The following is a 57,671-nucleotide window of genomic DNA, read 5'->3' on the forward strand; positions in this document are numbered from 1 at the left end:
AAGCGGGTCGGTGCACCTACTGCCGTCAGAGCCGCCGCCATCCGAGCCGGATCTCCGACCAGATGTCGGAGCTCGACCGAGATCTCCTCCCATCGTTCGGCCATGGCGGCCACTCGAGGCCGATGATGGTGCCAGGAGGCCAGCTTGCTCTGATAGTCCGTCCAGCATTCCGCAGCCGCCGCCCCGGTGGAATCGAGTGAGGCAAAGGCCTCGAAAACGAGGGGTCGGACTCCGGTCGGGTCGGGAAACGCGGCGTCGGAACGAAGGATGTCGGGGTCCAAGCGGTCGAGAATGCGCTCCCAGATACACGCGGCCACCAATGCCGCCACGCCCACCTGCGCTCCGTGGAGACCGACCGCCAGCCGCCGGGAGGCGGCCGACATGTCGAGAAGATGACTGATGAGGTGCTCGGTACCCGACATGACGGCAGTGCGCCCCACCACCCCCATCGCCACTCCGGAGGCGGTGAGCAAGGTGGCAAGCAGATCGAGAGCTGCTCCTTCGCCCGCAGCCACCGACGGAGCAGCCGTCAATAGATCTTCCCCGCGCGGTTGGAACAGGTCGATTACGCCATGGCTGTAGCTGAGATCGGTGCCCACGAAGGCAGCAAGCCGCCAGTCGGCGGGAGCGGTGAACATGGCCATCATCTCCGCGAAGCCCGACCGCGTGAGGCGCGCCGGAGCGTCACGCAGCACCTGGTGGTCGATCAGCAGACCGGAGGGCCAAACCGACGGTACCGTCCGCTTCACTCCATCCTTCACGATGACCGCCATGTCGTCGGCGAAACCGTTGACAGATGCAGCAGATTGCACCACGAGCAGCGGAATTCCGGGGTTGCTGTGCGCAGCGTCCTTTCCAATATCGGTGACGGTCCCCGAGCCGACGGTCACCACACAGCCGGCGCCGGCGACCGCCGCTCGGGCAACAGCGAGTGTGTCGGCGTCGGCGTAGAGGTGCCCATGCGAAGGACCGAGCACGATCCGATCAACGTCGCCGACGGTTGAGAGGAGTGAGGCTGCCAGAGCCTTGAGGTCATCGCCCCCTCGTTGCATCGGGGTGGCGTCCTCGAACATGACGATCCGACCCGGACGGGCAACGTCGACCACTTCGGCCGGAAGCCGTTCGAGGGCGTTCGGTCCGACGAGGATCCGCCGCAGACCCATGGGTCGCAGCGCCCCGTCTCCGGAAGCCTCAAGGGAGGCCTGGATCGATACGGCGAGATCGGTGAGCTGGTCGGTCATTGGTGGTAGGTGGGGTCAAGGGCGTCGAAGACCGCCCGGTAGGTGTGGTAGGCCTCGTCATAGACCACTGCCCGAGCCGGATCGGGCTCGTATGCGCGGCCGCTCACGCTGCCCAACGCGTCGGCGGCCGTGGCAACATCGGGGAGCCAACCGGCGGCGACGGCTGCGAGACAGGCGGCGCCAAGCGCGGCACTCTCCCCTTCCACCACCCGCACCTCCCGTCCGATGACGTCCGCTTTCGTCTGCAACCACAGCTCACTGCGAGCACCCCCGCCGGTGACGTGAAGCCGGCTGTTCGCCAGCCCGAGTGCGGTGAGACGGTCGAAGCTGTCTCGAAGGGCGAAGGTGCAGCCCTCCAACACCGCCCGGCACCACTCGGGCCGTCCATGGTCCATGGAGGCACCAGTGAACGATCCGCGGGCATGGTCGTTCCATCGCGGAGCCACTGAGCCGGAAAGGGCCGGGATGAAGATGAGGCCCTTGGAGCCGGCGGGCGCCTCGGCCGCCAAATCGAAAACGGCGGGCTGGTCGATGCCAAGGAGCTGGGCCACCCACATGATGCTGCCTCCCGACACGAACCCGGGATTCTCGATGAACCAGGTGCCCGGCGTGGCGTGTGCTCAACCAGACGCTCCGAGTCGAACACGGGTTGGTCGGCGGCGGTACCGATCGGTTCGGCGGTGCCGGTGATGTCGGCTACCACACCGGGTCGTGCAGCGCCGGCACCAACGGCCGCAGCATGGTCATCTCCGGTCCCGGCAATCACCTGGCAGGAGGGATCGAGTCCAACCTCGGCTGCCACCTCTGGGCGCACCTGCCCGATCACCGAGGTCGAGTCGACCACCCGGGGAAGCAGCTCCGGGTCGATGCCACACGCCTCCAGCATCTCTTCCGACCAATCCCGGCCGGTGACATCGAAAAGCATCGACGAGGAAGCGTTGGCGTGGTCCTGGGCAATCTGACCGGTAAGCCAGGCGGTGGCAACGCTCGCCGGAGGCAGGAGGTGGGCAGGGCGTTGATCGAGCCGGTCCAGCAGCCACATCATCTTCGGGGCAGCGTGAGAAGAATCGCAGTTCAGGCCCGTCACTGTGAACACGCGATCGGCGCCGATCTCCTGCTCGATGATCTCGGCGTAGGAGGCAGCCCTCCGGTCCATCCAGATGATCGCCGGATGCAGTGGAACCAGATCCTCGTCGGTCGCCGCCACGCCGTCGACCTGGGCATCGATTCCCACGTGGCTGATCGGTCCGTTGGCCTGGGCCGTGAGTTGCGCCACCACCTCGGCCAACGCCTCAATCCACTCGACCTGGTCCTGTTCGGCCCAGCCGGAAGCCTGAAACCTCACCCGGTGAGGGGCCGAGGCTACAGCCCGCACACGTCCGTCGTCGGCAACCAAGATCCCCTTGGTGCTCTGGGTCCCGATGTCGCAACCGATGACGAAACTCATACCCGCTTCTCCGGAGTTGTCTGACGTCTGATGTCTGATGTCTGACGTCTGATGACCCTAAACTTCACAAACGCGCGCGTCAAGTGGCAGTGGAATCAGGCCCTCGGTCCTTTCTTCTGCGACCCGGTCCACGGCGTGACACGTCACCGCGACGGCCTGAACCGGCTGCCTCGAGAAACGGCACGTCTCTCCCGCCCGCCCGTCTCGAGCGGCCGTTGCACCCGGCCGAGACGACTGCCACACGAAACACGGGCTCGGCCAGAGCGTACGCCATGGCGGACGGATCGCGAGGCGAGCTCCTGTTCGGGTACGGAATGAGGGTGGGTGAACGAGCTCTTTGACATGGCAAGAAACGATTCATGTGGACGTCGCCCCGACACAGGCCGATCCTTCCGATTCTGTTTCACACTGTCCCCCGACGTCGAGCCGTAGACACCCCCCGCGGGTCACCGGCAGGATCGACTTCCCCGATGTGCGCTCGATCCGCTCTCCATCAGGCTTGATCCCATCGCCGAACCCACGTCTCGACCCTCATGCGTACTGTCCCTCCCCCCGCTCGGCGCACTCAAGGCCACAAGCAGGCCACACAGCACACAACCACGAAGGTCTCGTGACCCGGAACACCTTGAACCTTCCGAGTGCCCGGCACACCCTCGGCTTCACTACCCGCCGGCGAAAGCAAGGAAGCGGGCCGGGTTATCGACGAACATCGTGTTGATCGCCGCATCGTCGACCCCCAGACCATGCAGGATCTCGACGAATCCCGTGGCGAGCCAGGCCAGGCCCGGTCCCCCGCCGAGCGACGTCCAGAGGGACCGGCGGGCACCATCGGTGGCCAGCATCAGGCGTTGGGTGTAGCCCTCTGCGACCATTGCCGCGACGATCGCCCCGGTGCCTTGCGCCGCGGCATCACCCTGACGCAACGCCTGGTCGTACTCGAGGTATACACCCGTGTCGAGCAGGTCCCGGTGATAGGAGAGGTCGGACACCTTGTCGGTATGAGAGACGACGACGCTGTCGAGGGGGACGCCGAGTTGTCTGAACAACTCGATCTGAGCCATTGCTCCCCGTCCTCCTTCGCAGTGGGTGAGGATGGGAACCCCGGTCGCCTCGTGAGTCATCGCCGCAGCCACGAAGACCCGGATGTCTCGCGCCGAAGGTGCGTCTTCGAGGACCGCGACCTTCACGATCCCGGCCCGGTGGGGTGTACGACGGATCACGGGCCCCATGTAGTCGTACCGATCGATCCCGTCGACGACGTCCGCGATGAAGAGCTTGGCGAGGACGTCGGCCGGTTCTTCGGCGGTCCATCGCTGGCCCTCGTAGTACTTGCGCGTGTGGAGCCCGGTGCATGCGACAACGTGGACTCCGCTGCGGCGACTGATCTCCGCGAGCCGGATCGGGCCCCGGCCCGAGGCCGCGGGCATGGCGTCGACGACGGCCTTGACGCCGGCGGCGGCACACGGTTCGAGCTCGCGAACGGCGTCATCGGCGCTGGGGAGGTGGATGTGCGGCCACCGGTCGATCACCAGTGGAGTGTCGATGATCAGATGCTCGTGAATATAGGTGAACCCCAGGTCCGCCGGGTCGATGTCGCCGAGGACGGTCCGAACCGAAGCTGTCATCGCTCGCCCACCTCCAGTATCGCTCCCCGGGCTCGCAGCCGATCTTGCACCTCACGGATCGGGACCTCGCGCACAACCCCGCCATGTCCTACCGCCAGCGCCGCCACCGTCCCGGCGGCCTGCCCCATCGCCATGCACTGGGCCATCGACCTGACCGATGCCTGCGCATCGTGGGTCGCTGAGAAGCACCGGCCCGGGGCCAGCACGTTGACGCCGTCGCGTACGACGAGCGTCGACAGCGGAATACCGACGGCCGTACCGTCGGGAAGGTACTCCCACGTCGTTCCGGTCCCTTTGCCACCGTGATGGTCCTCGATCGGCGCGCCGCACAGGCCGATCTGATCGTCGAACTGGCGGGCCGTGAGTACATCGTCCCGGGTGAGGCGGTAGTCGCCGAACACGTGTCTGGTCTCCCTCAGTCCGATCTGAGTCGACATCGAGACCAATGATGCGTACCGGTAGCCGGGAACCCGATCGATGAGGAACCGCGCGTACTCCAGTGCCTGGCGGCGGCCTTCCATCTCGGCGCGCGTGAGCACGTCCGGGTCGGTGGCGTTGCGCATGGACGCGCCGCTGCCGAAGACCTGATCGATCCTCGTCATGACGGTCGCCGTGACGCCCGGAATCGGCGTGACATGGTCCGACCCCTCGCGGCGTGGCAGGTCATACTCGCCCGAGTCGGCCGCCTCGGCCATCAAGGCGTGGAGTCGCTCTCTGCCGATCGAGGCCCTGGCCTCATGGTCGACGTTGACCATCCGGAACGTCGTCGTGAGCGACTGGGCCGGATCGATCGTGCCCGCCGCCTCATAACCGAAGCCGGCATGAGCGCACACGTCCGCGTCGCCGGTGGCATCGATCACGACCGTCGCACCCACGCGGCACAGACCGGCCTTGGTCGCGACGACGAGTTCGACGATTCGCCCGTCGGCCACGACGGCGTCCTGGACGAACGCGTGGAGGAGCACCGCAGCGCCCGCACCGACGACGAGGTTCTCCCATACGACCTTGAGGTGCTCGGCGACATAGGTGATGCCCGTCCCCGCGCCATACGTATTCGGACGTTCGAGGACCGTCCCGATCCTGCGCAGTTCGGCGACGACCTCGTCACCGATCCCGCCGACGACCTTGACGGCCCGCTCTCCGGGCGTATAGAAGCCATAGAACGTGTCGAGCACCGCCGTCGAGTTGCCCCCGAGGAACGGGAGCTTCTCGATGAGGAGGGTGCGCGCTCCCGCTGTCGCGCACGCGATGGCGGCGCTGGACCCGGCGACCCCGGATCCGACGATCACGACGTCGAAGTTCCCGTATTCGTCGATGTTCATGGGCGGCGCCGCCCTCGAAGCCCCCGTTCAGTGCACATACGGTGCAAGAACGTCCCGCGCGAGCAGGAATCCCCGTTTGACCAACTCTTCGGTGCCCTCGAACCGGCGATCCTCGTGCTCGACGCAGATCACACCGTCGTATCCGACCCGGTAGAGCGCACTCATGAAGGCCTGCCAGTCGACCTTGCCCAGTCCGGGGAGGCGGGGCACCTGCCATCCGATTCCAAGTGACATGACGCCGTGCTCGTAGAGCCCGTCCTCGTCGATCTCGAGGTCCTTCGCGTGCACGTGGTAGATCCGATCGCCGAACTCGCGTATCGCCCGCTCGATATCGATCATCTGCCAGACGAGATGGGAAGGATCGAGGTTCAGGCCGACCGTCTCGTCGAACGTCTCGAACATGGTTCGCCACATCGCCGGCGAGTGCGCGAGATTGTGCCCCGAGGGCCACTCGTCGTTCGAAAAGATCATGGGGCAGTTCTCGATCGCGATCTTGACCCCCTGACCGGCCGCATGTTCGACGATCCGGGGCCACACCTTCATCGCGTCGGCCCAGTTCTCCGCCTGCGTCTTGGTTTGGTCGGCGCCGATGAACGTGTTGACGACGGGGACGCCCATCGTCGCGGCCGCGGTGATGACCTTCTCGAGGTGCTCAATGACGGCGGTGCGGTGCTCGATGTCCGGATGGAGAGGATTCGGGTAGTAGCCGAGACCCGAGATGCCGAGGCCTCGATCGGCGAGACCGCCGACAACCGCATCGGCACGATCCCGCGTGAGCCCGTCGACGTCGAGGTGACAGACGCCGCTGTAACGGCGTGACGCTCCCTCCCCGCTCGGCCAGCAAGGGATCTCGAGCATGGAGAAGCCGTTGTCCGCGGCCCAGTCTGCAACGTCCATGAGCGGCATCTCCGGGAATGGTGCGGTGAGAAGTCCGAGCTTCATCCTTTCCTCCTTATCGTTGGACGGTCACCCAGCGTTGCTCCCGCGAGCTCTTGGCGATTGCCTCCGTTACGAGCAGTACATCGAGGCCGTCCGCGAACGTCGGGTAGGTCGGTTCGGCCGATGGAGATCCCTTGAGCACATCCTCGTAGACCTGGCCGAACAGAGCCCGGAACGTGTCCGGATACCCCTCCACGTGTCCCGCCGGGTATGCGGTGATCCGCACGGCCTCGGGGGCGTTGAGCGACGGGTCACGCTGGAGCAGCTCGTTGGGTCTCCCTCGATGCCCGATCCAGAGCCGGTCCGGATCCTCCGAGAGCCACGACAACGCCGATTCGGAACCGTCGACCTCGATGGACACCGAGTTCTTTCGACCGGCCGATGTCTGGGAGACGGCGACCAGGCCGCGGGCCCCGTTCTCGAAGCGGAGCAGGATTCCGGCACCGTCGTCGCTCGACATCGGCTCTTCGACGAGCTCGCCTTGATCCACGGCGGCGGCGAAGGTCTCGACCGGACCCGCCGGGTGTCGCCTCACGGGGACGAATGTGTGCAGATCCGCCATCACCTCCACGATCCGCTCCCCCGTGATGAATCGTGCGAGATCGAGCCAGTGCGACCCGATGTCGGCAACGGAACGCAGCGTGCCGGCTTCTTCGGGAACGAGCCGCCAGTTCCAGTCGGTCTCGAGAAGCAACCAGTCCTGCAGGTAGGCGCCGGTGACGAACCGAGGCTCGCCGATCGCGCCGTCACGCACCATCGACGCCATCTGGTGCCCCAGCGGGTAGAAGCGGATGTTGAAACACACCGCGTTGACGACACCGGCGGCGCCTGCCTTCTCGACGAGGTCCGCACCGTCGGTGGAGGTCAGGGCGAGCGGCTTCTCGCAAACGACGTGTTTCCCGGCTGCAAGGCACGTCCTCACCTGGTCGGCGTGTGCATGGTTCGGACTTGCGATGTGGACGACGTCGATGCCCGGGTCGGCGGCAAGCGCCTCGACGCTCTCGTACACCGCCGGCAGGTTCGCCGCCTTTGCCTTCGCGCGAGCCCGTTCCGGAGAGGAGCCGACGACACCCGCGACGTTGATGCCGAGCCGTCGAAGCGCCTCCACGTGAGCAACACCGATGAAGCCGACACCGACAACTCCCACGTTGATGTCCGACAACGTCATCAAGACCACCCCTTCACGCTGCGGCCATGACCCGAGAATACAACCATGCGAGACCCAGCACGATCACTCCGTAGAGCACCTGCTGGACGTCCTGGCCGGCCCCCAGAAAGGTGAACAAGGACTGGAGCACGCCCAGGATCAGAGCCCCGAGGAGCGTTCCGGTGTAGGTCCCGACACCCCCGAAGATCGAGGTGCCACCGATGACGGCAGCCGCCACCGACGGAAGCATGAAGGACGCGGCGAGCTGCAGGTCGACTGCACCGACCCGTCCACCGAGCAGGAGACCGGCGATCGCGGCGAACAGTCCGGCCAGCGAGTAGACGGCCAAGAGCACCTGCCACGAGCGTACGCCGGACAACCGGGTAGCAACAGGGTTGTCGCCGATGGCGTAGAGGTTCCTCCCGAACCCGGTGCGACGGAGCATGTACACGACGAAGACGGCTACCACGGCCCACACGACAACCGCCCACGGCAGGCTCCCACCAAATGTCGAACCACCTCCCAGCGTTCGGATGAACGCGCCCATCGAGGTCGACCCTTGGAAGATCGTTTGCGCCCAAGAGGTGAACAGGCCCAGCAGGATCGCCCCCATCGCCAGGGTCATGATCAGCGGATTCACGCGGAACACCCCGACACCGAGCCCGTTGGTCGCTCCGGCCGCGAGACCGACGGCCAGCCCGGCGAGGATCGCAATGATTGCGCCTTTCGGCGACTGGTTCGCAGCGACATAGGCGGCCCCGGTGGCGATCATGGCCACCGAGAGGTCGATGCCACCGGTGAGCATGAGGATCAATTGGGCGGCAGCCATGATGCCGAGCGGCGCGGCGACCAGCGCGGTGTTCCGCAGCCCCTTCACACTCAGATAGTTGGGTTGGATCGCGCCGGTGATGAGGACCAGCAAGACCAGCACCGCCGAGAGGACCATGAGAGGATGCTCCGAGAACCATCGCGCGGCGACCTGTGCCCTCGTGACCCGGTCACTCGGTTCCGAGGCGGTTCGGGCACTCATGATCTGCGTTGCCTCCGCAGTTCGAGAAGGCCGCCGACCATCATGACGAGGACGATGAGCAGCCCCTGGATGATCTGCGCCCGGTTCGGGTCGATCCCCATGGCGGTGAGGGTCGGGTTGAGAAAGAAGAGGATGATCCCGGCGGGGACGGCACCGACCACCGACCCGACCCCGCCCGTCAGGGCAACGCCGCCGAGGACGATGGCCGCGACGGAATTCAGCGTGAAGTTCCCGCCCAGGGCGTTCGGGTTTCCCCGCCCGGCGATGGCGGTGATCGCCAGGCCCGCAAGAGCTGCGTAGGCACCACCGATCGCGTACGAGACGACCTTCGTCCGGGCGGTTCGGATTCCCGACAGATAGGCGGCGTTGCGATTGCTCCCGACCGCGTAGAGCTCGAGCCCGCTTCGCGTCTTGGCCATCCACAACGCGACGATCGTGACCGAGACGACGAGGACCACCAGAGCAGGCCACGGATTGCGACCGATCCCCACTTCCGATCCGGTGAACAACCAGCGGAATCGTTTGCTCGTGCCCCCACCAGGTGATCCGAGAACCGCCAACGCGAGTCCCTGATAGATGAACAGGGTCGCAAGGGTGGCGACGATGTCGGGCACCTTCGACACGTGGATGATCCATCCGGCCAACCCATTGATGATCGCGGCACCCACGAGGACGAGCACCGCCACGATGAGCGTCACCTCGAACGGCTGACCATCCATGAAGCGGGCAGCCGCAACATTGGCGAGCACCATCAATCCGCCGACGCCGAGATCGATCCCGCCTGCGATCACGATGACGGCTTGGCCGACGGCCAGGAAGACCCAAGGCAGACCGTTGGTGAGAATCGATGTGATCTCGAACGACCCGAACCGGGGGATGAGCGTGGAGTACCGCAAGATCAAGGCGAGCAGGAGCAACCACACGCCCAGGGTCCACCCGTGACGGATGAGCCAACGCCGCCACGGCGGCATCTTCCCCGTTCCGATCACCTCCAGGTGCGTCGTCGTCACGAGCGGGCCTCCTCGAGTCCGTGCGCCGCGGTGAGCAGACTCTCCTCGGTGGCGGCTCCTGCATCCTGTTCGGCGACGATGCGCCCGCCGTACATCACGAGAACCCGATCACACACGATCGGGATCTCCCGAAGCTCACTCGTGTAGAGGAATATCGCAGCACCTTCGTCGGCGAGTTCCCGCAGCAGCTCGTAGATCTGAGCCTTCGTCTGAATGTCGATGCCCCGCGTCGGATCGAAACAAAGCAGTGTCTTGAACCCCGAGGCCAGCCACCGCCCGATCGTGACCTTCTGCTGGTTGCCGCCGGAGAGGCGCTGCACCTGGTTCCCGGCTCGCACGTCGATGTCGAGGCGGTTCACCGCGTTGTCGACGCGAATCGTCTCGTCACGAACGAGGCCGAACCAACGCCCCAGGCGGTTGTAGAGCGGAATGGTCAGGTTCTCTCGCACGGAGCGTTGCGGCAAGAGAGCCATGAGCCGATCGGCGGGTACGAGCACCACACCCATTCGGATCGCGTCATAGGGTGAGCGCGCATCGAGGCGGCTGCCATTGACGATCACTTCGCCACCATCGGGCCGCCGGTCTCCCGAGAGCAGCTGGAAGAGCTGATCCTGCCCCTGCCCTTCGAGCGCGGCGAGTCCGAGGATCTCTCCGGCGTGGAGTTCGAACGACACGCCGTTGACCCTGCCGCCCCGTTTGAGATCCCGTCCTGTAAGTACGACGGGCCGATCACCGGTGGAGACCCGTCTCGTAACGACCTCCCCGGCCACCGCCTCGGCCGTCTCGCCGAGCATCGCGGCCACGAGAGCGGCCTCGTCTCCTTCACCCGGCGCGAGCGTCTCGACGGATCGTCCGTTCCGCAGGATGGTTGCCTGATCGCACACCGCAAGCACCTCCCCGAGCCGGTGGGAGATGAAGAGCACCGACCGACCGCTCCGTTTCCACTCCTCCATCACGGCGAACACGCGGTCGGCCTGATCCGTTGTCAGCGCCGCGGTGATCTCGTCCAGTATGAGGAGCCGGGGATCCTGCGCCAACGCGCGTGCAAGATCGAGCAGGCGGAGCACCGGCAGGGGCAAGTCGCGAATGAGCAGGTTGAACTCCAGATGCCCGAGATCCAATCGGCTCAGCCAATCGCGAACGACCGACTCATCCAGATCCGTGAGCCGCAGGTTCTGCTGGATCGTCAGGTCGGGGATGAGGGTCGGGTCCTGAAAGACGGTGGCGAGACCGGCTCCGACGGCATGCGTCGGTCTTCGCAGATCGACAGGGGACCCATCCACCAGCACCGTGCCGGCATCGGGTGGGAATACTCCCGAGAGGATCTTGACGAGCGTGCTCTTTCCCGCTCCATTGGCACCGAGGAGTGCGTGGACTTCGCCGGGCATCACCGTCAGATCCGCAGAGCGAAGTGCCACAACGGCGCCGTAGCGCATCGCGATGTTCCGAGCGCTCAGCAGCGGCACGGCCTCGGTCACAGTTCCTCCATGGGCTTGTGTGGTCGAGCGCCGATCCTGGCGGCGCTCGACCACGTCGGTCAAGACGTCAGATCACTCGCCCGGGCCTTTGCAGTCCACCACCTGGCCGGGGGTGTAGTGCGTCCACGGTTTGATCACCATGTAGGAGCTCCATCCGGCCTGCAGGGCAGGCAGATAGATTTCCTTCAACGTCTCGGCGTTGTTCGCCATGTCCAAGACCTTCGGCGTCAGCAGGGTTTCACGCGGGTGGCTCTTCCCCTGCAGGAGATCGATCGCGATCGATGCTCCAACGCCGCCGATCGCCGGCGGATTGGTGACGGCGGCACCCTTGAAGTCCGGGTACAGCGAGATCACCTGACCGATGAACCCGTTGTTGTCTGCACCGACGACCGGAACGTAGGGCTTGTCGGCCACTTTGAACTGTTCGACGACCGTGTAGTCGATGCCGGATGTCCAGATACCGTCGACGTCCTTGTTCGTCAAGATGTCCAGAGCTTGGGCTGCGCCAACGCTCGGGTCCCATCCGGTGAAGACCTCGGAGACGATCTTGATACCGGGATAGTCTTTGAGTGCCTTCTGGAATCCCGTGTCGCGGTCGGTGTCGGCCGGTACTCCGTCGATACCTCTCATGTACGCGACGTTGCCGGATCCGCCGAGCTGCTCGAACAGCCAACGGGCCCCGAGTTCACCGTAGGCCGTCTGATCGTTGGTGGCCACGTACGCGCTCGGCGCGGTGACCGCCTGGTCGATCGAGACGACGACGATTCCCTGTGAGGTTGCCTCTTCGATGACCGGGTTCAGCGCCTCACGATCCGAGGGGTTGATGATGATCGCGTCGACCCCTTGGGAGATGAGGCCCTGGATGTCTGCGATCTGCTCGGTCGCACTGGCGTTCCGGTTCGCAAGGATCACCTTGTCGACAACCCCGCTGGCGAGGGCCTCGGCCTTGATGGCGCACACCATCTGCTCGCGCCATGCGTTTCCGACGAGGGTGTTGGACACCCCGATCGTGTATGTCTTGTTGGTCTCCGGCGCTGCTGTCGTCTGGGTGGCCGCAGTGGTCTCCGAGCTACCGCTGCTGCCACATGCGGCGGCCACAAGAGCCACCACCGTGAGCAACAGAACAAGCCGCAGACGTAGTGTCAGTGTTTTCATGCGTCCCTTCCTCCTCTGTCTCTGTCCGTCCATGGCCATCGTGTGGCCGTTTCTCTTCGGTGCCCGGCCCTGTCGGACCGAACGCCCGGCAAGGCGCTCAGCTCCGATTCCGAGCCGTTCATGAACTTCCTCCGTTGCCTGCCCCGACGAATCCGGCGTTGACCGTCTCGGGGTCGAAGATGTGCTCGATGATCAACGCGGCGGCCCCGATGATCCCGGCCCGGTCACCGAGCGCCCCGGTCGTGATCTGAAGATCGTTCGTGCTCAGGGCCGTCGACCGCTGGTAGACGATCTCGCGGATGCCGGCCAGCAGCTGTTGCCCGGCTTCGGCGATATCTCCACCGATGGAGATGACGGCCGGATTCAGCATGTTCACCGTCGCGGCCAAGACCCCACCGATGAGCCTGCCCGCGTCTCGCACGGCGTGAATGGCGTCGCCGTTTCCTGCCTTCACGAGCGCCACGACGTCGCGACTGTCCACCGTCTCGTGCCCTTCGGCTCTGAGGCTCCGGGCCAGGGCGGCTCCGCCCGCCGATGCCTCGAGACAGCCGGGGTTCCCGCAGCGGCACATCACGTCGGTGGGTCCCGCCTGAATATGACCGATGTCCCCCGCGGCTCCCCGGGCCCCTCGGTGAAGCCGCCCACCGAGGATCAGACCGGAGCCGATCCCCGTTCCGACCTTGACGAACACGAAGTCGTCGACCCTCGGATCCATGACCCAGAACTCGCCAAGCGCCATGATGTTCACGTCGTTGTCGACGAGCACGGGCACGCCGTACCCCTCGACGAACCGGTCGCGAATCGGGTACCCGTCCCACCCGGGCATGATCGGGGGGTGCACGGCACGGCCCGCGGCGAAGTCGACGGAGCCGGGAACTCCGATTCCGATACCCCGCACGTCGGCGGAAGACCGTCCGGCCTCTTCGGTAAGTGCACCGAACGTCTCCTGCACCCAGCCCAAGACCTTGGTCGGGCCGTCTGCGATGTCGATGTCGTGAGAGATCTCGGCAAGCGGGTTGGCGTCGAGGTCGCAGATCGCCAGCCGGGAATGCGTCGCTCCGAGATCCGCGACGAGCACGACACCGGACGCCGCGTTGAATCCGAGCATGGTCGGAGGCCGGCCTCCGGTCGAGGCGGCCTCGCCAACCTCGTTCACGAGACCCTTCGCGATGAGCTGATCCACCCGTTGAGTGATCGTCGACCGGGCGAGACCCGTGATCGACGCCAGTCCGGCCCTGGTGATACACCTCCGTCGACGAATCAGATCGAGGAGGTCGCCCGGTGAACCGGTTGGCGCACACTGACCCATCTGGTCATTGAAGCAGTGGACATTGTTCGCGTCAACAACAAAGTCAGCCCTCCTCAGGCAGTAGCGCCCGGACCTTCTGTCGGAGCTGGGCCGAAGTGCCGGGTTGTGAGCTACAGGCATTGGACGTTCCTCAGCATTCCTCGGGCTTGGCCAGCACGTTGGCGAGCCGACGCGCATGCTCTCGAAACGCAGCATCGAACAGCTCCATCGACCGCTCCTCCCCCACGAGCGTCGAGCTCGTCAGGACCGGAGGCAGCGCTCCACGCTCGAAGAGCAATGCTGCGGTCTGGACCTTGATCTCGTTGGCGATCGCGATGTTCGCCACGGTGGATCCGGGCCCGACACGCGTTTCCGGCCCCGAGAGCTCGATGAGCGAGTCGCCCGGCGGCGTGCAGAGATCGATCACGATGTCGGCATGATCCAGGAGGCGGGTCCCGCTGGAGTGCCGAGGTGTGCTCGCCATCGAGTGCGCCACCGAAGTCACCGCGATGACCGGCAGGCCGCGCTCTTGCGCCCCAATGGCCATCTCGATCGGCACGGCGGTGGAACCGCTCGTGCTGTAGACGATCATTGCGTCCCCCGACCCGAACGAGAAGTTGGCGAGGATCCGATCGGCGAGGCCCTCGACCCGCTCGATGAACATCGCCTGGCGTTGCCCGTTCGCACCCGTGACCTGTGTATGGAAGGTCATCGACAGCTCCACGATCGGGTGGAACCCCGGATAAGAGCCGTATCGGGGGAACATCTCCTCCACGGGGATACGCGAATGTCCGGTTCCGAAGACGTGGACCAGACCGCCTCCTTCGATGGCGCCGGCGCAGACCACGGCAGCCTCGGCAATGGCGTCGAGCTGCGTCTCGGCGATGCGTTCGAGGATCTTCGATGCCTCGGAGAGCCAGCGCCCCCGGAGAGTTCGGCCATGTTCATCGCTACCATGCATCCGGTCTACGCCTTGCTTCCCTGCCGTCGATGAGTAAATGTATAGACAGGTTAGGAAGCTTGCACTGGTACGGTCAAGAAGAGCCGGAGGAACACGACGTGGCGACACCACCCCGATACATCGAGATCGCCGAGTACGTGCGCGGACTGACAGCTGAAGCCTCTCCCGGAGACCGGCTGCCCTCGGATGCCGAGCTGTGCGAACGCTTCGGTGTCAGCCGCATGACTGCCCGCCAGGCGATCACGCTGCTCGCCAACGAGGGTCTGCTCGAACGCCGCCGCGGATCGGGCACGTTCGCCTCCGCTCGGCGCGTTCCCCGCACACTCGGCTCACCCCTCTCGTTCTCGGAGAGCACGCGCGGTCGCGGCATGAAGCCCACATCGCGCGTACTGCGGGCCGGCCCGACCGACCTCACGCCGGAGGACGCGGAGGCGCTCGGCATCGAGATCACCGCACCGGCAATCGTGCTGGAGAGGCTGCGCCTCGCCGACGGCATCCCCATGGCCATCGAGCACGCAGTCATGCCTGCAGACGACTCCGGTCTCCTCGATGAGGACCTCACCTCGGGGTCGCTACACGAGGCGTTCGAACGCAGAGGCAGAACCCCGACGCATGCCAACGCGGAGGTCGGCGCCAGAAGGGCGACGAAACGCGAACGTACCCTCCTCCAGCTCCCACCGAGCGGCATCGTTCTCACGGAGATCCGCACGATCTTCGACCAGTACGGCGCACCGCTCGAACACACCTCGACGTTCTATGCGGCGGATCGCTACACCTTCATGGCTGTCCTCTATCGGGGGCCCGGCGACACTCCGTCATGAGTATGCGGCGCTTCCTCGGACTCGATCTTGGCGGCACCGATATCAAGGTCGCCGTTCTCGAGCAGGCGGCCGGCGCCGATCGGCCCCGGGTCACGTTCACCGCGCGACACGCCACGCATGCCGAACGTGGGCCCCGGGGCGTGACCGATCGCCTGATCGAGGTCGGGCATTCGACGATCGACGAAGTGGGCCCGGTCGAGACGGCGGGGCTCGGCGTTCCCGGTCTCTTCGATGCCGACACCGGGAAGATCCTGCTGTTTCCGAATCTCCCGGGACCGTGGCCTGGTCATTCGTTGCGCGATCCCGTCGGGGATGGACTGGGCGTTCCAACGGCACTCATCAACGATGCTCGAGCCTTTCTTCTCGCCGAGGGGACTCTTGGGGCCGGTAGACACTGCCGGATCGTCATCGGGCTCACGCTTGGAACAGGCATCGGGGGTGGCATCATGATCGATGGACACATTCATCTCGGTGCCTTCGGAACGGCCGGAGAGGTCGGGCACCAGATCATCGTGCCGGATGGCCCGCTGTGCGGCTGTGGCAACCGCGGCTGCCTCGAGGCGCTGGCGAGGGCACAGGCGCTTGCCGACATGGTCGGAGTGCCGGATGTCAAGACCGTGTGCGAGCGGGCGGCCGCCGGCGACCGGAAGAGCCTCGCAGCCATCGACACGGTGGCGGGCTACATCGGTACCGGTCTCGCCAATGTCATCACGCTCCTCGGCCCCGACTGCATCGTGATCGGAGGCGGGATCATGAACGCGGGCGAGATCGTGCTCGAACCGATCAGAAGAGCGACGCGTGCTCGCGTCCGGTTGGCGCCTGTCGACGAGATCGAGATCGTCCCCACCGAGTTCGGCATCTCGGCGGGAGCGATCGGTGCCGCACTCGCCGGTCGCGCTCAGCTCGATGTGCGTTGACGGTAGTCGTCGAGAATCGCCGCCGTCTGCGTGGCGCCGGCTCGTTCGGCCCCCGCCTCGATCACGGCGAGAAGCCCATCGAGGGTGCGGACGCCGTGTGCCGCCTTCACCTTGACCGCAGGTGAGACCGATGCCCGCATGAGCCGGAGATCTTCGAGTGTCGCTCCCGTGGGTGCGAAGCCGGTCGATGTCTTCACGTAGTCGGCACCGGCCGCCTCCGCGAGTTCGCAGGCACGAACCTTCTGCACGTCGTCGAGGTAGGCGTTCTCGAGAATGACCTTGACGAGTGCATCGCCGCCCGCCGCGTCGACGACCGCCTTGATGTCCTCGCCGACCTGCTCGAACTCACCCGAACGTAGCCGGCCGATGTTCAGCACCATGTCGAGCTCGACGGCGCCGTCGGCCATCGCCCGCTCCGCCTCGAACACCTTCGTTGCGGTCGTGTTGGCACCATGGGGGAATCCGACGACGGTCCCCACGGCGACCGGCGAGTCTGCGAGACGTTCGGCGCAGAGCGCAACATCGGCCGGCCGGACGCACACCGACACGACCGAATAGCGATCGGCGAGCGCACATCCGGCGATCACGTCGTCGAGAGTGAGCTCCGGCTTGAGCAGTGAGTGATCGATGGTCCCGGCGAGTTGCTCGTATGTGACGTCTGCGACGGTGAGTGCTGTTGGCTGCATCTGTCGATGATCCCACGAGGCGCGGGATATGTCTAGACAATTCCTCTTGGCCAGGACCGGCAGGCATCGACGATCGCCGCCGCCCGCTCGGCGACGACACCGAGATCGTCGTGATTGGTGAGCCAGCCGCCGACTCCGACCGCGAGAGCTCCGGCGGCAAGGAATGACGCGGCGTTGTCGGCGGTGATCCCACCGGTCGGAATGAGGGGCAGGTCGCCGAACGGTCCCCGCAGGGCTTTGAGGAGTCCGGGGCCACCGACCGATGCCGGGAAGATCTTGATGGCGCCCGCACCGGCGTTCCACGCCGTGGACACCTCGGTCGCCGTGAATGCGCCCGGGACCATGGGGATCCCGTTGCCGAGAGCCCAACGGATAACGCCGAGGTCCGTATGCGGCGAGACGAGGAATCTCGCTCCGGCATCGACGGCCGCTCCGGCATCGGCGACGGACATGACGGTTCCCGCCCCGGTGACGACGCCTTCGGCAACACTCTCTCGGATCGATGTCATGGCACCAGGACTGTCCATCGTGATCTCGAAAACGCCGATCCCGGCGCTGCGGAGCACGCGGGTGACCTCGCCGACCCGGCCGGGGTCGAGTCCGCGGAGGACGGCGATCAGGCGCGCCTCGACCACCGCGGACGGCAGCGACACGCGGTTCACGCCGATGTCTCCGTGACGCACCACCCGCCGTCGACGGCGAGCACCTGACCGGTGACGTGCCGAGAGGCGTCACCGAGGAGGAATGCGCCTGCAGCGGCGACGTCTGCCGCATCGAGCAGACCGCCGGCCAGCGGCTGTTTGCGTGCCGCATACGCCACGATCTCCGGATCTTCGGCGGCGCGCCTCGCCATCGGTGTTCTGACAAGTCCCGGAGCGACGGCATTGACCCTGATTCCGTCGGCGGCGTAGTAGGACGCCATCGATTTGGTGAGCGAGATCTCGGCCCCTTTGATGGCCGCGTACGCGTGCGTTGCGAAGAACGTGGAGGCGGGATGCGAAGCGAGGACGCTCGTGACGAACACGATCGAGCCCCGAGTCCCCGACTCGTTCGGGTCCTGGGTCCGCATTACGCTCACGACGTTTCGAGCCGCCAGGAATGCCGGGTAACCGTTCAGCCTCAGCGTTGCCTCCCACCCCGTCAGCGGCATCTCGTGGATCGGTCCGTCTCCGAACCGTCGCCCACTGCCTCCGGCGACGGCGAACAGGCCGTCGATACGTCCGAAGCGATCGAGGCAGGCCTTCGCTGCATGGTCGGCTTCGGCTTCGATTGTCAGATCGGCTCGGGCCCACTCACAGACACCGCCGCCGGCCGTCACCTCGCCGGCAAGCCGGGCGCATTTGGCTTCGGTCCTCGACACGACAAACACCGACGCTCCGGACCGGCCGAAGATGCGCGCACCGGCGGCCGCGATGCCGGAGGCACCGGTGACGAGGATTACCCGGCCGTCGAGATGGTCATGCATCGTGCCCCCTTGTTAGCACACCGGTGGCACCGGTCCATCATTCGTTCCCGGTTGAAGTGACGAGCCTCGCCGGTGCCAGGTCGTCCTTCCGACAGAGGTGCAGGCCGGCGGTGGACATCGGCATATCGGTGCATCGTCCGATCGACACGACAGTGCAGGCGTCCACCTGAGGTCCTTGTTCTCCGCACGCCGAGACCGTCCAAGCAGAGGGCGTACGCATGGACGAAGCTCCACTCTGCCAGGAGATCGACGACGCAGAGCTGGCACCGTCCGTCACGTTCGAATGGAGCCACACGGCACCAGGCGCGAGCCCCGGAGCGTCGCACGACCGATGCCGGCGAACTCCGGATCGCCCGAACCGGTGTCATTGCCCCCGCCGCCAGCCCTCGGCGTGGCGGCGGTGCTTCGGTGCGTCGAACCCGGCACGCGCCAGCACCTCGTCGAGATCCTCCACGTCCAGGAAGTCGCCGTAGAAGACAAAACGCGAACCTGTCGGGATCGTGAGGCTCCCGTCCGGAAACACCATGACGTACAGACGGTCCAGCGTCTCATGGCTCAGCCAGCTGATACGCAGCCGGGTCGAGGCGACCCGGCTCTGCAGCGCGGCGAACTCGGCGTCGGTCACGACCAGGCCATCCCAGGGGACCTCGGGGTCCATCGAACGGGGAAACGCCTGAAACACGTTGTAGAACAGACGGTTCGGGCTGCGTGAGGCCCGCTGGTCCAACAGCGCCACGATGTTCGTCACGTCGTCGATGTTGAAACGGCTGACCGGCGTCGCCACCTTCACGTCGATACTCGGATGCGCCTCGAGCAGGTCGAGAGCGGCCATCACCGCGCCGAAGTGGCCGGGCTTCTTCGTGCGCGACGACACCTCCTCGCTCGCCCCGTCGAGCGGCAGCGACACGAGATCGATGTCGGCGCCGTACCGATCGAGAAAACCTGACGTCATCTCATCGCCGGTGGTGGAGATCGCCACTTCGAGACCCTGTCGTTTGGCATCGTGAATGAGCTCACCGATGTCCGCACGTTTGAGCGGGTCACCGCCGGTGAACACGATACGTCGGGCACCCGTGGCAGCGATCTTCGCCACGATCGCCAGTGCCGTGTCGGTGTCGACCTCCGCGATGGCCTGCGGTCCCCAGCAGTACGGACACTCCTGGCTGCATTCGCTGGTGACGTGAAAGTCGAACGTGGCGACACCGGGCACGGGATCTCCGATGGTCTCTGCGACCACCCTACCGGACGGGGCATTCGCGCCGTGGCGCCGAAGACCGAGAGCCGCCTACTCGGCGATGGCGGCCATCTCGGCACCGGTGAGCGCCGTCAGGTCGGTCGGCGCCACCTCGACCTGCACTCCTCGCCTCCCCGCGCTGACGAAGATCGAGTCGTACCGGCCGGCGGAGGCATCGATGAACATCCGAAGGCGGCGACGCTGTCCGAACGGGCTGATCCCACCGACGACGTACCCGGTGAGTCGCTGCGCGTCGGACGGCTCGGCCATCGTCGAGTGCTTGCCACCGGCAACCCTGGCGAGCTTCTTCATCGACAGGCGCCGCGACACCGGAACGATCCCGACCACCGCAGAGCCGTCGACCGTTGCGACGAGGGTCTTGAACACGCGTTCGGGGGCCGCACCGAGAGCGGCTGCGGCCGCCTCACCGTAGGAGAGGTCCGTGTTGCCGATCTCGTAGGAATGCACAGTGAAGGCGACACCGGCAGCTCCGAGTGCTGCGATCGCGCGAGTTCCGCCCTTGGCCATGTCGCCATGCTGGCACACGACCACGGCCGCGGGCGACCGGCTCGAGTGCAGCACAGCTCCGATCGTGCTCAAACGCGCCCGGCCCGTGCGTCCACCCCACGGCCCTGCACCGCTGCCGCGTCACGATGCGAAACATGGAACGCGTGATGCCTGGCACCGGCATCACCCGGCAGACTCCTCGCTCCCGCCGTCCGGGCCGTAGATCTCGATCTCGCGCCACGCCACCCAGCTCGGACTCAGCGTGGTCGTCACTCGCACTGCGACGACGTCGGTGACCGGCTCGGGGAACCGGTACTCGAGGATGTCTCCGTCGGCGGTCGGGCCGTCGAAACGGTGCAGGGACACGGTCCTGCCGGACGCGAGTGTCGCGACGATCTCGTGGACGGTCCGGCCGGCCGGCCACTGGGCGATCGTCAGCACGATCGAGCCGACGTCGATGCCGTCGGGGAACGCCATCTCGATCCACTGCGGCGCGTCCGCCCCGGAACCCCACTGGGCAGCGCCACCGTCGACGGCGGCCTCCGGCGGCTCGGCCGGAAGGCTTCGTGACGCCCGTACCGGCGCATGGAACGCGACGTCGGCGGTGCGGACGTCCGCGGGGCTGCATGGGTTCCGGCGTGCCGGTGACAGGGCGTCGAGCAGCAGCCCGTCCTCATCGACGAGCCCCCACGTGGCGTCACCGATCGCTCTCGGCGCCTGCACGTATGCCCAGTGCAGCCAGCCGTCGAACCCGAGGTCACACGAGTCGGCCACCCACGTCTGCAACGTCCACGCGGCGACGTCGAGCTTGGGATACCGATCGATGAACGCGCCGAACTCGCCCATGATGATCGGTCTGGCCGTGTAGTCGACCATCCCGAAGTTCTCCGCCATCTTCGCCAGGTCGATGTCGCCGCCCGGATACGCGTGGAAGTCGAAGAAGTCCAGGTCGCTGTCGGCGACCAGCGGCGCGGTGTCGACGTACCGGTCGTCACCGATCGTCGTGTCGTTCGGGAAGCCCGGTGTGAAGAACCCCATGGTGACCAGTCCGTCCGGATCGTGGACCCTGATCACCGATGCGACCTGGTCGATGTAGTAGCGGATCCCGTCGGTCGTCATGGCTCGCTTCTGTTCCGGATCGGAAAGGTCGTAGCCGTGGCCGTTTGCGGTCGTCACCACACCGGAGCTGAGCGACAGTGGCGGCTGTCCGGCGAAGAACCACTGCTCGTTGAGGATCGACCAGGCAAGGATCGCGTCGAACGCCGCATCGGCGTCCTCCAGGCCACCCATCAGATCATCCCAGTAACGCACTGCCGCAGCGACCCCGGGAGCAGTGAGGTAGTGGGCGTTGCGGTAGCCGGCGAACTGGTCGGATGCGCCCTTGTTGGACTCCTCCCAGTAGCCACCCTGATCCGGCAGGTCATTCGATGTCAAGAGCAGATAGAGGCCTTGTTGCCGGGCGATGCGGGTCACCTCGGCAATCACCGCCAGATACTCGGGGTTGAGGCCGCGGCCTTTCGAAGAACCGATGCACGCGTCTCCCGAGCCGCACGAGTCCATGAACATGCGCACCGTCGTGTACCCGGCCTCGGCGAGACGGGCGAAGTCGGCGGTGACCTGTGCCTCGTCGAAGACGGCCGGTGAGAACACCCGATCTTCGAACCCGCCGGCGACCGGAACGATGTCGAAGTAGTCCACGCCGACCGGAACGAACGACTCACCGGTGTCGGCGACGACGAACCGGTCTCCGTCGATCGTGATTCGCGACACGGGCCGCTCCGGCACGGTCGTCGGAGACGTGGAAGTCGAAGCCGGCGGTGTCGTCGCCCGGGTCGTCGGAAACGTGGACGCCGAGGCCGGCGGCGTTGTCTCCCGGGTCGTCGCCGGTTCGGTGACCGGGGACGTCGTTGAGGAGTTCGCCGGTGCCGCCGTGCCTGGCGAGCAGGACACGGCCGCCATGGACACGGCCGCCAACCAGACACCCAACCTGTACCTCATCACGGCTCACCCTATCGGCGGATCGCAGACCGCGCCGCCGCGGACGACCAGGTGGTTTGCAGCACCGCTTCGGTGCAGCCCGATGGCCCCCGGCCGGATGAGACGGCGGCCTACAGGAGGCTGCGGCGCCTTCTGCCTCGGGCGGGACGTCGAACGATCCGCTTCGGTGCCTCCGGGGTGAGGTCTGAGGGCGCCTCCCAGGAGGCGAGGTCGTCGAGACGGTCGTCGTTGGAGAACATCTTCACGATCGGTTCGAGCAGGCCCGCCTCGTTCTGGATGTTGCGCATGGCGACGAGTTGGTCCCATTCGACGAACGTGACGACCAGGCCGGCCTCCCCTGCTCGGGCCGTCCGGCCCGAACGGTGCAGGTAGGTCCTCGAGTTCTCCGGCACGTCGTAGTGGATCACCACGTCGACACCGTCGATGTCGAGGCCTCGGGCGGCAACGTTCGTCGCGACCATGACCTGCACCTTTCCGGCGGTGAAGTCGGCGAGCGTCCGTTCACGCTTCTTCTGTGGAAGGTCGCCGTGGATGGCGCGCGCCCGCACACCCAGATCGGCCAGGTCGTGAGCCGCCCGGTCGCATGACCGCTTCGTGCGGACGAAGACCAGCACCCGGTCGGCCGACCGCGCGATGCGTGCCGCCACCTTGGGCTTGTCCATGTGGTGCACCTGGATGAACCGGTGCCGGGACGTGTCGACGGTGATGGTCTCGGACCCGACGAGGTGCATGATCGGATCCTTCATGTACAGATTGACGAGCTGCGACACGCGACCGTCGAGCGTCGCGGAGAACAGCATCGTCTGATGGTCCGTCTCGAGCTGACGCAGCAGGTAGTGGACCTGGGGCAGGAAGCCCAGGTCGGCCATCTCGTCGGCCTCGTCGAGGACGAGCGTTTCGACGGCGCGCAGCGACACGACGTTGCGGTCGGCGAGATCGATGAGCCGTCCCGGCGTCGCGACGACCACTTCGGTGCCTCGCTGGAGTGCGTCGATCTGACCTTTCATCGACGCCCCGCCGTACACGGCGGTCACGGAGAAGCCCCGCCGTCGTGCGAACGGTTCCAGCGCCTCGGCGACCTGGAGGCACAGCTCCCGGGTCGGGACGAGCACCAGTGCCACTGGTTGTTTCGGCTTGGCGGCGTGGAGCCGTTCGACCAGCGGCAGCCCGAAGGCGAGCGTCTTGCCGGACCCGGTCTTCGCCTGCCCGCACAGGTCCTTGCCGGCGAAGCCGTCGGGAAGTGCGAGCGTCTGGATCGGGAATGGGGCACTGATGCCCTGGTCATTGAGGATGGCGGTGAGGTCCTCGGCGACGCCAAGGTCCCTGAATGCGGATGTGTGTTGATTTGCGGCGATGGCCACGGTGCTCCAAGAGAGGGTTCGACAGGCTCGATCCGCTATGGAGAGCCGCCGGAGTTGTCCGGCCTAGACCACCCTAGCGGATAAACCGCGTTCCGCTCGATACCTGCGCCCCCGACTCTGGGCCCATGGCGGCGTCTGGACCCCCTGGACCCACTGTTCTCGAGGGTGCACAGAGCCCCCACCGGGCCGCGAGTCACCGGCACCGTTGCTCACATCCGGTAGGTTCAACGGTGGAGGTCGGGACAGTTGAACGACACCGCACCACCGGAGGAGCGAGATCACAGCCCTTCCGCCGCGCCCCGCTACACGAAGGCGCGGCATCACCACGATCTCGAACGCATGCGCCGGCTATTCCACCGCATGAACCACTTCATGGTGCTCGCCTGGCGCCTCGGATTCGGACCGGTGCTCAACATGTGGCCGTCTGTGACCGGGCGGATACTCGTCCTCGTCCACACCGGAAGGAAGAGCGGCAACCGCTACTACACGCCGCTGAACTACGCACCGGACGGAGATGCCCTCTACTGCCTCGTGGGCTTGGGACCGCGAACGGACTGGTACCGCAACGCCATGACCGAACCGAACGTGCAGGTGTGGCTGCCGAGTGGTCGGTGGTCCGGCGTTGCGCGCGACGCGACACACGATCCGGATCGAAACACCCGCATGCGCCAAGTCCTGATCGCGAGCGGCTTTGCCGCCTGGACGCTCGGCTTGTATCCGAAGAGGATGAGCGACGAGCAGGTGGAGGAGGCGACCCACGACTACCGTCTGGTGCGCATCGTGACGGCCGAGCATCTCGCCGGTCCCGGAGATCTGGCGTGGGTATGGGCACTCCCGGCTGCGGCGGCCCTTTCGTGGACGATGCGACACCGGCGACCCACACGATCCGGCTGAAGCGATCCGGCCGAAGACCGACGATCCTACGAGACCTCGGCTCCCCCAAGGGATCGAAAATCCGTGCCGGTGGGCTCTTGGAAGGGGCGCAGCCCGAATTCGGGAAGCATGGCGAGGAGATGGTCGAAGATATCGGCCTGCAACGCCTCGTACTGTGGCCACCGGATATCGTTGGCGAACACGTAGATCTCGAGAGGGAGCCCTTTCGGTCCGGGTGCGAGTTGCCGGATGATGAACGTCATGTCCTTGGCGATGCCCGGCAGGCTCTTCAGGTAGGAGACCATATAGGCGCGCAGCGTCCCGATGTTCGTGAGCCGGCGCGGGTCACCGATCATGCCTTCCGGAGGCTCGTTTGCAGCGTTGTACTCGGCGATCTCCTGACGTTTCGCCTCCATGTAGTCGGCCAGCGGAACGAAGCGGGTGAACCGTTCGACCTCGTCATCGGTGAGAAATCGAACGCTGGACATGTCGATGTTGACGGCCCGTTTGATGCGCCGGCCACCGGCTTCGGTCATCCCCCGCCAGTTCTTGAACGATTCGGAGATCAGCTTGTACGTGGGGATGGTGGTGATCGTCTTGTCCCAGTTCTGCACTTTGACGGTGTGCAGGGCGATGTCGATGACATCGCCGTCGGCGTTGAACCGGGGCATCTCGATCCAGTCTCCGACACGAAGCATGTCGTTGGTGGCGAGCTGGATCGATGCGATGAACGACAGGATCGTGTCTTTGAAGATGAGCAGAAGGACGGCGGTTGCGGCGCCGATGCCGCTGATGAAGAACCATGGAGACTGGTTGGCGAGGACCGCGACGACGAGGACGGCGGCGAACAGGTAGATGAAGATCTGGACGACTTGCAGGTAGCCCTTGATCGGCCGGTCTTTGGAGACAGGGAACGTCTCGTAGATGGTGTTGACCGCGGCAAGGAGCGATCCGAGGACCATCGCGGCGATGACGACGACACCGGCGCCGGCGACACGCCGCCACGCTTCGACCCAGAAGTCACCGAGGCCGGGAACGGCGGAGACGCCGGCGTAGAGGACGACCGCGGGGATGAGTAGCGAGATGCGGTGTTGGAACGTGCGATCTGCGAAGACATCGTCCCAGCGAAACGTCGTGTGCTTGGCTGCCCTGCGGATGACCGGGAGGCCGAGGGCCCGCACGGCGAAGTAGGCCAGGAAGGCGAGAGCCACAACGACGGCAATGGCTACGAGGGTGGCAATGATGCCGGTGCCGAGCCATCGTTCGAACAGGTTGCTGATCGTCGTCTCCATACGGGTGTGAGCCTAGAAGACCGCCAGGCAATAGGTGGCATGCATCGCGGTAACCACACCGGCGAGAATGCTTACTCCTGGACCCTGCGTATCCGCCTCGCGATCCCGAGTCGACTCGAGGTCGCGTCACGGGGTATCGATACCGGGCGCCAGCTACGGAATACGAGTCTGCGTGGAACGAGTGGGCGGCTGGGCAAGTCGGCTCCAATTAGGCTGGATCGAGAAGCGTCTCTACGACTCCTGTCCCATTCTCCGGGACACAGTTCCGTCCTACGGAACGCGCGTCTAGACTGTGGAGGAGTCACCGGGGGAATGTGTGTGCATACGAACAACATATCGGAAGGGCAGACAGTCACGGCAATCGAACGGGCTGCCGACGTACTGACCCTCTTCGCGAACTCGGACTCACCAACACTGGGAGTCACCGAGATCGCCCATCATCTCGAACTCTCCAAGGCGGTCGTCCATCGAATCCTCACGTCGCTCCGCCACAAGGCGTATGTGGATCTCGATGAGAAGACGCGGCGGTACTCGCTGGGACCTGCTGCACTGAATCTGGGCCTTTCCCACATGCAGCGCCTGGATGTGCGAACCGTCGCCCGTCCGTTCATGCAGAGCCTCTCGGACGCAACCGGGGAGACAGCGACACTCTCGATTCACAGCGGCGCCCACCGAACCTACGTCGATCAGATCACGCCGCCGCGTGAAGTCAAGATGACCGTGCAGCTGGGAAGGCCGTTCCCGCTCCATGCAGGTGCCTCGTCGAGAGCTTTTCTCGCGTCCGACGATGAGCGAGAGGCATACCTGGACCACGGCAACCTGGAAAGGCTCACCGAGCACACGATCACCGATCAAGAACGTCTGCGTGAACTCATGCGCCAGATCCGCGCGCAAGGATATGCGACGTCCAGCGGCGAGCGCCAGCCCGGTGCGTCATCGGTTGCTGCGCCCGTGTTCGATCACGAGGGTCGACCGGTCGCCGTGATGAGTGTGTGCGGCCCGGCCGAACGGTTCGCCGGTGAAGTCGAAGCCGCAACCACCCTGCTGCTGGCAGCCACCACGTCGGTTTCAGAGGAACTCGGATACCGGCCATCTCGTGCTGAAGGAGGAACCAATGTCCACATATGACCTACTCATCAGAGGCGGAACGCTGGTGACCGCCGAACAAGATGGCATCGCCGCTGATATCGGCGTCAAAGGAGGCCGGGTGGCCGCCATCGCCGACCACCTGCCAACTGATCAGGCCGAGAAGGTCGTTGATGCGTCAGGGCATGTCGTGCTCCCGGGTGGAGTCGACCCTCACTTCCACATAGGGATCTACCAGCCGGTCGAGCAAGACGCGTTCCATGAGACCCAGTCCTCGTTGGTCGGTGGCGTCACGACGGTGGTCAGCTACTTCCGGACCGGCAGCCACTACCTCGACAAGACCGGTTCGTACGAGGACATCTTCCCCGAAGTGATCGACAAGACCGCCGGTCACGCTCACACCGACTTTGGCTACCACCTCGCTCCGATGACCAAGGAGCAGGTGGGCGAGATCGACCGGCTCGCCGGGGAAGACGGGGTGCCCTCGTTCAAGCTGTACATGTTCTACAAGGGCCTGAACCTGGCTGCCGACTCCACCGACGCGGGCACCTACACGATGGCCGGCAGCTACGACCTCGGTCACGAGTACGCCGTCATGGAGGCGATCAGTGCCGCCAACGACAAGTACGCAGACCGGCGTGTCTCCCTATCGATCCACTGTGAGCAGTCCGAGCTGCTCACGTTCTTCATCGACCGGGTCCGCAGCAAGGGGAACCCTCAGAGTCTCGCCGACTGGAGCGCCGGCCGGCCGCCGCTGAGCGAACGCGTCGCCATCGAGGAAACGGTCGCTCTTGCCGCGGCAACCGGATGCCCCATCAATCTGCTGCATCTCTCCTCTCGAGAGGCTCTCGAGACGGCCGTGGAGGCCCGCAAGGCCCATCCTCACATGGATATCCATCTGGAGACAACACTGCACTTCCTCGCCCTCTCGAACGACAAGGTGACCGGGTTGGGCGGCAAGGTGAATCCACCACTGCGCACCGCCGACGACATCGAGGCACTGTGGGAAGGCGTGCGCGACGGATGGATCAGCTGGGTCGGTTCCGACCATGCGTGCTGCATGATGGAGCAGAAGGGCAACGACCTGTGGCACGCCCTGCCGGGCTTCGGCGGGACCGGGCTTCTCTACCCCGTACTCCTGAGCGAGGGATATCACAAGCGGGACATTCCCCTTTCTCGCATCGTTCAGATCGCTTCGACGACCAGCGCGAAGGCGTATGGCTTGTACCCGAGAAAAGGGACGATCGCGGTCGGCAGCGACGCCGATTTCGCCATCGTCGACCTCGATCTCGAACAGACCGTGACAACCGGGATGCTCCTGTCGGCCCAAGACCACACCCCGTTCGCAGGTGTAGACGTCAAAGGCTGGCCGACGACAACGATCCTGCGTGGCAAGGTCATCTATCAGGACGGCAAGGTCATGGGACCTCCCATCGGGCGCTTCATCAAGCGTCCGGTCTGAACAGATCCCGCAGCTTCAACCAGACTGCCCGACCGATCGCCCGGCGAGATAGCCAAGACCGAGAGCAGACAGGAGACCGTTGCCGGCAAGGTAACCCTCCGCGCCATGGCCAGAGATGCCGACGGCAGCCCCTCCGGCAGCGTACAGTCCATGAATCGGGGACCCGCCACGAAGAACCCTGGCGTTGTCGTCGACCCGCAGACCGCCCTGGGTGTGGAACAGGGCGCCGGTCACCTTCACCGCGGCGAATGGCGCCTCCAGCGGGGCCTCCCAGTCGGTGCGCCCAAACGGGTCCTTCACCCGACCCCGGGATGCCTTGTCTGCCTCGGCGATGGTCGCACCGAGCACGGCAGCGTCGACATCGATCACTTCGGCGAGTGCGCCGACATCTTCGGCCCATCGGACCGCTCCGACCTCAAGGAGGTCGTCGTAGTCTTTGAACACTCGACAGGCCCTGTCGATACGACCGTCAAAGATCACCCACGCCTCTCCGCCGGGCTGTCGCAGGACTTGCACCGCATACTCGGAGTATCCTGTCGGCTCGTTCCCGAAACGACGGCCCAGAGCGTTGACGAGGAACCCTCCGTGCATCACCACCGCCCAGGTCACCAGCACCCCGTGTGGAGTCGCAACCGAGCCATGTCCCTGATAGGCATCGAGGCATGCCGTGTCCGCGCCCACCATCGCACCGATCGAAAGGGCATCTCCTGTCGAACCGTCTCCACCGAAGTACAGACCACTCTCGATCTCAGGAATGAAACGGTGTACGAGCTCCGGCACGGCCCCAAAGCCATTGGTCGCCAACACGAGCGAACCGGTGCGGATCACCTCATGGCCGCCATCGGGCGTCTCTGCCTCCACACTCGCAAGGGCACCTGCTTCGAGCTGTACCCCGGTGACACGCATGGGCACGATCACCGTGATCTCCTCGGAGCACTTCACGGCCTCGAGCAGGTGCCGGTGCAACGTTCTGCCTGCACGATCAGGCACGGCATGACAGCGATCACGTGAGTGGCCCGGATAATGAAAGTCTGTGACGAGACTCAGCGGCACCTCCAGGTTGTCGGCCATCCACACAACCAACTCGGGTGCGACGTTCGTCAGCGCTCTCGCGACGATCGGATCCGCACTCCCCTTCGTCTTGCGCATGATGTCGTCATAGAAGCGTTCCGGTGAGTCATCGATGCCCGCCGCCGCCTGCCAACGGCTGCCCGCGGCGGGAACCATGGCGGTGCTCATCGACGTGTTCGAGCCGAACCGAAAGGTCTCCTTGGCCTCAAGCAGCGCCACGGACTTGCCTGCTTCCGCTGCCGCCAGCGATGCAGCGAGTCCGGCCGCCCCGGCTCCGGCCACGACGACGTCGACATCGACCGATGGGCTCATTCCGTCCTTCTCACGACGAGATGGCGTCGAGCAGCCAAAGCCAGCAGTTCGAGCGCAAGAGCGGTCGGATCGATGACCGTCGGCCCCTGGGAGGGCTGTACCTCCACGGCCGAGCACCCGTTGATGACCGAGTCGACGTTGTGTGCCTTCAACTCGTCAAGAGCAGCCGCGAGGGCCCCATTCCATGTTTCGGTCCGGACGATGTCTTCGAGATCAAGATGCAGGACCTTCACCACGTCGAGATGCCCGCCCAACCCGAATGCTTCGATCCGTCCAGTCAGCTCGTTCGCGATGGCCGAAGTCCGGGTTACCGCTCCAAACGTGTGCCCCAGCGCGGCGAGGTAGCCGGCGGTCAGCTTCGTGATGCCGAACACGGGCACCGGCGCCTCGGAGGCCAGCCGCTCGAGAGCAGGATCGAGGACACAGTCGGGCAGGATCGCATCGTATCGTCGCGGGTCGGTGCGCATCGCCTCGTCGAATACCCACTGCTCGGATTCCCGGATCTGCTCTGCGCTCTCAAGCCGGTCGGGCCCCCCGGAGATGCTGACCAGTTCGATCTCCAGGGGCGGCGGGGCGAGCGCCGCGTAACGGGCCTGTCGGCGAACAAGTTCCTCGTTGGGGACCACGATCGGGGTAATCGCTCGTATGCGCATGTCAGTCGACCTCCTCGACGAGTACGGATAGTGGTTCGCGGGCCTGCGGAGCCTCCGGAAGTGCACGGACGATCGCCTCGAGATCCTCGGAAGCAGACGCTCCGATCAGGGCGGCCAGTTTGCTGCGAATCTCTCGCCAGCCCAGGGGACGGTGCGCCTCGGCTCCGATCGGGTTCTCGACTTCGGCCGTCCGGGCGGTCCCGTCGGCCAGATGCACCGTGACCCGGGCCCCGCGCCGTTCCGGCAGGCGACGTTCGAACTCTTCGGTTGCGCGGACCGACACTCTCGCCGCCAGAGCTTGCACCTGCGGGTCCGCCCGGTGTTCAGCATCCGTTGCCGCCGGACCGAAGCTCCCATCGCGCAGCATGACCGCCACGACATAGGGGATGGAGAACATGGCGGCCAACCGTGACGGCCATTCGGTCCGGTTCAGGCTTGAAGCGATACTGTATGTTTCGACGTCGACCGACACGATCTGCGCGAGTTCCCACGGCTCGCGGAGCAGCTCGACCGCGTCGGCGGCGGAATGAGTATATGCGCATGCTGCGTGGCGCTTGAAGTAGCCATTGGAGATCTCGAATCGGACACCGAGATCGGCGATGAGTTCCTCGACGTCGAATGATCCGAGAATCCTTCCGAGACTGTATACGGCCGTATCATCGGTGCGAGCAAGGCCTGCGGCAGCCATCCGGGCCGCAACGACTCCTGCAACGCCGGCGGCGCCCATCCAGGTGTTGCGAATCAGATTCCCGGTGAACGCAGACTCGAACGGTGCCGCCAGCACCAATCCAGACGCGGCATCGAGTCCGGCGGCAGTCTGCTCGGCGTCGAGCCCCAACAAGCGGGCGGCCGCTGCTGCGGCTCCAGCGGACCCCCAGTTGCCATGCGGATGGACTCCCGGGTGCAGCCGGGTGGCGCGACCATAACGAGCGGCGATCTCGTATCCGGCCAGAAACGCCGTCAACCACTGTTTTCCGGACGGCGCGGTCTCGAAGCCCAACGCCAACGCTGCCGGGAGCACATGGCCGGCAGGATGTCCTCGCGCGAACTTGCTGCCCTCGTCGAGTTCGAGACAGCAGATGGCCATCGCGTTGATCCAGACAGACGGCTCCGTCGCCATGGTCCGCCCCAACCCGACCAGGGGAACCGGCCCCTGCGTGACCCAACGGTCGGCGAAGCGGGCGACCTCGGATGTCCTCGCTCCCGCTGCAGCGACTCCGAGAGTGTCATAGAGAACGAGCAGCGTCCGATCCTGAATGCTCGGTGGCGTCTCCTCCCACCTGAGCTGCGAGACAAACGATCCCAGGCTCCGCAACGCGTTCGTGACCTCTCTGCCCATTCGTTGCTTTTCACCCATCGCTCACCTCCGATTCAGCACGCCCGCCGGCACCGATGACCCGTGGTGCGACCGTCGTCACATCCCCAAGTACGCCGACCGGACCCGATCGTTGCCCAGCAGTTGCTCACCCGTTCCCTCGATGACAACGTGTCCGCTTTCCAGCACATAGCCTCTGTCACAGATCTGTAGAGCATGCACGGCGTTCTGCTCAACGAGTACCACGGTGACCCCACGCCGGCTGATATCACGCACAACGTCGAAGATGCCGGCCACGAGTATGGGCGCCAGGCCCAACGAGGGCTCGTCGAGCATGAGCAGCTTCGGACGCGCCATGAGTGCCCGGCCGATCGCCAGCATCTGCTGTTCACCTCCGCTGAGCGTCCCAGCCTCCTGACATCGGCGCTCCTCGAGACGGGGGAAAATCTCCAGGACTTCTTTCAGGGTCTCGGTCTGCCGAGATCTCCCCCGTCGATATGCCCCCATGGCAAGGTTCTCGGCCACCGTGAGTCCCGGGAACAGCTTTCTCGCTTCCGGCACCTGAATGAGCCCGTGCTCAACAATGCGGCGAGGTCTCCACGTGTGAATAGGGTTCCCTTCATACGTAATGGTTCCACTCGTAGGTCGCATGAGACCCGACACCGTCCTCATCGTTGTCGTCTTGCCGGCACCATTTGCGCCGATGAGCGCGACCACTTCCCCCTCACTCACCCGTAGCGAGACTCCGTGGAGGACCTCCAGGTCGCCGTAGCCGGCGTGAAGCGCGTCAATCTCCAGCAATCTGGAACTCCTGACCGAGGTACGCGTCGATGACGGCCTGATTCCGAGCGATTGCGCCGGGCACTCCGACAGCGAGCACCTCCCCGTGGTGCAGGACCGCAATCCGGTCCGAAACCGACATCATGGCCGCCATGACATGTTCGATGACAAGGATGGAGATGCCCTTGCTCCGAATCTCGCGCACGATCTCCACCATCTCGGCACCCTCTGTGGGAGTCAAGCCCGCCATGACTTCGTCGAGGAGCAGCAGCGTCGGTTCCGTCGCCAACGCTCGAGCGAGCTCGAGGCGCTTGCGAGCCGCCAGCGTCAACGACGAGGCCGGCATCTGCATCATGGAGTCGAGTCCTACAAAGTGGATCACCTCACTTGCCTTACGCCGAGCGTCGGCCGGGTCACGAACGCGCAGGAATGCCCCCACCATGACATTGGAAAGCACACTGAGCTGCCCGAAAGGCTTCACCACCTGGAACGTGCGCGCGATGCCCCGTTCCGCGACCGTGAAGGCGGGGAGCCCGACCAGCGAATCTCCCCTGAATCGAATCTCGCCACGGTCGGTCCGGATAGCGCCGCTGATCAGGTTGAAGAGAGTGGTCTTGCCGGCTCCGTTCGGACCGATGAGGCCGAGGATCTCGCCTTCGTTCAGGTCGAGGCTGACATTCTTCACGGCTTGAAGCCCTCCGAAGGACTTCGAGATGTTCCGGACTTCAAGGAGGACACTCATCGTTCCATCCTCGTTCGGATGCGTCGAACAACACCAACGACACCCTCCGGTGCGAAAATGATCACGACGATGAGAAACGCCCCGAACAGCATCCCGTCCAGTCCGTTGACACCCTGCAAGAAGCTCAGAAACGCGGGCGGCTGCCGGACGAGTGTGCGGGTCCCTTCTCCGAGAACCGCCAGGACGCCCGCTCCGACGAGGGGCCCCCAGATCGTGCCCACGCCGCCCACTATGGGACGCAGCAGAATCTGCACGGACACGAGCGCGCCGAAGGCGAGATCCGGGTCGATGAAGAGGAAATACTGCACATAGAAACCGCCGGCAAGAGCGGTGAAGAACCCGCTCAAGGCCACGGCCAAGAGCTTGTACTTGAGAGGATCCACTCCCAGGGCAGCCGCTGCATCCTCGTCGTCCCGTATGGCGACCATGTAGTGGCCGGCTCGTGACCGCACCATCCACACGGTGGCCGCCAATGCCAGTGCCAAAAGCAGGAGAATGACGAAATAGGAGTTGCGTTGGGTGTTCTCGAACTGGAACCTGGCCCAGTCATCACCCCCCACCAACGGGATATGAATACCGATCGCCTTGTTGATGAACGACGAACCACTGGCAAGCAGACGCAACATCTCAGCGAACGCGAACGTGGCAAGTGCGAAGTACGCACCCCTGAGCTTGTACCGAAACGAGAGATACCCGGTCACAAGACCGAAGACGGCGGCCAATGCTCCACCGATCAGCAGCCCGACCCAAGGCGACAGCAAGTACTTCGTGAGCAGAACTGCCACCGTGTATGCGCCGATACCGAAGTAGGCGGCGTGTCCGAATGAGAATTGACCCGCGTAGCCACCCATCATGTTCCAGCCGGTTCCCATGAGAGCGAACATCAGTGCCACGGTCGCAACGGTGAGCGCAAAACGCGAAAGGAAGAACGGTAGAAGGGCGAGCAGTATCACGACGATCACCAGCGCACGAACGTCCTGTGATCCGATCCGGACGGGATTCATGAGACGCTTCATGAAACGATTCATGTCCGGCTCCCGAACAGACCCTCGGGGCGGAGCAACAACACGAGAATGAACAGCGCGAAAACCCCAATCAGTTTGGACGATCCAGGAACAAAGAGCTGAGTGAGTTCCTGTGTCAGCCCAATGAGAAACCCTCCCGCGAGGGCACCCTGGATGCTGCCCATGCCGCCGAGGACAACCACGACGAACGCGATGATGTTGAATGTCTCACCGGCAGTGGGGCTCACGAAGAAGAACGGCAGAATCAGAGAGCCTGCTGCGCCGACGCTCGCCGCTCCGATCCCGAAGGTGATCAGGTAGATACGTCGAACGTCGATTCCCACCAACTCGGCCCCTTCGGGATCCTGAGCCGCTGCGCGAATGGCGGTACCGAGTGGCGTACGTTGCATCAGAAGGAAGAGACCGCCGGCCAAGAGCAACGACACAATGAAGGCTATGGCTTTGGGAAGCGTCACGACCGCCCCGAATATCCGGAGCGGAAAGTCGATCGCAAGCGGACCTAACGCAAGCGCGCCAGACGCATAGGGAAGCTCGATCGATCGGGGAGTACCGCTGAAGAGCACGAGGAGCAGATTCTGGATGAACAGCGCCAAACCCAATGTCAGCAAGAGCTGGTTGTGCAATGGCGCGTCCATCACCGGGTTGATGATCGTTGCCTGGATCACCACTCCGATGATGAACAGAAGCGGAATCGTGACCAGCATCGCCACGTAGGGATCAATCCCGTAGGACCTCACCAGCACGAATGCTGCATACATGGCAACGCTCATCAGGGCGCCATGAGCGAAGTTGATGATATCGAGCACCCCGAACACGAGACTGAGACCCATCGACACGAGGCTGTAGACACTTCCGATGAGAAGCCCACTCACGACCGCCTGGACGAAGATCGTGTGGTGTAACTCCCACCACCCGGTCCCCCAGGCGAGCAACGCGAGCACCGCCACACCAAAGACAACGAGGGCGATCCGGAGGAGGATTCCTCCGGATCGCCCTCGCGTCTCAACAGTCGTTTCCGCCACGAACGCTCCTCTGGCGCGGGGTTGCTACTTCCAGGACACTGCCGGGTACTTGGGCTGACTCTCCTGGAGTTCGGCAGGCCACACCTGCTGCACAGCGCCATTCTGCACCTGCATCAGCACCGGTTGCGCATTCACGTTCTCACCTGCCGAATTGAACTTGATCGGCCCCGGGTACGCCATGAGATGATCTGACAAGTTGGTCTGTGACAACGCATCACGAATGGCCGTGGGATCCGTCGAGCCGGCTCGCTCAATGGCATCTGCAAGCACAACGACCGCCTGATAGGCGAGCACGGAGGCTGTGTCCATCAGCTCACCGTACTGGGCTTGGTACCGATCGCGAACGTCGGCAACCTTCGTGCTGGCGGCGTTGTAGTGGTAATTCGAATCGAAGAAACCCTCGGCTCCGGCCGCGAAGTCAGCAGTGAACTCGGGCGTGTCGAACGCACCGTTCGCGACTCCGAATATCGCCTTGACATCGACGGCAAGGTCCTTGGCGGCGCGCGCCGCCAAGAGGCCATCGTTGTAGTAGCCGGTCACCACGATCACATCCGGCTTGGGGGCGGCGGCCTGGGTCATTTCAGTGGTCAGGTCGGTAACCGTGAACGCACCGTAGGGAATCTCCGCGACCACTTCGATGCCATAGTCGGCGGCGGCGGCCTTGAATGCCTCGAAGACGCTCGTACCGAATCCGCTCTCTTCGTGTAGGTAGGAAACCTTGGTGACCGGCTCTCCGGCGGCCGTGGCAACCGTATTCAGGAATTCGGCTCCGTACTTGCCCATCGCCGTCGCGTTCGGCTGAACACGAAACGAGTACTTGTAGCCCTGCTGCAGGATCGAGTCTGCTACGGCCACATCGATCACCAAAGGCACATTGCTACGTTCGGCGATGGCGGCAACGTTGGTGGTGACCGACGACTGATAGCTGCCGATGAGTCCGACAACACCTTCACCAACCAGCCGCTCGGCTTCCGCCTGACCTACCTCCGGCGCTCCCGTCGAGTCCGCGGACAGCAACTCCAGCTTTGCGCCTCCAAGGGATGCAATTCCACCGGCCTCATTGATATCGGCGACGGCCATCTTCGCGGCATTGTCCATCTTGGTCCCCGCACCGGCCAGCGCACCCGTCAAGGGATGGATGGCCCCGATCTTGATGGTCTCCACCGGTGCAGCAGCCGTCGTGGTTGCCGCAGGCGCGGTCGTCGTTGTCACCGTCGCTTGCCCACTGGTCGTGGTCGTCGCGGCTTGGGTAGTCGGGGTGGTCGTTGTCTCACTGGTGCCACTGACACATGCGCTCGCGATGAGTGCCAGCGTCATCACCAGGATGAGAAGCTTGGAAAGCCGCTTCATGAAGTCCTCCCGTTCAGCCTTCAGAGCGTTTCTTCTAGCGAAACGCTGTTCCTGAAATCTATCATCCTTGGTATGCCAGTGTCAATGGAGCGCGAATTCGGTCCTGACCATCCCATTCAGATCGTGGCTCGTTATCTCGAGCTGTCGAGCTGCAGGAGGCTCGCCGAAGCCCAAGGCTGCCTTGACGATCATGCCCAATTGATATTCCCCAATGGCACCTTTGCCGGTGTCGAAGACATGGTCCAAGCAACTCGAAGTCGGTATCGGAGCATCGCCAAAACCTACGTCTCCTGGGATGTGGCGTACCACGAAGACGGATCGGTGGTCGTGGTGAGCACCGGCACGTTGAACGGCATCAACAGCCACGGAGTCCCCTTCTCCGGAGTCCGTTACATCGACCGGTTCGTGCTTCGTGACGGGAAGATCACCCTGCAACAGGTATGGAACGATTTGGCGGAGGCACGTGTCCTGGAACGCCGCGAATAGCTGTAGTCACCGCTGCGACAGGAGAGTGTCGGTCGTCAGGACCCGACCGAACAACCGGCCGAAACTGATCACGGATGCCCGGTGCAGCTGCGCCGACGCCGCAGCGCAGGCATCGTCGACAAGGACACACGGATAACCGAGATCTGCGGCTTCTCGACCGGTGCTCTCCACACACGAGTTGGTCGATACCCCTGTCAAGACGACCTGATCGACCCCGAGACGGAGGAGCACGTCGTACAGATCCGATCCAAGGAACCCACCGGCGGTGGTCTTGATAACCACCGAATCGCCCGGCGACGGCGCAACGAGTTCGAGGATCTCATGGTTGGGACTCCCCACCCGGTTGTTCGTCGCAACCATAAGAGGCCGAAGGAACGGCGCGACGTCATCAAAGCTGCCGGTACGGCTCCCCAAAGCCACATAGACGACTGGAGATCCCACCGATCGATACCGATCGAGCAGACGACGAACGTTGGGCACGACCTGCTGTTCGATACGGTCGAACCTCCACGCACCGCGATTCGCCTCACCCCTCTCGGCGAGAAGTCGACCCAACCCGTGGTAACGAGACGCAGACGCGTACTGCAGGTCGATCACGAGGAGGGCAGATCGGGAGATCTCGAAGTCGAACGGGGCGCGAAAGTCGATCGCGTAGTCGTTCGAGCACTCGGGCACTGCAGTTGGACACATCACGGAATCGCAGTACGGCGCCCCATGTCGAGCAGAAGTGTCGACCCAGCGAGGGCCGTTGCCTCCGGGTCGAGGAGAAGGCTCACCGCCCAGGCAACCTGTTCGGGCATCGCCAGTTCTCCCGTCGGTGCCGCCGACTGGAGCCGCTCGAGCATGACCTCTTCGTCAAGATGTTGGACTCGCGCCATGTCGGCAACAAGAGCACGAAGACGGTCGGTGTCCACCGGACCCGGTGCAATTGCATGGCACGTGACACCACGCGGGGAATACGCGCGACTCAGCTGGCGAACGAGATTGGCCAACGCTGCGTTGGCGACCCCGGCCGTAACTGCCTCGGGAATCGGGTCGTAGCCCAGATTCCCTGTCACGGCAATGAGTCGGGAGCCGCGCTCCAGATGCGAATCAACGGCCCGCACGAGACGAAGCATGCCGTTCACTTTGAGATCGATCGCTGCGCTGACGGCATCTGTCGTCACGTCATCGACAGTCCCCCCAAGGGGTATGCCCGCGACATGAACGGCAACACGGACCCTTCCTCCCAGCTCCGCGGCGATCGACTCCGAGGCCGCATCGGATCGCAGATCCGCAACACAGGGAACGATGCCGGGAACCGTGTCGGCGAGTTCTGCGAGGGTTTCCGCGGTACGGCTCACGGCAAGCACAGTGAGGCCACGCCCGGCAAGACGCCGCGCTATGGGCCGGCCCAACGCCCCGCTGGCTCCGACGACAACGGCCCACTCACTCATGCGATCTCCAACACACGGTCCACACTCGGCGCCTCCTCGAGTCGCCGGACCGCCTCCACCATCGCGACAACGTCGCTCTCCGACAGCCGGCGGGAGGCGTTCAGGCGGAACTTCGTGGTGAGTTCTTCGCGACTCAAGGGGCTTTCGGGACCACCTCGATTGTGACGAACTCGATGTTCGAGCACGGCTCCGGACGACATACGAACCTTCAGAATGCCACCGAAACTGTTCGGAAAGGCGTCGGTGGCTTCCTCATCGGCGACACAGCGGACCAACTCGGCGAGTCGGAGACGATCCGGATCTTCGATCGTGGCGTCGGTGAAATCATCGAGGTACACGCCGAGCCCTCCCCCGCCGAGCAGGGCCGTGGCGACCGTGAAGGGCCCGCTGAACTTCGCTGCATACGGGCTCGAAGGATGCACCTTCTGCTCTGGAGGCTCGGCAATCGTACGCAGGGTCGGTGCAGCAACACCGAGTTCGATCTCGACGATATCGGCAACGCAAAGCCCTCGGGATCTGAGTGCGAGTGCAGCATCGATTCCCGCGTGGGTGAAGTGGTTTGTCGGATACGGCTTGTAGTGAACCCGCTGCAACTCCCATCGGCCACCAAGATCGCCAATGAGAGCCTCCTCGTTGAAACGTCCTTCCGAGTACGCCCGGAAGAACCCGAAGCGGCCCTCCAACACCGTGGGAGGTCCGGTGACGCCCCGCAAAGCGAGCTGGCCGGCGGAAATGCCTGCGTGCGCCGCCCAACCGCAGTGCATCCGCTTGACGGAACCTCCGGTCCGGTTGGCTTCGAGGAGCCCCGCACCCATACTGGCCGCGATGCCGATGGCGCTTGCCATGGCAGTTTCGTCAAGACCCAAGAGCATCCCGGTCGCGGCTGCCGAGGCGAGGGTGCCACAGATCGAGGTCGCGTGGAGACCGTTTTCGAAGAAGACGGAGTTCTTGATGGCCGGGTCGTAGGAGGCGGCTCCCAACCGAACGTTGATTTCGTCACCGACGGCCACGGCGACGAGCGCCTCGAGTCCGCCGGCTCCGGATGCCTGGGCGGCAGCAAGCACGGCGGGCACGACCGAGGCGGAAGGGTGCAACACCGATGGAAGGTGCGTATCGTCGAAGTCGAGAGCGTGAGCCAGGGTCCCGTTGACGAGCGCGGCACTCGGGGCCGGCAGGCGAGTTGTCTTCCCGAGCACTCCAGCTTCGGGCTTGCCGCCCCAGTCCGACACCATCTCGTGCACGGCGTCACCGGGTTCGTCGCCCCACGCCGCCAGGGAATTGCCGAGCACGTCGAGAATCTTCGACTTGACGTCTTCGACAACGACATCGGGAATGCCACGATCGCGCGTCTCCACGGCGAAAGCGGCCAGTCGCTCAACCAACGTCTCAGCCATCGATGACCGCCAGCGGCCGAACCGGCGATCCGGTGGCTCCGACCAGCTTCAGGGGGGCGACGATGAACAGGAACTCGAAGATGCCTTGCTCGGCGAGACCGGTGAGATCCATCACTTCGATGATGTGGATACCCGATTCGACAAGCAGAATACGGTGTACCGGCAGGACGCTGTGACCGGCGCCGGGCCGGATGACTTCAAACGCAATGGTCTCGGCGCCGGCAACACGCACTTTCCGGTCAACCAGCCAGTGACCGGCATCGATACCGAGTCCGGGGGCTCCCCCAGCCTGACCACGAAACGTCTCGGGGTCGGACCAATGCAGCGGCCATCCCGTGCGAATCAATGCAGCTTCACCCGTGCCCGGTCGTGTGCCGGCTCGCTTGGCGGCCGCGTCGAGGTCGGCTGCAGTGACTTCGTATCCGGCCGGCAGCACATCTACCTCATGAATCGCTGCGACGTCCAGCAGCACTCCTCGACACAGAATCGGAGCGATGGTTTCGACACCCAACACGGCGAAGCCTTCATGGCTTTGCACGGTCGCAGCATCGATGCTCCCGTACAGTTTGCCGTTGTGTGACACGTGGGCCAGCGAGTCGATGTGAGTACCGACGTGTCCACCGGTAACGATGATCTCGTTGGCGGCAGAGCCACCGTCGGGACGCATCATGTCGCCGTGCCGGCGCAGCAGTGCCATCTGGTAAGCAGGATGATTGGGCGATACGGGCATGCCCCGCCGCATGCCCTGCGCCAGATCGATGACACGCGCGGAACGAAGTGCATCCCAGTCGATACCGAACGGTGCGGCCATCGTGTTCCCTCCCTACTCAGATGATGCCTTCGTCTTGCAGCCGCTGCAGATCTTCCTCGGTAAGACCCAACTCGTCCCGAAAGACCTCTTCGTTGTCCTCTCCAAGGCGCCGGCCCGCCCAGCGGATCCTGCCTGGAGTCTCCGACATTCGAAACAATACGTTCTGCATCCGGATGTCGCCGAGTTCGGGGTCCTTCACTGTCGTGATGGAGTCGAGCGCGCGGTATTGCGGATCCTCCATGATCTGCGCGATGTCGTAGATAGGTCCCACCGCCGCTTCCGCCTCCTCGAAGACGGCAGCGACCTCCTCTGCATCGTGTTCGGCTATCCATTCGCCAACATACCTGTCGAGGAGGTCGCCGTGCTCGGCACGGGTTCGACCCGACGCAAACCACGGTTCCTCGATCACCTCCGGATGCCCCACAAGACGCAACACCCGCTCGGCAATATTCTGTGAACTGGTCGAGACGGCAACCCAGCGGCCATCGCGAGTCTTGTATGCATTCCTGGGAGCGTTGTTGACCGAGCGATTCCCGGTGCGCGGCTGCACGAGACCCAACTGGTCATACACGAGCGGCTGTGGACCGAGGATCGTAAGAATTGGTTCGATGATCGCCAGGTCGATGATCTGCCCGGTTCCACCTGCACGGTCGCGGTGATACAGGGCCATCAGAATCGCGATCGCCGTCGCCTGAGCGGCAATACCGTCGGCGAGTCCGAACGGCGGCAAGGTCGGCGGTCCGTCTGGTTCACCGGTGATCGCTGCAAAACCACTCATGGACTCGGCCAAAGTACCGAATCCGGGTCGCTTGGCATACGGACCGAGCTGACCAAACCCAGTCACTCGGGCGAGGATCAACCCGGGATTGACACTCTGGAGACGGTCCGGGCCGATGTTCCATCGTTCGAGCGTCCCCGGACGAAAGTTCTCGATCACGATGTCGGCGTCCTCTGCGAGGCGCACGAACAGCTCCTGACCTCGCGACTTGCTGAGATTCAGGGTGATCGCCCGCTTGTTGCGGCCAAGCATCTTCCACCACAGAGGCACGCCGTCCTTCATGTAGCCGTGGTTTCGAACAGGATCGCCTCGCGGATGTTCGATCTTGATGACATCGGCGCCGAAGTCGGCAAGGATCGTCGCCGCCAAGGGACCTGCGAACAGGGTGGCGACGTCGAGAACTTTCACACCGTCGAGCGCTGATGGCATACTTGTTCCACTAGAGGGAATGTCGTTCCGATAGTATCATCCCGAACCTTCCTGTACCAGATCCGACTTCACACAGGCGTCACGCCAGGAGGCATGTGTCACAAATGACCGCCCGAAGCTACCTCTACGTTCCTGGTAACGCACCCCGAATGTTCGCCAAGGCAAGCGACCGAGGAGCGGACGCACTCATCTTCGATCTGGAGGACGCCGTGCCTCCGGCAGCGAAGGCCTCGAGCCGGAACCTCGTCTCCGCATGGCTCCAAGAGCGCGGGCCCGACGTGACGCCGCCGGCATGGGTGCGGGTCAATCCCATCCGAGGCCTCATGGAGGACGATATCGCGACGGTCGTGCATCCCGGTCTGGCCGGCCTCTACGTGCCCAAAGCCGAAGATCCCGACACACTCGAGGAGATCGCTGCATTCCTCGACGATCTCGAGAAGGAACGAGCCACATCGAGCATCCTTCTCGCACCCATTATCGAATCGGCTGCGGGATTGCAGGCGGTCTCCGAGCTGGCAGCGGCTCGCCGTGTATCTCATCTGGCCATGGGCGAAGCCGATCTCGCCGCAGACCTGGGCATCAGCGCCTCCGAAGACGAGCGTGAGTGGATATCGATTCGGATCCAGGTCGTCATTGCCAGTGCAGCGGCCGGGATCCAACCCCCGTCCGGAGCGGCGAGAATCGACATCGCGGACCTCGATGGTTTGCGAACCTCGTCAGAGCGCCTCTACCGCCTGGGCTTTCGGGCTCGCTCCGCGGTCCACCCTTCCCAGGTCCCCGTCATCAACGACGTCTTCACCCCTTCTCGAGCCGAGGTGGCGGCCGCCAGACGGGTCGTCGAGCTCTACGAAGATGCGCTCTCCCACGAGTCGGGCGTCGTGCTCGACGATCGAGGCAGAATGATCGACGAGGCAGTCGTCCGGTCCGCACGCGAAGTCCTGACAAGAGCCGAGCGCATCTCTGCCGACTCGTCGAATCCTCAAGCGGAGCGACTTGCCTCGACGGAGTCGGTCAACACGTAGAAACGAAACTTCGTCCTTCCGGCAGGACCTCGCTCCGGAGGGATCGGGTGCTCACGAAACCACGCAAGATACTGCTCGTAGGAATCGTGGTTGGCGAAGTGCAGTTCTGCGATCCGGTAGAACGTCTCCGGTTCCTCTGAGGTGGGAGAACCTGCGCTCGTGGCGAGTATCGGCCGCACAACCGTATTGAAGACGAGCCGATCGAGATGCGGATTGGCGAGCAGATCCGGAATGTGAACATCCTGTAGCCACTGCTCATACTCATCCTTCGACACCCCCTCGACCAGGTCATAACCGAGAATGGCCTTCACTGTCGACGTGCCCACAAGTGCCTCCCATGCCAAGTGATCCGCTTGCCGACCGTAGCACGACGAACTGGGTTCGCACAGAGGCCGTTCCTGGGCATCGTGTCCGCTCCTCGACACTGCTCGGTCGCTTCCGGCCGGGGTTGGCCAAATCGAGTGTCAGGCGGGAGTCGAACTCCGCCGGAAGGGCTCCTGGAAGTCTCGAGGATCGCTCACGGTTCCGGATCCGGAGCACACATCACAGAAAAGCCACGATCCAGGCCACCCGTTGTCGCACAACATGCTGGTGACCTCGATGCAGACCTGGAAACCCAGGTCGTCGGCGAGTGCCCTGAACGCGAAACAGAGGCACGACGCGCAGACTGCGCACTACGAAGACTGGGCCAGATGAAGTCCTCGCCGGTCTCCACGTTGAAGTGATCTCCATTGAGCAGCCCACGAGACCACCGCATGCCGTCCCCGTCTGGTACAAGTGCAAGCAGGGAGGCGAGATCACCGTCATCACATCGGCGAACTCTGTCAAAGGTCGCCCGCTCGCCGCAGCGGGACACTTCGGTCTCCGTACCGACTCCGAAGGCGTGTCCTCATCGACGCGTGTCGATGACAAGACCGATCACCGCCGGCCGCCCGACGCTCGGCAAGCAGCGGGTCACTCTCATGGGTGACGGTCGGAAGATCTGGCGGTCGGCTTCCCGGTGGTCCACCGGTGTCGCAGGTCGACCATCGAAAGAGATACCGCGACTTGACAACGACATTCCGAGATTCTAGTTTGCACAGCAAACTGATTTGCCCGTACTACCAGTTTGCAGGAAGGGGATGAGATGTCGAATCGTATGGACCTCGATGCGATCGAAAGGAGCGCACGCGCCGCCGGGTATCAGGATGGCCTCATGGAGCTGCTCGCCGCGGTAGTCATGCTCGGACTTGCGCTGACGTGGGCGGTCGGTCCTGAATTGGTTGCGATCGTGGTCGTACCGGTCACTGTGTTTGGTTGGAAGGTGGTCTTTCGCTTCAAGGAGAAGGTGACCTATCCGCGGATCGGCTACTCGGGGGACCGGCCCGATCCATCTCCACCGAGCGCACGAGGAATGCTCCTGTTCCTTGGCCTCGGCTTCGGGATCACGGTCGCGGTCATCGCTATCTCCGGCGAACTCGGCAACCCCGGCGACTGGTGGCGAGCTGCCGCGCTACTGGCCGGACTGTCGTTCGCCGCCGGCTTCTGGTTCGCAGGTCGACGGTCGGGTCTCCTCCGGCACCGTCTGCTTGCCGTCGCTTCCGTCCTCACAGGGATCCTCTACTGGGCGATCGGTTCCGGCGCCGGATACCGCCCCGTGGCCTGGCAGCTCGCGACCATGGGAACGCTGCTACTGATCACCGGCACCGTTGCGTTGGTGACCTTCCTGCGGCGCAACCCCACCATCGAGGAGCCCGACCGTGGCTGACGTCCCAGCGGTTGCCGGCATCGATCGCCTGATCCACGAACCGGGGCGCCTCGCCATCCTGGCGGTCCTCAACGCCGTCGACGAAGCCGACTTCCTGTTCCTTCTTCGCCAGACCGGCCTGACACGTGGCAACCTCTCGTCGCACACCGCCAAACTCGAGAACGGCGGCTACATCGCCGTCGAGAAATCCTTCGTCGACAAGGTTCCGCACACCGTCTACCGGCTCACCGACGAGGGTCGCACCGCTCTCGACGCGTACCGCCGGCAGATGACCGGCATCCTCGAGGCGATGGAGTAGACGCCTTCGGCTCCCGGGACAATCAGCGCCGCGCTGGGCCCGCGTGCCCCGGCACTCGAAAACAGCGGCAGGTTCAGGCAGAATCAACGTGTGGATCCCTTTCTCATCGCACACAATCCCGACACCGACAGCAGCCTCCCCTATCTGCTGCGGCTCCCCGTCGAAGGCGGCATCGTGCTCAAGGCGAAGGAAGACTGGCCACGGGCCTCACGGGTGTACTGCCACCCGGTCGACATGTGGCCCGATGAGGCCGAAGTCATCGGTGAAGTGCCGGTGAAGCTGTGTAGACGGAGAGGCTCGGCGATCGATCTCGTGCTGGATCGGCGCATCAACAGCCGCAGCCAGTTCGTCTTTACCACCCTGCGGGGCCGTAACGTGATCTTCTGGCAGACCCCGAAGGCGGCGAAGGGCTCTCGACCGGGAGTGCGCGTCCCGAAGCGGCGGGCCGCCGGCCTGAAGGTGCTCGAGGTCGTGATCGACACGCGGGAGCGCTACCCGTACCGGTTCGCCAACCACCCCGTCGAGGTGTCGAGATCCGCACTGGCCGCAGGTGACTATGCGGTGATGGTCAACGACGTCGTTGTCGCCTCGGTCGAACGCAAGACGAGCGACGACTTCCGCAAGACCCTGGTGGACGGTTCGCTCTCGTTCCTCATGGCAGACCTCTCCTCCCTGCCGGCTGCCGCCATCGTGGTCGAAGAGCGCTACTCGTCGATGCTGCACTCCGAGCATGTCGAACCGGGATGGGTCGCCGAACTGATCGCCCGCGTGCAGGTGCACCACCCGTCGGTGCCGATTGTCTTCTGCGACGCCCGCAAGTTCGCAGAAGAGTGGACCTACCGGTTCCTCGGCGCGGCGTTCGCCGAGCTGGGGATCCCCATCCGAGATGGCATGGAACAGGACGACTGAGCCCGTCTCCGATCGGCCGGCACCAGGCCAGGCGCACTCACCGCCTTCACCACCTTCACCACGGCAGCGGCGTCATGACCGTGATCGCCGCTCTCAGCGGAACCCGCAATACCATCCCGTCCGGCAGAGGGTTCTCGTCGAGCCACACCAGCGCACGTGCCATGGCCTCGACCGCCACCACTTCCCTCACCCGCACATACACGACCGCTGCGAACCGGAGTCGCCTCGCCAACGGAATGAAGTCGGCGTTGTTGGTCTCCGACAATCGCATCCCGGTCATCGGCGTATGCGATCAATTCCTGGTCCGACACCGAAGACAGCCCGGCCTGGTACGCGGTCCATGCTTCGTGACCCTGGCCGGTCGGAAACCGAGCCACCTCGACTGGAAGGCAATGGTCGACGAGAAACCTCAGCCTGCCCTCGCCTTCGACGATCTGCGACGTTCCTCTGCCTCGACCGCACCCAGGACGTCCTCTCGTTCGAGTCCCGGATAGCTGTCGAGGATCCGCTCGACGTTGTAGCCCGCTTCGTGCAGACTCCAGATCGAGGAGGTCGGTACCCGGGTTCCGGCGATTACCTCGGCCGAGCCCAACACCCCTCTTCGCCGTTCGGTCTTGCCGACCCGGCGCGATCTCCGGCGATCCTCCTGCGCCAACCGGCGGAGCTCCTCCTCGAACGTTCTGAGCGGGACGGTTATCTCCATGATCTTCTGACCGCTGTGCCACTCTTCCCATGACCCATCCGCCTGCTGGACAACAACCCTGTGGTGGGGTCGCCCACGAACATGATCCTCGATCACGGCAAAGGTGACACGAGCGAGAGGACGCAACGTCTCCTCGGCCCGGAGTCGCTGGACGATCTTGCCGATGAGCTGCAACGACACCTTGTCTCGCAGCCAGGCAGCCACACGGAACTCGACGAGGTTGGCGAAGGAGAACAGTCGCACGCGACCACGGCCCCTTGCCCGATCGATATCGGGGGTGACAATGCCTTTCTCGATCCAATAGTCGAGCCGGCGTTTGGTGATGCCGGAGAGACGCATCACCTGTTGAGAGGTGAACACGCCGTCATCGAACGAGCTCTCCAATCGGCCCTCCACTGATGAGTACCTTGATGTACTCATCGTATCGCAACAATGCCGGGAGGGGAACCACCCTTGCCGACCGACGGCACAGGGCCTTCTCCGTGGAAAGGAGCCCCGCCATGTCCTGTCCCCTCACAGCCCTTGGAGCGCCTTGACGATCCGCTGCTCACTCACCTTCCCACGGGTGCCGAGCGCCTGGGCGAAGAGGCTCACCCGCAGCTCCTGGAGCATCCAGGCGATCTCCGCGAGCTCAGGCGACGGCGGAAGCACCTCGCAGAGCCGTTCATACTCGCCTTCGAGGCGCTGCACCAGGGTCATCCGTTCACGATCCCGCTGCGGATCCCCGACGACTCGCTCCAGGCGCCGCTCGACGGCGCGAAGGTAGCGCTCCACGTCGGCCAGCCGCGCCGCGCCAACGGCGGTGAGAAAGCCCGGGTAGATGAGCTGGTCGAGCTGACCCTGCATGTCGGCTGCGGCTGCCTGTGGTGCGTCCGCGTCGGTTCGCCCCAGGGAGGCACGCAGCGAACGGGCCAGATCGAGGATGCGCAGTGACACCGATCCCACCGCTTCCACCCGCTCGGCGAGATCCTCTCCGGCACGGGCGACGAGCGCGTCGAAACCGACACCGTCCCACGGTGGCCCACCGGCGTCGGTGATCACCTGCCCGGCGACGCAGGTGACACAGTCGTCGACCCACTCGGCCGGCGCGCCGTGAGGACCGGAACGGATCGCCCGTCTTGCATCGTCGTTGAGCAGAAGGCGCAGCATCCTGCCGGCCGACGGCAGATTGAGGGCCAGCAGGCGCGTGGCGCCGGCCCACATGGCGTTCGCCTGCTCTTCGGCGGTGGCCAGCAGACGCACGGCGACCGAGCCGCCCTCGTCGACGAGTGCCGGATACGCATGAACCCTCCGGCCGGCGTCGCCGATCTCGACCACGCGGGGAAGCGCGCCGATGCTCCACGTGGTCAGGCCGATCTGTTCGAGTTCGTGGCTCGTCACCGGCATGGCCCGGGCTGCGTCACGGAGTTCTGTCTTCAACACAGCGAGGTCATCGCTCTCGGCGATGGGTTCCCCGTGATCGTCGACGACCCGAAATGTCGGCCGCAGGTGGGCGGGAAGGGCATCCAGGTCAAAGACGTCCGGTGGAATGGAGACGCCGCCGATGTGGGCCAGCTCACGGCGTAACACCGACAGGAGGCGCCCGTCGTCGGGGCCGAGGCGTTCGGCGAGAACGCGGGCCGTGTCGGGAATCGGCACGAACGGTTTCCGGAACTGCTTGGGAAGGGTTCGGATCAGCTCCGTGATCAGTTCGACCCGGTACCCCGGCACGTGCCATTCGAACACGGCCGGATCGACCCGGTCGATACCGCTGATCGGAACATCGACGGTGACCCCATCGGTCGTCCCGCCGGGTTCGAACGTGTAGGCCAGCGCCATCGCGACGTCACCGTGGTGCCACACCTCGGGGAACGCGTCGGTGTCGGGTGCGGCGGCCTCCGGGTCGATCAGGTCATCGAGTCCGAGCTCCAGCAGGTGCGGGTCGTCGTGGCGGGCATCCTTCCACCAACGGTCGAAGTGGCGTACCGAGATGACGTCGCCGGGAATGCGCCGGTCGAAGAACTCGAAGATGGCGGCATCGTCGACCAGGAGATCGGTGCGACGCTCGCGGGCCTCGAGCGCCTGGACCTGCTCGATCATGGCCTCGTTGTGTGCCGCGAAGTCGTGGTGAGTCTCCCACTCGCCTGCGACGAGGGCATGGGAGATGAACATCTCTCTCGCACCGGCCGGGTCGATCCGCCCGTACTGGACGTTGCGATCGGTCACCAGCGGCAGCCCGTAGATCGTCACGGTTTCGTAGGCGGCGGCCGCACCACGGTCGGCGTCCCACCACGGATCGGAGTACGACGTGCGCACGAGGTGGGCGCCGACCTGTTCGACCCATTCGGGACGGACAGGGGCGACGCCCCTCGCCCAGAGGCGGCTCGTCTCCACCAGCTCGGCGGCCATCACCCACTGCGGTGCAGCCTTGAACAGAGCCGATCCGGGGGCGATGAAGAAGCGGGCATTGCGGGCTCCCCGGTACTCGTACCCGCCGGGGTCCTTGATCCCGATGTGGGAGAGGAGGCCTGCAAGGACCGACCGGTGGATCGCGTCCGGGTCGGCGGGCGTCGTGTTGGCGATCATGCCGAGATCTTCGGTGACGTCTCGCAGTTGGGCGTGGATGTGTTGCCACTCTCGGATGCGGCGTTCGCTGAGGAACTCGTCGCGGCACATCCTGCGGAACCGGTTCGAGGTCCTCGCGCTGCGTTCGGTCTGCAGGTACTCCCACAGGTGCAGCCAGGAGAGCAGATCGGAGTCGGGATGTTTGAACCGGGCGTGGAGCTGATCGGCGTGTTGACGGTGCTCGGCGGGACGTTCCCTCGGGTCGCGAACCGAAAGCGCGGCAGCGATCACCAGCACCTCGGTGAGACAGCCGTTGCGGTCGGCCTCGATCACCATGCGGGCGAGACGGACGTCCAGCGGGAACCGGGCGAGACGACGTCCGAGCTTGGTCAGCCACCTGCGGGTGCCCTGGTGGGCGGGGTTGACGGCACCGAGCTCTTCGAGCAGGGCGATGCCGTCGCGGATGCTTCGCGAGTCCGGCGGGTCGAGGAACCCGAACGCTTCGATGTCGCCCAGGTCGAGTGCCGCCATCTGCAGGATCACCGACGCCAGGTTGGTGCGACGGATCTCCGGTTCGGTGAACGCGGGACGCGACCGGTAGTCGTCCTCGGCGTAGAGGCGGATGCAGACTCCCGGTCCGAGGCGCCCACATCGTCCGGCCCGCTGGTCGGCCGACGCCTGGGAGATCGGTTCGATAGGCAGCCTCTGCACCTTCGTGCGCCGGCTGTAGCGTGAGATGCGGGCGGTTCCCACGTCGATGACGGACCGGATGCCCGGCACGGTCAGCGATGTCTCCGCCACGTTCGTGGCGACGATGATCCTCCGCCCGCGGTGCGGTTCGAACACCCTGTGCTGCTCTGCGGCCGACAGGCGCCCGTACAAGGGCAGGACCTGCGTGTGCGCCAGACCCAGGTCGGCGACGGCGTCGGCGGCGTCCCGGATCTCGCGCTCCCCCGAACAGAACACGAGGATGTCACCGGAGCCCTCCGTGTATAGCTCCACGACGGCATCGGCGATCGCCTGTGGCTGATCGCGCGGCTTGGACAGTTCGGGATCGTCGAGCGGCCGGTAGCGAATCTCGACCGGGTAGGCGCGACCGGACACCTCCACGACGGGGGCCCCGTCGAAGTGCTCGGAGAACCGCTCCGTGTCGATCGTGGCGGAGGTGATGATCACCTTCAGGTCGGGACGCCGGGGCAGCAGCGCCTTGAGGTAACCAAGCAGGAAGTCGATGTTGAGGCTGCGTTCGTGGGCCTCGTCGACGATGATCGTGTCGTAGCGGGCAAGGCGCCGATCCCGGTGGATCTCCGAAAGCAAGATGCCGTCGGTCATGACCCTGATCAGCGTGCCGTCACCGACCCGGTCGGTGAACCGGACGGTGTAGCCGACGAGGCCACCGACCGCCGTGCCGGTCTCTTCGGCGATTCGCTCGGCGATCGAGCGGGCCGCGATACGCCGTGGCTGGGTGTGGCCGATGAAGCCGTCGACCCCGCGTCCGAGTTCGAGGCACAGCTTGGGGATCTGGGTGCTCTTGCCCGAGCCTGTCTCGCCCGAGACGATCACCACCTGGTTGGCCCGGATGACCTCGCCGAGCTCGTCGAGGCGGTCGGTGATCGGCAGGTCCGCCGGATAGGTGAACTTGTCGGGCACGGCGGCCTTCCTGTGGGCGATGCGACGCTCCGCGCGGGTCAGGTCCGCGGCGATGGCCTCGAGGGCAGCCTTGCGCCTCGCGGGCGCGTCGATCTTGGTCGCGCCGGCAAGGCGGCGTTGGAACGACCGGCGGTCGGCCGGTGTCAGCCCGTCGACGCGGGCGCGAAGGTCGGCGAGGTTCATGGCTTCGTGGGAGGGCCCATGATTGCCGCTCCCGGCGGTCGAGGCCACCTTGGGACGAACCGCGGTCCGTTACGCTTGCCCAAATCAACCGTTCTGGTGACGGTTGGACCGGATAGTTCCCCCGAACCGTCACGAGAACGGAGTCGTATGTCGAGCCGATGGATGATCGCCGCCTCACTCACCGCGGTGTACGTCATCTGGAGCTCCACCTACCTGGCGCTTCGGTTCCTCGTCGAGACGTTCCCGCCGTTTCTCGGCACCTCGATCCGCATGATGATCGCCGGCGCCATTCTCTTCACCTGGGCACGGTGGCGTGGCTCGCCGATACCCACCCCACGCCAATGGCGCAACGGATTCGCCGTCGGGACCCTGCTGTTCGTCGGTGGGCTCGGCCTGGTGACCGTCGCCGAAGACATCGGCGTCGGATCCGGCGTGGCAGCAACGGCAGTGGCGATGGTGCCGGTGTGGGCAGCGGTGATCTCAGGCCTGTTCGGGCGCTGGCCGACAAGGCTCGAATGGATCGGGATCGTCGTCGGCATCGCCGGGGTGGCGCTGCTGTCGGGCGAGGGCGACTTCCGTGCCGCACCGCTCGGTCTGGTCCTCGTCGTCGTCTCCCCGATCTTGTGGGCGTTCGGTTCGGTCTGGTCCGCGCACATCGATCTGCCTGCCGGCCCGATGTCGGCCGCCATCCAGATGCTCGGCGGCGGAGTGGCACTCGCGTTGATCGGCTCCGGGATCGGCGAGTCGATCACAACCGCTCCCAGCCTCAAATCGTGGCTGGCACTTGCGTGGCTGACCCTCCTCGGGTCGCTGATCGGATTCAGCGCCTACACGTATCTGCTGCGCACCGTGCGCCCTGTGCTGGCCACCTCCTACGCCTACGTGAACCCGTTGTTCGCGGTGATCCTCGGCGTGACACTCGGGAAGGAACGGCTCACCGGCGAAGCGTGGGTGGCGCTGCCGATCATCCTCGTGGCGGTCGGTCTGATCGTGTGGAGTCGCAACCGCGCACCGATGCCCGTCGAGTGACGCCCACCCACCCGTTCTCGTGACGGTTGGGCCGGATAATTCCCACCAAGCGTCACGAGAACGGAGGACGACCGATTCCCGTCGGTTATCGATTCGCTCTCGTGGACCATTGGAACCCGAGGCGGCAGCGGCGCATACTGGGAACGATCAGCGAGGGGTTGCCGGCATGCAGATGGAAGAGTTCCGCACACGGGCACGGGACATCGTCAACGATCCCAACCTCACCTACCACCAGCGCAGGCACTACCTCGCCGGTCTTGCCGAAGAAGCCCTCGAGCCTCCCGCTCTCGGCGCCGACGCCCGCGAGGCCCTCAACAAGCGGATCATCTGCGATCTGTACGAAGGCAACGCCCCCTATCGGGCCCGCTACATCCTGCCCGACTACGCGAAAGCTCTCGCACAGGGATCCGCATTCCTCGAACTCGACCCGCCGACGAGCCTCGACGAGGCCCTCAACTTCCTGCTCATCCTCTACACGCAGGTGCCATCGATCACGTCGTACCCCGTCTACCTCGGAGACATCGACAAGCTGCTCGAACCGTACACGGACGGCATCTCCGACGAAGACCTCTACGACAAGCTCCGCCTGTTCTGGCGGGCCCTCGACCGGATGTTCCCCGACGCGTTCACCCATGTCGACCTCGGCCCGGACGACTCGCGCGTCGGACGGACGATCTTTCGCATCGAACGTGACCTCGAGCAGGTCGTGCCCAACATCACGTTCAAGGTCGACCCCGAGCGCACCCCCGACGACTTCGTCAGAGATGGCGTCCTGACCGTCTTCAAAGTCGCCAAGCCGCACTTCGTGAACCACCCGCTCATGGTCCGCGACCTCGGCGAGGATTACGCGTCGGTCAGTTGCTACAACTCGCTCCCGATCGGTGGCGGCTCGCACACCCTCGTCCGCCTCAACCTCAAAGAGGTCGCCCGCCGGCACAACGGCACACCCGAAGCGTTCCTCACCACGACGCTGCCCCACTATGTGGCACTCACCGCAGAGATCATCGAGTCCCGCATCCGCTACCTCGTCGAAGAAGCAAGGTTCTTTGAACACGACTTCCTCGCAAAGGAAGGACTCATCGACCTGTCCAAGTTCTCCGCCATGTTCGGCGTGTTCGGCCTCGCCGAGTGTGTCGAGGCACTCGGCGCCGGCACCTACGGGACCGACGAGGCCGCCAACGAACTGTCGTATCGGATCGTCGACGCGATTGCCGCGCAGGTCGCCGCCACTCCGATGCCGCACTGCGAAGGCAACGGCGGGGTCTGCTTCCTCCATTCACAGTCGGGCATCGACTCCGACGTCGGCGTGACTGCGGGAACTCGGGTCGCCATCGGTGCCGAACCGGGCCTCTATGAGCACATCCGCGCCGTCGCACCGCATCACGACAAGTTCAGCGCCGGGGTCAGCGACGTCTTCCAGGTCGAAGACACCGTCGTGAACAACCCGGACGCGATGGTCGACGTCATCCGGGGGGCGTTCCATGAAGGCATGCGCGACTTCACCTTCAACGTCGGATGCAACGACTTCATTCGCATCACCGGCTACCTGGTCCGCAAGTCCGACCTGGCCGAATTCGCGGCGTCGGGCGCTCGACACAACAGCACCGCGTTCGGGTACGGGGCCGAAGCGAACACCCACATCACTACCCGCAACGTCAAGCGAGTACTGGTTCATGAGCGCACCCCGCGCCCTCCTGAATGACTTCATCCCGTTCAGCAACGTCGACGGGCCCGGGAACCGGTTCGTCCTGTTCCTGCAGGGCTGCAACTTCGACTGCACCTTCTGTCACAACCCCTACACGATCAGCACGTGCATCGACTGCGAGATCTGTATCGAACCGTGCCCCGAAGATGCCCTGTCCCTTGACACCGACGGCAGCGTAACGGTCGACTGGGGTCGCTGTACCCGATGCGACATCTGCGTAGATGTCTGCCCATACGACTCGACCCCGCTGGCCAGACAGGTCACCGTCGATGAGATCTTCTCCGAGATCCGCGCCGCTGCACCGTTCCTGTCCGGGATCACCGTCTCCGGCGGGGAAGCGACCCTGCAACCCGGGTTCGTCGCCGCCCTGTTCGCGGAGATCAAGACCCACCCGGACACCCGGCACCTCACCACGTTCGTCGACAGCAACGGATCCTGTTCCCCCGAGACGTGGGACGTGCTGCTGCCGGTCATGGACGGCGCCATGATCGACATCAAGGCCTTCGACGATGCCATCCACGTCGCGCTGACCGGTGTCGGCAACGGCCGGGTGCTCGACTCCATCCGGTATCTCGCACGGCGCAACCGCCTTCACGAGGTGCGCCTCCCCCTCATCTCGGGTGTCAACGACGCCGACGACCTGCTCACACGCACCGCACGCTGGATTGCCTCCATCGACCCTGCGTTGCGCGTCAAGGTGATCGGGTTCCGCAAACACGGCGTCCGAGCCGAATACCAGGATCTCGCCGAGCCGACCGCCGATCAGATGGAGCACTACGAGCAGGTCCTCTCCGCCGCCGGTGTGAGCGAGATCGTGCGCGTCTGACGGGGAAGCCGTCGGCGGCCGTGCCCCGTCGAGCCCGGTGGGAACTTCGCCTCGTCCCCTCCCCTGCGAGAAGAAGGCCGAGCCTCTCCCACAGATCGGCGCCTTCGACGATGCCGCCGGGCTCGAGCTCTGACTACGGTGTCAGGAGCATGGCAACACACGAACGAGAGCTTGTCGAGCCGGTGGATCTATGCCTGGCCGGCGGGCGCCGGTTGAACCCCGAAGCCATCGGATGGTCGCGCCGTCCACTCCACAACGCCAACCTTCACGGCGTGTGGGGACGGACGAAGCGATGGGATTACTGGGCCGTCCAATCCGATGAGCTTGTCTTGTCGATCACCCTGGCCGACCTCGACTACATCGGCTTGGCGACCGTCGAATGGATCGTTCTCGGGTCACACGAGTCCGGAGGTCGGTCCGTCACCGTGCCCCTGGCACGGGGCATCGATCTCCCAGGAACCGTATGCGACGGTCGGGTCGGCTACCACGGCGACGATCTGCAGATCGACATTGCGTATGGCTCCCAAGCAACGACCATTCGCGCCGAGTGGACCGAGTCGGGGTCGCCGGGAAGCATCGACGTCTCCGTTGCGAACCCCGCAGGGGACGAATCTCTCAACGTGGTGATCCCGTGGTCGGACAGACGGTTCCAGTTCACGTCGAAGCATCAGGGGCGGCCGGCGACGGGCCGAGCCGTCCTCGGTGATCGCTCCTTCGAACTTGGTGGCGAATCCGGCGATGCCTGGGGCATCCTCGACATCGGCCGCGGTCGATGGCCCTACCGCACTCACTGGAACTGGGGCGGGGGAACAGGCCGCGGCAGCGACGGCCGCCGGGTCGCCCTCCAGTTCGGGGGCAAGTGGACGGAGGGCACCGGTTTCACCGAGAACGGCGTGTTCATCGACGGTCGGCTCCACAAGATCGGTGAAGAGCTCGACTGGCGATACACCTGGGACGACCCGATGCAACCCTGGCGGGTGCGCTCCGACGACGGGGCTCTCGACGTCACCCTGACCCCGGTCCACGACCGCCACGCCCGCACCAACCTCGGAGTGGTCATGAACGAGGTCCACCAGGTGTTCGGTCGGTGGTCGGGAACCGTACCCGACGGAGCAGGCTCGACCCTGTCCATCGAGGACGCTCTCGGTTTCGCCGAGGAGTCCCGCGCCCGCTGGTAGCAGCCGGCCATCACAAGGCCGGGTGTGGCGCTCGGGCCCGATCCGGTCCCGGCAACCCTCCCCCTCGCTCCCTCGGGGCACTCCACCGATGCTGGCTTCGTTCGCCGGCGAGAGACACGACTCGCGCCGCTCAACCGGCGGAAACCAAGGCTCACCCCACTCACCGGGAGACAACCTCCCCATTTGATAACCTGTAGGTATGGATCTGAAGCTCCTCCGATCGTTCGTGGTCGTCGCCGAGGAGGAGCACGTCGGGCGCGCCGCCAAGCGGCTATTCATCTCTCAGCCCGCCCTGAGCAAGCAGATCCGCAGGCTCGAGGGCCGGCTCGGAGTTCCCCTGGTCCAACGGGTGGGACGCCGCATCGAGCTCACCGCCGCCGGCAGGGTGCTGGCGACGGAGGCTGTGGGCATTCTCGAAGCCACCGACGTCGCGATCGGCCGTGTCCGGGCTTCGATGCGGGCGGAACAGGACGAGGTGGTGATCGCCTTCGTGCCGCCGATGCCGCACCAACTCACCACCGACGTGCTGCGCGAGGCAGGCGACTCTCTCGGCTGTGAGGTGACGCTGCGCAACGTGGGCTGGCATGAGCAGGTCTCGGCGGTCGCCTCGGGGATGGCCGACCTCTCGCTGATTCGCGGTCCCGTCGAAGGATTCACCCATCGCGAGCACATCCACTATGAGAAGGTCTTCGAAGAGCCCCGGGTGGCCGCCTTCGCCGCAGATCATCCCCTGGCGAACGAAGCAAGCATCGAGATGGCCGATCTGACCGATGAACCGATCGCCGTTTCGGCGCCCAACACCGACTACTGGACGGTGAACCCCCGGCCGGACGGATCGACCCCGGTGTTCGGGCCGACGGTGTCCAGTGTCACGGAGATGCTCGAGGTCGTCGCGGCGGGACGGGCGATGGTCCTGACGGCAAGGTCGCTCGGCGAGTACTACGTGCGGCCCGACATCGTGTACGTACCGGTACGAGACATCTCGCCTTCTGAAGTGTTCCTCGCATGGTCGCCGTCCACGATCGGCACGACCGCATCGAAGGTCCTGAACGATCTGCAGCGAAGGGCCCGGGAGATCACCATCGGCTGATCCGAAGACCCCCCATACCGTTGAACCCAGGGCTCAGGGGGGTCGCCACGACCCCTACGAGCCCTGGGTTCAGAAGAAATGGGGGATGCAAGATGATTTAGGTGATTCTCATCATTCCTTCAGTTTCGTCTTAGCCGACCCGAGGAACATGGGTTCGTGTGAGGGAGGGATCGATGACGAACGTTCACTTCGGCAGACCGCCACGACATCGCCAAGCGATGTCACGTGTTCCCGTACCGGATGGTGCCCGACGCCCGGCCCACCATCGCCGCCACACACCTCTTCACCTCACGCACGCCCCTTGACGGTCTCGGATCGACTCATCCGACCGACCGACCCGCGAGCCTGCCGGCTCACAGACCCCACAAGAGGCCCATATGCAATTGCGACGCGCTTTCACCATGCTCATCACCATCGGACTGCTCTTCGCCCTGGCGGCACCCGCCTCGGCACAGGACACGACCGGCACGAACACCATCACGCTCTCGACGCCGTACACGGCCGTCGCCGTCGAACCCGGTCACACCGTCACCTTCAATCTCAACCTGTCGGCACCGCAAGGTGAACACATCACCTTCGACGTCACCGGGGCCCCCGATGGTTGGACCACCACGCTCAAGGGCGGCGGTTTCGTGGTCGACGGCGTCGCCTACGACATCAACCATCCGCCGGCTCTGCGACTCAGCGTCACCGTGCCGAACGAGGCGACGGACGGTCTCTACAAGCTGAGCGTGTCGGCGACCGGAGCGAGCGGCAGAGCACAACTCGACCTCGCCTTGCGGGTGGCCGCACAGGTCGGCGGTGGTGTCACGATGACGTCCGATTATCCTGCTCTACG

The 57,671-nt window shown here is 64.8% G+C and carries 54 protein-coding genes and 1 pseudogene (1 of these 55 running past the window's edge); 16 read left to right on the forward strand and 39 right to left on the reverse strand.

Annotated features, from left to right (window positions below):
- The 13 genes and pseudogenes from GXP34_05210 to GXP34_05270 all read right to left on the reverse strand — a co-directional run.
- Positions 1-1,241, reverse strand: a 1,241-nt coding sequence (locus GXP34_05210) for a sn-glycerol-1-phosphate dehydrogenase (GenBank protein ID NOY55370.1), incomplete at its 3' end; no start/stop codon positions are given.
- Positions 1,238-1,816: a hypothetical protein gene (locus tag GXP34_05215; GenBank protein NOY55371.1), complete on the reverse strand. Its 579-nt coding sequence runs from the start codon at positions 1,814-1,816 to the stop codon at positions 1,238-1,240. The genes GXP34_05210 and GXP34_05215, both read right to left, overlap by 4 nt.
- A 149-nt stretch (positions 1,817-1,965) precedes the next feature.
- Positions 1,966-2,688, reverse strand: a pseudogene (locus tag GXP34_05220) (hypothetical protein).
- A gap of 662 nt (positions 2,689-3,350) precedes the next feature.
- The gene (locus GXP34_05225) at positions 3,351-4,313 is read right to left on the reverse strand and encodes an aryldialkylphosphatase (protein ID NOY55372.1); all 963 of its coding nucleotides are present in this window, start codon (positions 4,311-4,313) and stop codon (positions 3,351-3,353) included.
- Positions 4,310-5,635 (reverse strand): FAD-dependent oxidoreductase, encoded by a 1,326-nt coding sequence (locus GXP34_05230; GenBank protein ID NOY55373.1) that lies wholly within the window; start codon positions 5,633-5,635, stop codon positions 4,310-4,312. Before GXP34_05230 ends, GXP34_05225 begins: the two co-directional genes overlap by 4 nt.
- Positions 5,636-5,662: 27 nt before the next feature.
- A complete protein-coding gene (locus GXP34_05235) occupies positions 5,663-6,577 on the reverse strand; it encodes a sugar phosphate isomerase/epimerase (protein ID NOY55374.1) in 915 nt (304 codons plus the stop codon).
- Positions 6,578-6,587: 10 nt separating this feature from the next.
- Positions 6,588-7,742: a Gfo/Idh/MocA family oxidoreductase gene (locus GXP34_05240; GenBank protein NOY55375.1), complete on the reverse strand. Its 1,155-nt coding sequence runs from the start codon at positions 7,740-7,742 to the stop codon at positions 6,588-6,590.
- A gap of 13 nt (positions 7,743-7,755) precedes the next feature.
- Positions 7,756-8,751, reverse strand: coding sequence for an ABC transporter permease (locus tag GXP34_05245; GenBank protein ID NOY55376.1), 996 nt, complete (start codon positions 8,749-8,751; stop codon positions 7,756-7,758).
- The gene (locus tag GXP34_05250) at positions 8,748-9,761 is read right to left on the reverse strand and encodes an ABC transporter permease (GenBank protein NOY55377.1); all 1,014 of its coding nucleotides are present in this window, start codon (positions 9,759-9,761) and stop codon (positions 8,748-8,750) included. Before GXP34_05250 ends, GXP34_05245 begins: the two co-directional genes overlap by 4 nt.
- Positions 9,758-11,197, reverse strand: coding sequence for a sugar ABC transporter ATP-binding protein (locus tag GXP34_05255; protein ID NOY55378.1), 1,440 nt, complete (start codon positions 11,195-11,197; stop codon positions 9,758-9,760). The genes GXP34_05250 and GXP34_05255 overlap by 4 nt, the downstream gene beginning before the upstream one ends.
- A gap of 114 nt (positions 11,198-11,311) precedes the next feature.
- Positions 11,312-12,394: an ABC transporter substrate-binding protein gene (locus GXP34_05260; GenBank protein NOY55379.1), complete on the reverse strand. Its 1,083-nt coding sequence runs from the start codon at positions 12,392-12,394 to the stop codon at positions 11,312-11,314.
- A gap of 118 nt (positions 12,395-12,512) precedes the next feature.
- Positions 12,513-13,703 carry an ROK family transcriptional regulator gene (locus GXP34_05265; GenBank protein ID NOY55380.1) on the reverse strand — a complete coding sequence of 397 codons (1,191 nt, stop codon included), beginning with the start codon at positions 13,701-13,703 and terminating at the stop codon, positions 12,513-12,515.
- A gap of 130 nt (positions 13,704-13,833) precedes the next feature.
- Entirely contained in the window at positions 13,834-14,643 is an 810-nt protein-coding gene (locus GXP34_05270; GenBank protein NOY55381.1) for an SIS domain-containing protein, read from the reverse strand.
- A 98-nt stretch (positions 14,644-14,741) separates the two neighbouring features.
- Between GXP34_05270 and GXP34_05275 the strand changes: the two genes are divergently transcribed.
- Positions 14,742-15,464: a GntR family transcriptional regulator gene (locus GXP34_05275; protein ID NOY55382.1), complete on the forward strand. Its 723-nt coding sequence runs from the start codon at positions 14,742-14,744 to the stop codon at positions 15,462-15,464.
- Positions 15,461-16,381 (forward strand): ROK family protein, encoded by a 921-nt coding sequence (locus tag GXP34_05280; protein ID NOY55383.1) that lies wholly within the window; start codon positions 15,461-15,463, stop codon positions 16,379-16,381. The genes GXP34_05275 and GXP34_05280 overlap by 4 nt, the downstream gene beginning before the upstream one ends.
- Here GXP34_05280 and deoC read toward each other — a convergent pair.
- From deoC to GXP34_05320, 8 genes are all read right to left on the reverse strand, one after another.
- Positions 16,363-17,067, reverse strand: a complete 705-nt coding sequence (gene deoC / locus GXP34_05285; GenBank protein ID NOY55384.1) for a deoxyribose-phosphate aldolase — start codon at positions 17,065-17,067, stop codon at positions 16,363-16,365. The genes GXP34_05280 and deoC overlap by 19 nt on opposite strands.
- A gap of 32 nt (positions 17,068-17,099) precedes the next feature.
- Positions 17,100-17,729, reverse strand: a complete 630-nt coding sequence (gene eda / locus GXP34_05290) for a bifunctional 4-hydroxy-2-oxoglutarate aldolase/2-dehydro-3-deoxy-phosphogluconate aldolase (GenBank protein ID NOY55385.1) — start codon at positions 17,727-17,729, stop codon at positions 17,100-17,102.
- Positions 17,726-18,532: an SDR family oxidoreductase gene (locus GXP34_05295; GenBank protein NOY55386.1), complete on the reverse strand. Its 807-nt coding sequence runs from the start codon at positions 18,530-18,532 to the stop codon at positions 17,726-17,728. Before GXP34_05295 ends, eda begins: the two co-directional genes overlap by 4 nt.
- A 364-nt stretch (positions 18,533-18,896) precedes the next feature.
- Positions 18,897-19,742, reverse strand: a complete 846-nt coding sequence (locus GXP34_05300; GenBank protein ID NOY55387.1) for a radical SAM protein — start codon at positions 19,740-19,742, stop codon at positions 18,897-18,899.
- 75 nt (positions 19,743-19,817) lie between these two features.
- Positions 19,818-20,294 (reverse strand): Cys-tRNA(Pro) deacylase, encoded by a 477-nt coding sequence (gene ybaK / locus GXP34_05305; protein NOY55388.1) that lies wholly within the window; start codon positions 20,292-20,294, stop codon positions 19,818-19,820.
- 162 nt (positions 20,295-20,456) lie between these two features.
- Positions 20,457-22,043 (reverse strand): hypothetical protein, encoded by a 1,587-nt coding sequence (locus GXP34_05310; protein NOY55389.1) that lies wholly within the window; start codon positions 22,041-22,043, stop codon positions 20,457-20,459.
- Positions 21,991-22,281, reverse strand: a complete 291-nt coding sequence (locus GXP34_05315; GenBank protein ID NOY55390.1) for a hypothetical protein — start codon at positions 22,279-22,281, stop codon at positions 21,991-21,993. Before GXP34_05315 ends, GXP34_05310 begins: the two co-directional genes overlap by 53 nt.
- 100 nt (positions 22,282-22,381) lie before the next feature.
- Positions 22,382-23,626, reverse strand: a complete 1,245-nt coding sequence (locus GXP34_05320) for a DEAD/DEAH box helicase (GenBank protein NOY55391.1) — start codon at positions 23,624-23,626, stop codon at positions 22,382-22,384.
- A gap of 252 nt (positions 23,627-23,878) precedes the next feature.
- On the opposite strand from GXP34_05320, the gene GXP34_05325 reads away from it, so the two are divergent.
- Positions 23,879-24,526, forward strand: coding sequence for a nitroreductase family deazaflavin-dependent oxidoreductase (locus GXP34_05325; protein ID NOY55392.1), 648 nt, complete (start codon positions 23,879-23,881; stop codon positions 24,524-24,526).
- 26 nt (positions 24,527-24,552) lie between these two features.
- Here GXP34_05325 and GXP34_05330 read toward each other — a convergent pair whose 3' ends face one another.
- On the reverse strand, positions 24,553-25,797 hold the full coding sequence (locus tag GXP34_05330; protein ID NOY55393.1) for a mechanosensitive ion channel: 1,245 nt from the start codon (positions 25,795-25,797) through the stop codon (positions 24,553-24,555).
- Between the two features lie 312 nt (positions 25,798-26,109).
- On the opposite strand from GXP34_05330, the gene GXP34_05335 reads away from it, so the two are divergent.
- Positions 26,110-26,925, forward strand: a complete 816-nt coding sequence (locus tag GXP34_05335) for an IclR family transcriptional regulator (protein ID NOY55394.1) — start codon at positions 26,110-26,112, stop codon at positions 26,923-26,925.
- On the forward strand, positions 26,912-28,345 hold the full coding sequence (locus GXP34_05340; protein ID NOY55395.1) for a dihydroorotase family protein: 1,434 nt from the start codon (positions 26,912-26,914) through the stop codon (positions 28,343-28,345). Before GXP34_05335 ends, GXP34_05340 begins: the two co-directional genes overlap by 14 nt.
- Positions 28,346-28,360: 15 nt before the next feature.
- Here GXP34_05340 and GXP34_05345 read toward each other — a convergent pair whose 3' ends face one another.
- From GXP34_05345 to GXP34_05380, 8 genes are all read right to left on the reverse strand, one after another.
- The gene (locus tag GXP34_05345; GenBank protein NOY55396.1) at positions 28,361-29,728 is read right to left on the reverse strand and encodes an FAD-binding protein; all 1,368 of its coding nucleotides are present in this window, start codon (positions 29,726-29,728) and stop codon (positions 28,361-28,363) included.
- Positions 29,725-30,381, reverse strand: coding sequence for a hydantoin racemase (locus GXP34_05350; GenBank protein NOY55397.1), 657 nt, complete (start codon positions 30,379-30,381; stop codon positions 29,725-29,727). Before GXP34_05350 ends, GXP34_05345 begins: the two co-directional genes overlap by 4 nt.
- A 1-nt stretch (position 30,382) precedes the next feature.
- Entirely contained in the window at positions 30,383-31,738 is a 1,356-nt protein-coding gene (locus GXP34_05355; protein NOY55398.1) for an MmgE/PrpD family protein, read from the reverse strand.
- 57 nt (positions 31,739-31,795) lie between these two features.
- Complete coding sequence (locus GXP34_05360) at positions 31,796-32,497, reverse strand: ABC transporter ATP-binding protein (protein ID NOY55399.1); 702 nt, start codon at positions 32,495-32,497, stop codon at positions 31,796-31,798.
- On the reverse strand, positions 32,484-33,218 hold the full coding sequence (locus tag GXP34_05365; protein ID NOY55400.1) for an ABC transporter ATP-binding protein: 735 nt from the start codon (positions 33,216-33,218) through the stop codon (positions 32,484-32,486). Before GXP34_05365 ends, GXP34_05360 begins: the two co-directional genes overlap by 14 nt.
- Positions 33,215-34,222: a branched-chain amino acid ABC transporter permease gene (locus tag GXP34_05370; GenBank protein ID NOY55401.1), complete on the reverse strand. Its 1,008-nt coding sequence runs from the start codon at positions 34,220-34,222 to the stop codon at positions 33,215-33,217. The genes GXP34_05365 and GXP34_05370 overlap by 4 nt, the downstream gene beginning before the upstream one ends.
- A 20-nt stretch (positions 34,223-34,242) precedes the next feature.
- Positions 34,243-35,133: a branched-chain amino acid ABC transporter permease gene (locus tag GXP34_05375; GenBank protein NOY55402.1), complete on the reverse strand. Its 891-nt coding sequence runs from the start codon at positions 35,131-35,133 to the stop codon at positions 34,243-34,245.
- Between the two features lie 156 nt (positions 35,134-35,289).
- The gene (locus GXP34_05380) at positions 35,290-36,615 is read right to left on the reverse strand and encodes an ABC transporter substrate-binding protein (protein ID NOY55403.1); all 1,326 of its coding nucleotides are present in this window, start codon (positions 36,613-36,615) and stop codon (positions 35,290-35,292) included.
- A gap of 72 nt (positions 36,616-36,687) precedes the next feature.
- Here GXP34_05380 and GXP34_05385 point away from each other — a divergent pair, with 72 nt between their 5' ends.
- A complete protein-coding gene (locus tag GXP34_05385) occupies positions 36,688-37,101 on the forward strand; it encodes a nuclear transport factor 2 family protein (protein NOY55404.1) in 414 nt (137 codons plus the stop codon).
- A 6-nt stretch (positions 37,102-37,107) separates the two neighbouring features.
- Here GXP34_05385 and GXP34_05390 read toward each other — a convergent pair whose 3' ends face one another.
- From GXP34_05390 to GXP34_05410, 5 genes are read right to left on the reverse strand one after another with little or no spacing between them, the layout of a single operon-like run.
- Positions 37,108-37,791, reverse strand: a complete 684-nt coding sequence (locus GXP34_05390) for a cysteine hydrolase (protein ID NOY55405.1) — start codon at positions 37,789-37,791, stop codon at positions 37,108-37,110.
- Positions 37,791-38,537 carry an SDR family oxidoreductase gene (locus GXP34_05395; GenBank protein ID NOY55406.1) on the reverse strand — a complete coding sequence of 249 codons (747 nt, stop codon included), beginning with the start codon at positions 38,535-38,537 and terminating at the stop codon, positions 37,791-37,793. The genes GXP34_05390 and GXP34_05395 overlap by 1 nt, the downstream gene beginning before the upstream one ends.
- On the reverse strand, positions 38,534-39,931 hold the full coding sequence (locus GXP34_05400; GenBank protein ID NOY55407.1) for an MmgE/PrpD family protein: 1,398 nt from the start codon (positions 39,929-39,931) through the stop codon (positions 38,534-38,536). Before GXP34_05400 ends, GXP34_05395 begins: the two co-directional genes overlap by 4 nt.
- Positions 39,924-40,742, reverse strand: coding sequence for a cyclase family protein (locus tag GXP34_05405; protein ID NOY55408.1), 819 nt, complete (start codon positions 40,740-40,742; stop codon positions 39,924-39,926). Before GXP34_05405 ends, GXP34_05400 begins: the two co-directional genes overlap by 8 nt.
- 16 nt (positions 40,743-40,758) lie before the next feature.
- Entirely contained in the window at positions 40,759-41,949 is a 1,191-nt protein-coding gene (locus GXP34_05410; GenBank protein NOY55409.1) for a CoA transferase, read from the reverse strand.
- Positions 41,950-42,053: 104 nt separating this feature from the next.
- On the opposite strand from GXP34_05410, the gene GXP34_05415 reads away from it, so the two are divergent.
- Entirely contained in the window at positions 42,054-42,971 is a 918-nt protein-coding gene (locus GXP34_05415) for a CoA ester lyase (GenBank protein ID NOY55410.1), read from the forward strand.
- Here the strand turns inward: GXP34_05415 and GXP34_05420 are convergent.
- Entirely contained in the window at positions 42,929-43,297 is a 369-nt protein-coding gene (locus tag GXP34_05420; GenBank protein NOY55411.1) for a hypothetical protein, read from the reverse strand. The two genes, GXP34_05415 and GXP34_05420, sit on opposite strands and share 43 nt — an antisense overlap.
- Positions 43,298-44,097: 800 nt before the next feature.
- Between GXP34_05420 and GXP34_05425 the strand changes: the two genes are divergently transcribed.
- From GXP34_05425 to GXP34_05435, 3 genes are all read left to right on the forward strand, one after another.
- Positions 44,098-44,718: a hypothetical protein gene (locus GXP34_05425; protein ID NOY55412.1), complete on the forward strand. Its 621-nt coding sequence runs from the start codon at positions 44,098-44,100 to the stop codon at positions 44,716-44,718.
- Positions 44,711-45,016 (forward strand): transcriptional regulator, encoded by a 306-nt coding sequence (locus GXP34_05430; GenBank protein ID NOY55413.1) that lies wholly within the window; start codon positions 44,711-44,713, stop codon positions 45,014-45,016. Before GXP34_05425 ends, GXP34_05430 begins: the two co-directional genes overlap by 8 nt.
- Positions 45,017-45,106: 90 nt before the next feature.
- Entirely contained in the window at positions 45,107-45,925 is an 819-nt protein-coding gene (locus GXP34_05435; protein ID NOY55414.1) for a hypothetical protein, read from the forward strand.
- On the opposite strand, the gene GXP34_05440 is transcribed toward GXP34_05435, so the two are convergent.
- The 3 genes from GXP34_05440 to hrpA form a co-directional block, all read right to left on the reverse strand.
- Positions 45,853-46,302 (reverse strand): hypothetical protein, encoded by a 450-nt coding sequence (locus tag GXP34_05440; protein ID NOY55415.1) that lies wholly within the window; start codon positions 46,300-46,302, stop codon positions 45,853-45,855. The two genes, GXP34_05435 and GXP34_05440, sit on opposite strands and share 73 nt — an antisense overlap.
- 32 nt (positions 46,303-46,334) lie before the next feature.
- Positions 46,335-47,012 carry a DUF433 domain-containing protein gene (locus GXP34_05445; GenBank protein ID NOY55416.1) on the reverse strand — a complete coding sequence of 226 codons (678 nt, stop codon included), beginning with the start codon at positions 47,010-47,012 and terminating at the stop codon, positions 46,335-46,337.
- A gap of 129 nt (positions 47,013-47,141) precedes the next feature.
- Positions 47,142-51,005, reverse strand: coding sequence for an ATP-dependent RNA helicase HrpA (gene hrpA / locus GXP34_05450; protein ID NOY55417.1), 3,864 nt, complete (start codon positions 51,003-51,005; stop codon positions 47,142-47,144).
- Positions 51,006-51,152: 147 nt separating this feature from the next.
- On the opposite strand from hrpA, the gene yedA reads away from it, so the two are divergent.
- The 6 genes from yedA to GXP34_05480 form a co-directional block, all read left to right on the forward strand.
- Positions 51,153-52,034 carry a drug/metabolite exporter YedA gene (yedA, locus tag GXP34_05455; GenBank protein NOY55418.1) on the forward strand — a complete coding sequence of 294 codons (882 nt, stop codon included), beginning with the start codon at positions 51,153-51,155 and terminating at the stop codon, positions 52,032-52,034.
- Between the two features lie 166 nt (positions 52,035-52,200).
- Positions 52,201-53,736, forward strand: a complete 1,536-nt coding sequence (gene yjjI, locus GXP34_05460; protein NOY55419.1) for a YjjI family glycine radical enzyme — start codon at positions 52,201-52,203, stop codon at positions 53,734-53,736.
- A complete protein-coding gene (gene yjjW / locus GXP34_05465; GenBank protein ID NOY55420.1) occupies positions 53,708-54,565 on the forward strand; it encodes a YjjW family glycine radical enzyme activase in 858 nt (285 codons plus the stop codon). Before yjjI ends, yjjW begins: the two co-directional genes overlap by 29 nt.
- 149 nt (positions 54,566-54,714) lie before the next feature.
- A complete protein-coding gene (locus GXP34_05470) occupies positions 54,715-55,743 on the forward strand; it encodes a DUF2804 domain-containing protein (protein ID NOY55421.1) in 1,029 nt (342 codons plus the stop codon).
- A gap of 199 nt (positions 55,744-55,942) precedes the next feature.
- On the forward strand, positions 55,943-56,833 hold the full coding sequence (locus tag GXP34_05475; protein ID NOY55422.1) for a LysR family transcriptional regulator: 891 nt from the start codon (positions 55,943-55,945) through the stop codon (positions 56,831-56,833).
- 377 nt (positions 56,834-57,210) lie between these two features.
- Positions 57,211-57,671 carry the beginning of a hypothetical protein gene (locus GXP34_05480; protein NOY55423.1) on the forward strand. Its footprint extends 703 nt past the window's final position, so 461 of the gene's 1,164 nt are visible here — the first part of the coding sequence; it begins with the start codon at positions 57,211-57,213; the stop codon falls past the right edge of the window.

The organism is Actinomycetota bacterium (assembly GCA_013152275.1).
GTDB lineage: Bacteria > Actinomycetota > Acidimicrobiia > Spongiisociales > UBA4744 > BMS3Bbin01.

Excerpts from the sequence above, each read along its gene's own strand:
- GXP34_05225 (NOY55372.1), bottom strand. The coding sequence starts at position 4,313 with ATGACAGCTTCGGTTCGGACCGTCCTCGGCGACATCGACCCGGCGGAC.
- GXP34_05230 (NOY55373.1), bottom strand. The coding sequence starts at position 5,635 with ATGAACATCGACGAATACGGGAACTTCGACGTCGTGATCGTCGGATCC.
- GXP34_05235 (NOY55374.1), bottom strand. The coding sequence starts at position 6,577 with ATGAAGCTCGGACTTCTCACCGCACCATTCCCGGAGATGCCGCTCATG.
- GXP34_05240 (NOY55375.1), bottom strand. The coding sequence starts at position 7,742 with ATGACGTTGTCGGACATCAACGTGGGAGTTGTCGGTGTCGGCTTCATC.
- GXP34_05245 (NOY55376.1), bottom strand. The coding sequence starts at position 8,751 with ATGAGTGCCCGAACCGCCTCGGAACCGAGTGACCGGGTCACGAGGGCA.
- GXP34_05255 (NOY55378.1), bottom strand. The coding sequence starts at position 11,197 with ATGCGCTACGGCGCCGTTGTGGCACTTCGCTCTGCGGATCTGACGGTG.
- GXP34_05260 (NOY55379.1), bottom strand. The coding sequence starts at position 12,394 with ATGAAAACACTGACACTACGTCTGCGGCTTGTTCTGTTGCTCACGGTG.
- GXP34_05265 (NOY55380.1), bottom strand. The coding sequence starts at position 13,703 with ATGGGTCAGTGTGCGCCAACCGGTTCACCGGGCGACCTCCTCGATCTG.
- GXP34_05270 (NOY55381.1), bottom strand. The coding sequence starts at position 14,643 with ATGCATGGTAGCGATGAACATGGCCGAACTCTCCGGGGGCGCTGGCTC.
- GXP34_05280 (NOY55383.1), top strand. The coding sequence starts at position 15,461 with ATGAGTATGCGGCGCTTCCTCGGACTCGATCTTGGCGGCACCGATATC.
- deoC (NOY55384.1), bottom strand. The coding sequence starts at position 17,067 with ATGCAGCCAACAGCACTCACCGTCGCAGACGTCACATACGAGCAACTC.
- GXP34_05295 (NOY55386.1), bottom strand. The coding sequence starts at position 18,532 with ATGCATGACCATCTCGACGGCCGGGTAATCCTCGTCACCGGTGCCTCC.
- ybaK (NOY55388.1), bottom strand. The coding sequence starts at position 20,294 with ATGGCCAAGGGCGGAACTCGCGCGATCGCAGCACTCGGAGCTGCCGGT.
- GXP34_05330 (NOY55393.1), bottom strand. The coding sequence starts at position 25,797 with ATGGAGACGACGATCAGCAACCTGTTCGAACGATGGCTCGGCACCGGC.
- GXP34_05335 (NOY55394.1), top strand. The coding sequence starts at position 26,110 with ATGTGTGTGCATACGAACAACATATCGGAAGGGCAGACAGTCACGGCA.
- GXP34_05340 (NOY55395.1), top strand. The coding sequence starts at position 26,912 with ATGTCCACATATGACCTACTCATCAGAGGCGGAACGCTGGTGACCGCC.
- GXP34_05345 (NOY55396.1), bottom strand. The coding sequence starts at position 29,728 with ATGAGCCCATCGGTCGATGTCGACGTCGTCGTGGCCGGAGCCGGGGCG.
- GXP34_05350 (NOY55397.1), bottom strand. The coding sequence starts at position 30,381 with ATGCGCATACGAGCGATTACCCCGATCGTGGTCCCCAACGAGGAACTT.
- GXP34_05355 (NOY55398.1), bottom strand. The coding sequence starts at position 31,738 with ATGGGTGAAAAGCAACGAATGGGCAGAGAGGTCACGAACGCGTTGCGG.
- GXP34_05365 (NOY55400.1), bottom strand. The coding sequence starts at position 33,218 with ATGAGTGTCCTCCTTGAAGTCCGGAACATCTCGAAGTCCTTCGGAGGG.
- GXP34_05370 (NOY55401.1), bottom strand. The coding sequence starts at position 34,222 with ATGAATCCCGTCCGGATCGGATCACAGGACGTTCGTGCGCTGGTGATC.
- GXP34_05380 (NOY55403.1), bottom strand. The coding sequence starts at position 36,615 with ATGAAGCGGCTTTCCAAGCTTCTCATCCTGGTGATGACGCTGGCACTC.
- GXP34_05385 (NOY55404.1), top strand. The coding sequence starts at position 36,688 with ATGCCAGTGTCAATGGAGCGCGAATTCGGTCCTGACCATCCCATTCAG.
- GXP34_05390 (NOY55405.1), bottom strand. The coding sequence starts at position 37,791 with ATGTGTCCAACTGCAGTGCCCGAGTGCTCGAACGACTACGCGATCGAC.
- GXP34_05395 (NOY55406.1), bottom strand. The coding sequence starts at position 38,537 with ATGAGTGAGTGGGCCGTTGTCGTCGGAGCCAGCGGGGCGTTGGGCCGG.
- GXP34_05400 (NOY55407.1), bottom strand. The coding sequence starts at position 39,931 with ATGGCTGAGACGTTGGTTGAGCGACTGGCCGCTTTCGCCGTGGAGACG.
- GXP34_05405 (NOY55408.1), bottom strand. The coding sequence starts at position 40,742 with ATGGCCGCACCGTTCGGTATCGACTGGGATGCACTTCGTTCCGCGCGT.
- GXP34_05410 (NOY55409.1), bottom strand. The coding sequence starts at position 41,949 with ATGCCATCAGCGCTCGACGGTGTGAAAGTTCTCGACGTCGCCACCCTG.
- GXP34_05415 (NOY55410.1), top strand. The coding sequence starts at position 42,054 with ATGACCGCCCGAAGCTACCTCTACGTTCCTGGTAACGCACCCCGAATG.
- GXP34_05425 (NOY55412.1), top strand. The coding sequence starts at position 44,098 with ATGTCGAATCGTATGGACCTCGATGCGATCGAAAGGAGCGCACGCGCC.
- hrpA (NOY55417.1), bottom strand. The coding sequence starts at position 51,005 with ATGAACCTCGCCGACCTTCGCGCCCGCGTCGACGGGCTGACACCGGCC.
- yedA (NOY55418.1), top strand. The coding sequence starts at position 51,153 with ATGTCGAGCCGATGGATGATCGCCGCCTCACTCACCGCGGTGTACGTC.
- yjjI (NOY55419.1), top strand. The coding sequence starts at position 52,201 with ATGCAGATGGAAGAGTTCCGCACACGGGCACGGGACATCGTCAACGAT.
- yjjW (NOY55420.1), top strand. The coding sequence starts at position 53,708 with ATGAGCGCACCCCGCGCCCTCCTGAATGACTTCATCCCGTTCAGCAAC.
- GXP34_05470 (NOY55421.1), top strand. The coding sequence starts at position 54,715 with ATGGCAACACACGAACGAGAGCTTGTCGAGCCGGTGGATCTATGCCTG.
- GXP34_05475 (NOY55422.1), top strand. The coding sequence starts at position 55,943 with ATGGATCTGAAGCTCCTCCGATCGTTCGTGGTCGTCGCCGAGGAGGAG.